Genomic DNA, 56,973 nt, shown 5'->3' on the forward strand with positions numbered 1-56,973 from the left:
GCAGTATGCCCAGCCACGAGTGGCTGCGCCGTTGGCCGGAAACTCAGTACCGCTTGATCCCCGGCACCGTGCAGCCTTCCAGCTGCGCATGCGCCGACACCGCGTTCTCCTTCTCGCCGCGCGCCAGACGCGACTGCTCGATCGTCGCCCAGTGCCGGCGGCACAGCGGCCCGGTCTTCGAGCCCAGATCCACCGCCTTGCGCGCGAACGTCTCCGCCTGTGCCCATTGGCCCTGCAACAGCGCCAGCTCGGCACGCTCCTGCAACACCGCCGGGTCACCCGCCACGATCTCCAGCGCATGGTCCAGGCTGCTGGCAGCACCGGCCAGGTCGTTGGCCTGGCGCTGCGTCTGTGCGGTCACCCGCAGGTCTTCCACCTGCGAATCACGCAGCGGCTGCACCGACAGCTCCTTGTCGTCCGGACCTGCGGCCGCATCCACCGCAGCCAGGCGCTGTGCCGGCGTGGTGGTATCAACCGGCGGCTTGGCCACCGGCGGTGCGCTGCTGACGCAGGCGGCCAGGGCCAGGCTGAGGCCGGTCAGGGCCAGGGGCTGCAGCAGGGATCGCATGTTCATCGGCATCATCGGCTCGGGGGAGGAGTGGCGGCGGCGGGCGCCGCAGCAGGTTCAGCAGGCGGCTCAGGCTTGCGGTCCAGGCCGAACCAGCTACGCCAGCCACCGCCCTCGCCTTCGGCACCCTGCCCGTCCGGCGACACCGCCGGCGCACACGGTGCATAGGCCGGCGCGTAGCCCACCACGAACGGGAAACGACGCGCGCCCGGACAGCCTTCATCCGTGCTGTTGAGTCCGGTCGGCGCCACCGACTGCCAGTCCAGGCCCTTGTTGCTGACCCGCAGCGGCGCACTCGGCAGGCGCTGGAAGATGCCCGACCAGACCCGCATCGCGCCGGTGGCACCGTACAGGCCGGCCTGCTCGTTCTGGTCGTTGCCGATCCAGATCACCGCCAGATGATCGCCGGTGTAACCGGCGTACCAACTGTCACGGCCATCGTTGGTGGTACCGGTCTTGCCGGCCGGCTGCAGGCGGCCGAGGCCATCGGCGTTGAGCCGCTGCGCGGTGCCGCTGGCAACCACCTGCTGCAGGCCGACACTGATCAGGTTGGCGGCAATCGAGTCGCCTTCCTGGGCCGGTGCCGGGGTCTTGTCGTAACGCTTGAGCAGCTTGCCCTGCGGATCGAGCACGCCACGCACCGCATGCAGCGGCTGGATTTCGCCACCGGACGCGAGGAACTGGTACAGCTGGGCCATCGCGTACGGGCTCTGGTCGGTCGAACCGAGAATCACCGCCGGATTCGCCTCGGCCTTGATGCCGGCCAGCACGTGGATCAGCTGGGTCACGCGCTCGGGGCCGACCTGCATGCCCACGCGCACCGTGGCCTGGTTGTAGGAATGCGCCAGCGCGTCGATCAGGCGCACGGTGCCGTGGCTGCGGTTGTCCGCGTTGCCCGGGTTCCAGTTGCGGCCGCGGCCGAGCTGGACGGTCACCGGTGAATCGTCGACCCAGCTGGCCAGCGAGTAGCGGTCCGGCTGCGCCAACGCGAGCAGGTACACGAACGGCTTGAGCAACGAGCCGACCGGGCGCTGTGCCTCGATGGCGCGGTTGAAGCCGACTTCGGACACTTCACGGCTGCCGATCACCGCCAGCACGTCACCGTTGTGCACGTCGGTCAGCACCATGCCGGCCTGCAGTTCGGGGCGACGCTTGCTCTCCAGCGACTTGATGGTGCGGGTCACCGCGCCTTCGGCATAGGCCTGCGCGGACGGCGACATACCGGTCATCACGCTCAGGCCGGCGCCCTGCAGGGCAGATTCCGGATAGTCGTGACCCAGTTGGCGGCGGACCAGATCGACATAGGCGGGGAAGCGGTTGGCGGCAACCAGGCCCGGCGTCTTGGGCACGCCCAGCGGGGCCTTCAACGCACGCTGGTACTCGGCGTCATCGATCAGCGTGGCTTCGTGCAGTTTGCCCAGCACGAAGTTGCGGCGATCCAGCGCGCGTTCCGGATTGCGCCGCGGGTCGTAGAAGGACGGCCCCTTGACCAGGCCGATCAGCAGAGCGATCTGCTCGGTCTCCAGCGACTGCAGGTCGCGACCGAACCAGAACTCGGCGCCAGAGGACATGCCATGGATGGCCTGGCTGCCACGCTGGCCCAGGTACACCTGGTTGAGGTAGGCCTCGAAGATGGTGCGCTTGTCGTAGCGCGCTTCCATGATCAGCGCGTAGAGCACTTCGTTGAATTTGCGGGTAACCGTCTGCTCCTTGCCGATGCCGAGCAGGCCGCTGCGGGCCAGCTGCTGGGTCAGCGTAGAGGCGCCCTGGCGGCTCTGGCCACCGGAGCGGATGGTTACCCACACCGCGCGCGCGATGCCGGACAGGTCGATGCCGTGGTGGCGGTTGAAGTCCTTGTCCTCCACCGCCTGCAGGCCGGTCACCAGCAGGTCCGGCGCCTCGTCCATGCGGATCAGGCGGCGTTCTTCCTGCTTCTGGCCGTACAGGGTGGCGATGCGGGCCGGGTCCAACCGCGCGGCCTTCAAGGCCTTGCGGTTGTCGGCGTCGCGCAGCGAGGCGACCGCACCATCGGCCAGTGACAACTCGAGCCGGCGCGGGGCAACCCGGCCATCGACGTCGTTGTAGCCGCGGCTGGAGATGACGAAGCGCCCGCCGTTCACCGCATAGGTGGCCGGCTCCTTGCCCTGGCCGTCATCGCGGTAGGCGGAGGCGGCCAGCTCGGTCTTCAGCGTGGACGCATCCATCGCCTTGCCGGGGGTGAGCACCAGCGGGCGCGCGTAGACGCGCGTCGGGATCTGCCAGCGCAGCTCGCCGAAACGCTGGGTCACCTGCTGGTTCAGGTACAGCGTATAGGGAATGAGGAAACCCAATCCCAACGCGACCGCAGCCATGCTCCAGGTGATCAGCCGGCGCCGCCACAGCGGGCCGTTGTCCTGCTGGTCGTCGTCGTCGAAATCGTCGATGTCGTCGGAATCGTAGCGTCGGGGCACGGGAATGCGAGAATGTAGGGTCTGGCGAGTCTACCCCAGCCGCTGCGGCTGGCGAATTCTCCCGGGTTCCCCTGCTTAAGCTGGAGTTGCAACCGGATGGCGATGTCCCTGGCCGAGATCCGATACCTGATCAACCGCCTCACGGGCCTGGCCCGCCGGAGCCTGGCCAGCCTGCGTACCCGTGGGTGGCGGGCGACCTGGCAGCGCATCCGCGTGCATACCCAGCGCGCCGTTCCCGCGCCGCGAACGCCGCTCTTCCTGCCGCCGGCACAGGATTTCGCCCCCTTCACGGTGCCGTTCAGCGAAACGCCGGAAGTGAGTATCGTCATCCCGGTCTACAACCACGTCGGCCATACCCTGGCCTGCCTGCGCGCCCTGGCGGCACATCCGCCGCTGGCGGCGTGCGAGATCCTGGTCGTGGATGACGGCAGCAGCGACGCCACCGTGCAGTGGATGCCGCAGGTCGCCGGACTGCGCTATGAGGTGCGCGAGCACAACGGCGGCTTCATCGAGGCCTGCAACGATGGCGTGTCGCGCGCACGCGGCCGCTATGTGGTGCTGCTCAACAACGATACGGTGCCACAGCCGGGCTGGCTGGATGCCCTGCTGGACACGTTCGCCAGCACACCCGACGCCGGCCTGGTCGGCAGCCAGCTGCTGTACCCGGATGGCCGCCTGCAGGAATCAGGGGGTGTGATCTTCGCCAACGGCAGCGGCTGGAGCTACGGCCGTTTCGAGGCGGCGGACGACCCACGCTTTGCCAGCCTGCGCGACGTCGACTACTGCTCCGGCGCGGCGCTGATGCTGCCGCGCGCCCTCTGGCAGCAGCTGGGCGGCTTCGATACCCGTTACAAGCCGGCGTACTACGAGGACACCGACCTGGCCTTCCGCGTTCGCGCCCAGGGCCTGCGTGTGCTGGTGCAACCAGCCAGCCGGGTGATCCACGATGAAGGCACCAGCAACGGCACCGATACCGGCAGCGGTGTGAAGGCCTACCAGGTGCGCAACCAGGCCATCTTCGCCGCCCGCTGGGCCACCGAGCTGGCCCGCCATCCGGCGGTGGGCGAAGTGCCGTCACCCGCGCTGCTGCTGCGTGGCCGACGCCAGGTGTTGATCCTGGACGAGGAAGTACCCCAGCCGGATCGCGATTCGGCGTCACTGCGCCAGGTGAACCTGATCCGCCTGCTGCTGCAGGGCGGCGCTCATGTGGTGTTTGTTCCCACCCGCCGCGAACATGGCGGTGCCGCCACCGAAGCACTGCAGCGGATGGGCGTGGAAGTCTGGTATGCGCCGTTCCTCGATGGCGTCGCCAGCTGGCTGCGAACGCACGGTGCGCGTTTCCACGTGGCGCTGCTGGTCCGCCACCATGTCGCCCACGAGTGCCTGCCGCTGCTGAAGCGCTATGCGCCGCAGGCCCGCACCGTGTTCGACACCGTGGACCTGCACTACCTGCGCGAACGTCGTGGTGCCGAAGTCGCCGGTGATGCCGGGTTGCTGCGCGCCGCCGAGCGCACCCGCGCCAGCGAGCTGGCGGTGATGGAGCAGTGCGACGTCACCGTGCTGGTCAGTGCCGCCGAGCGCGAGCAGCTGCAGGCCGACGCCCCTTCCGTGCAGGTGGAGCTGATCTCCAACCTGCACGACGTCGCCGGCGCGGGCAAGTCGTTCGAACAGCGCCATGATCTGGTGTTTGTCGGCGGCTTCCGCCATCCGCCGAACCTGGATGCCATGGAGTGGTTCATCGGCGAAGTCTTTGCCGGCATCCGCGCCCGCCTGCCCGAGGTACGCCTGCACTGCATCGGTGCCGCCACACCGGAATCGCTGCTGGCATTGGCCGCACGCCAGCCCGGCGTGCAGATGCACGGTTTCGTCGAGGACATCACGCCCTACATGGACGGCGCACGCATTTCCATCGCGCCGCTGCGTTTCGGCGCCGGCGTGAAGGGCAAGATCAACCTGAGCATGGCCCATGGCCAGCCGGTGGTAGGTACCACCTGCGCCGTGGAAGGAATGCACCTGCACCCGGGCCAGGACGTGCTGGTGGCGGATGATGCGGCGGGCTTCGCCGATGCGGTGGTCCGCCTGTACCAGGATCCGCAGCTGTGGCAGCAGTTGTCCGACGCCGGCCTGGCCAACATCGCAGAGCACTTCTCCCTCGACGCTGCCCGCGCGACCGTGCAGCGGGTGTTCTTCACCTAATCCGGGCGACCGCCGGCGCGGCGCAGGCGGTCTTCGAACGCCGGCAGCTCGGCCAGGTCCGGTTGCAGCAACCGTGCCTGTTCGGCGGCGTGTGCGGCAAACGCCAGGTCTCCATTGCCGAGCCGTTCGCTGCCGATCGCCAGCCAGCGCTGGGCCAGGCGCAGGCGTGCCGAGGGAAGTCCAACCGCGGTCGGCGACAGGGTCTGCCACGCCTGCAGGCAGGCACCTGCGGCCTGCACGCGGTTCTGCCGCAGGTTGTCGTCGAAGCAGCGGCGACTGGCGGGCAGCAGCCGCGCTGCGGCAGCCTTCACCCGTGCATCGCGTGGCGCCAGTGACTGCGCTTCGCGCAACGCGTCGAACGCACTGTGCCCGGGGGGGCTGATCCATTGCCCGGCACGTTCGGCGCGCTCGATCCTGCGCAGGTGGTCGCGCAGTTGGCGCTCGCGCTGCGTGTTGCTGACCGCCGGCTGCTGCAGCGCCTTCTGCGCCTGTTGGGCGCGCTGCAGGCGTTGCGCGAGCTGCTGTTGCGCCGCCGGCGAAGCACCCAGTTCCGCTGCCAGTGCGGCATCGGCCTGCGCCGCTTCGAACTGGAAATCGTCGGCCTGCTGCTGGCTGCGTGCCAGCACCGCCTGCAAGGTCTGTTCGCGGCCGCGCTGGGCACTGGAATCATCAACCGCCACTGCCAGCACGGCGAGAAATCCCTTCGCTGCGGATTCCAGCTGCCGACGCTGCAAGGCGCGCTGGGCCTGGCGCAGGCGCTGGTCGACGGCCTGTGCCAGTGCTTCCTGGCTGGCGGGCAGATCGGCGTGGCCGGCATCGAACTGGCGCGCACGCTGCAGTATCGCGGCTGCCTCGGCCAGCTCGCCGCGCCCGGCCAGGATGCGGGCCTGCTGCAGCAGATCGCTCAGTGCGTCCTCGCGACCTTCCAGCGCCGGTAGATTGTCCGGCTGCAGTACCAGGATGCGCTGGAACAGGGGCAGCGCGCTGCTGTCACCGTCGTCCAGCCGGCCCGCTGCAAAGGCGTTGCGCGCCTGCGCCAGCAGTGCACCGATGCCGGCTCCTGCGCTGCGCCGGGCCTGCAGCTGGCGTGCCACGGCATCCGCATCGCCCTGCGGCACCTGCAGTTCCCGGGCCAGTGCCAGCGCCTGCGCGCTGCCTTCGAGGTCGTTGGCCTGCAGTTTTTCGCTGGCCTGCTGCAGGGCCGCGGCGCCGGTACGGGCCAGCCCCTCACGGGCCTGCGGACGATCACCATCCAGCGCCAGCACGGCCTGGTAGCGCTCACGCGCACCACTGCCATCGGCGGCACTCAGCCGCCCAGCCGCCAGTGCGCGATCGCCTTCGGCCAGCAACTGTTCAATCTGAGGCTCATCCCAGAACCAGTCGGCCAGCGGCTTGCGCAGCAGCACCAGCAGCACGAACACCGCCAGCGCCGCGACCAGCGCCCAGCGCCACACCCGGCGCGCGTGACGTGCCTGCAGCCACCACCAACGGCCTTCGCGGCGGACGCGGTCCAGCGCAGGATGTTCAGCGCCATGCGGGCGATGCGGAGGCTCGCGTTCCATGCGTGCAGGGTAGCCGGGGCAGCGTGAAGCTCAGCCGAGGCGACGCGCCTCGCTCACGCCGGGCAGCGCATCCAGCTTGCCCAGCAGGGTCGACAGCTGGCCGTAGTCGCTCACCTTCAGGCGCAGGCGCAGGTGGGCACGGCCACTGTTGCGCACGTTGTCACTGTGGATGTCGAGCACGTAGGCGTCTTCCTGGGCGATCAGGTTGGTGATGTCCTTCAGCAGCCAGCGGCGGTCGACCGCGCTGACCACCACGTCCACTTCGTAGCCGCCACCGGCCTGGCCCCACTCCACCGGCAGGATGCGCTGCGGGCTGGTGGCTGCCAGCCGGGCCAGCGCGGCACAGTCTGCACGATGCACGGTGACACCCCGGCTACGGGTCAGGTAGCCGACGATCGGTTCACCGGCCACTGGCTGGCAGCAACGCGCCAGCTGCACCAGCAGGTTGCCCACGCCCTGCACGGTGAACTTGGACTTGCCCAGGTTCTCGCGGCGCGCGGTCGGCCGCGGCAGGGCTGGCGCGGGCGTCGGCTGGCTCGCTGCACGTTCGGCTTCCAGCAGGGTACGACTGACCTGGTTCGGGCCGGTGTCACCGAGCGCCACCTGGATGTAGAGGTCGTCAACGCTGTCGGCATGGAACTTCTTCGCCGCCACCGCCAGATCAGAATGCTGCAGGCCCAGACGCTTCAGCTCGCGCTCGAGCAGTTCGCGCCCGGCCTGCACGTTGCGCGCGCGGTCCAGCTTGTGGAACCAGCTGCGTACTTTTTCGCGCGAGCGGTTGCTGGCCAGGAAGCCGTTGGCCGGCATCAGCCAGTCGCGGCGCGGATCGGCCTCCTTGCCGGTCAGGATCTCGACGCGGTCGCCGCTGCGCAGGCGGTAGGTCAGCGGCACGATACGGCCATTGACCTTCGCACCACGGCAGCGGTGGCCCACCATCGTGTGCACCTGGTAGGCGAAATCGAGCGGCGTGGCGCCCTGCGGCAGGTCCAGCACCTCGTCCTTCGGGCTCAGTGCATAGACCCGGTCCTCGGTCAGCTCGGCATCGAGCGCCCCGGCCAGTTCATTGCCCTGCCCATCCTGCGCCTGCTCCAGCAGCTGGCGCATCCAGGTGATCTTGCGGTCGAAGGACTTCTCCGCGCCCTTGCCGCCTTCCTTGTACTTCCAGTGCGCGGCCACGCCCAGCTCGGCCTGCGAATGCATCTCGTGGGTACGGATCTGCACTTCGATGGTGCGCCCTTCCGGGCCGACCACGGCGGTATGCAGCGAGCGATAGTCGTTGGCCTTGGGCCGGGCGATGTAGTCGTCGAACTCGCTGGGCACCGGCGCCCACAGTGCATGCACCACGCCCAGCGCGGCGTAGCAGGCGGCGACATCGTCGACCATGACGCGCACCGCACGGATGTCGTACAGCTGGTCGAACGCCAGCCGCTTCTTCTGCATCTTCCGCCAGATGCTGTAGATGTGCTTCGGGCGGCCACTGACCTCGGCCTTGATGCCCTGCGCGACCAGTTCGCGCGACAGCACCTTCTTGACGTTCTCGACGTAGCGCTCGCGGGCGATGCGGGTTTCGTCCACCTCCCGCGCAATGCGCCGGTAGGTCTCCGGTTCCAGGTGGCGGAACGCCAGGTCCTCCAGCTCCCACTTCAGCTGCCAGATGCCCAGGCGGTTGGCCAACGGCGCATGGATGTCGCGGGTCAGCTGCGCCAGCGCGCGGCGTTGCTCGTCGTCCAGCTTGTCGGCCGCGCGCATGCGCGCCAGCTGCCGCGCCAGCAGGATGGGCACCACGCGCAGGTCACGGATGATCGCCAGCAGCAGGCGGCGCAGGCCCTCGCTGTTGCGCCCGGCCTCACGTCCGGCATGCAGTGCCCAGACCGGGTCGGCCGCATCCTGGCCATCCAGCAGGCCGATCACTGCGGCCTTGTGGTTGCCCAGCGGCAGTTGCTCCAGGCTGGCGCGCAGGCCGGGCAGATCGAACAGCAGGGCCGCGACCACCGCGCCTTCGTCGGCCGAGAGCATCGCCAGTGCGTCGAGGGTGTCGCCCAGCACCGACCAGCTGGCGCGCATCTGATGGTCGCAGTCCGGCGCTTCCCAGTGCCCGCGCAGGGCCTGGCGCAGCGGAGCAGGCAGCACGGCTGCCGAGGGGCGGTTCAACAAGGCATCCAGGCCGGGGACGGAAGCGCGGTTCACAGCATCGAGCAGGCAAGACAGAGGCCCCTACACTAGCGCCGGCGCCGTTCAGGGACAATCACCGCGGCCACCATCACCTGGCATGAAGACATGCCGCTACACTCGCGGGCAAACCCAGGAGAGTCCCGACATGTCCTCGATCGTCCCGCGTTTCCGCCTACGGCTGCTGGCCTGTGCCGCACTGTTGCTGTCCCTGTCGGCGCCTGCGCTGGCCCAGCGCGTGGTGGAGGGTGACCTGCAGCAGCAGATGTCACCGGCCGAGTTCAAGGCGGCCGGCCTGGACAAGCTCAACGCGCAGGAACTGGCCACGCTGAACCGCTGGCTGCAGGGCAAGGTCGAAGCGGCCACCACCCAGGCGGTTGCGGCCGTACGGGAAACGGCGCGCGAGGAAGGCCGTCAGGAAGTGATCGTGAAGAATCGCGGCTTCTTCGATTTCGGCAGCAGCGAGCCGATCACCGGCGTGCTGCAGGGCGAGTTCCGCGGCTTCGGCAAAGGCCGCGTCTACGTGCTGGACAACGGCCAGGAATGGGAGCAGACCGATGCAAGCACCCTGGCCGGTGTGCGCAAGCAGTCCCCCGCCGTCAGCATCAAGCCCGGTGTGATGGGCGTGTGGTACCTGAAGGTCGACGGCGTGAACACCCAGCCGAAGGTGCGCCGAACCAAGTAACGCCGTGACGTTGCTGCAGAGCCGAGCGTGGGCTCGGCTCTGCAGCAACGACGTCACGCCTGGCGCAATGCGGTCACCCGCTGCGCCAGCTTCTTCGCCGAGATGCCGGTGCGCGCACCCAGCTCCTGCGCGAACAGCGATACCCGCAGCTCTTCCAGGTCCCAGCGCAGGGCCTGCCATTGCGGGCGTTCGCGCAGTCCCTGCTGCTCCCCCGCTGCCAACGCCTCCAGGAACGGATGCAGTTCCAGCATGCGTGCCTGGTCACGTGGCGGATCACGCTTGGCACGCTCGGTACGCAGGATCATCGCCTTCAGGTAGCGCGGGTACTGCGCCAGCGCGTCGGCCGGCGTGTCACGCAGGAAGCCGGGATGGATCAGCCCGACCAGCTGCGCTTCCATGTCGTCCAGATTGCCGCGCGCCCAACCCATCAACGGTGCTTCCAGCATCGGCTTCAGTTCCGCCACCAGGGCCAGGATGGTCTCGGCCAGTTTCAGCCGCGACATGGCCTCGCCGAACAACGCCTTGGCCGCATGCTCACGTCGCTGTTCGAAGGCCGCCGCATCGCGGATGTCTTCCAGGCCCTCGGCCAGCACCGCGTTCATCGCCGCATCGACCAGGTCGCCACGCAGGCGCTCCTGCGACTCGATCGCCGCATACAACAGGCCGGTCTTGGCACCGACCGGCAGCTGCTTGCGCGCCTGCTTCACCTTCTCGGCCAGGGCAATCTCCAGCAGCCGGCGCACGCCCAGCGGATGGGCCTCCTGCGCCTGCTGGCGATCGGCAAAGATGCGCAGCGCCACGCTGTCGCCCTCGTCCAGCAGCGCCGGATAAGCCGGCACGCCCGCTTCACCGGGTACCTGCAGCGGAATCGGCGTGGCCGGGAACGTGCGCAGGCCATCGGCGGCCATCTCGCGCCCAGCGCGTGCAGCGAACGCATCGCCGGCACGACCACCGAATTTCGCGCGCAGTGCGTCCAGATCGCGCGAGGTCGCCAGCACCTTGCCCTGCTCGTCGCGCAGCCGCAGGTTCATGTGCAGGTGCGGTTCGATCGAACCAGGCTCGAAATCGAGCGCGGTCACCGTTGCGCCGGTCGCACGTGACAGGAAGCGCGCCAGTTCGCCGGTAATGGCATCGGCGCTGGGCTGCGGGAACGCCTCGTAGAACGCGCGACCGAAGTCCGGTGCCGGCACGTAGTTGCGGCGCATCGCCTTGGGCAGGCTGCGGATCAGTGCCGAGGCCTTGTCGGCGACGAAACCCGGCGCCAGCCAGCCCAGTTGCACCGGGTCGAGTGCGTTGAGCAGGTGCAGCGGTACGTCCAGTGTCACGCCATCGTCGTCGGCACCCGGCTCGAAGCGGTAATGCAGTGGCAGGCGCGCCTGGCCCAGCGGCAGGTACTTCGGATAGCGCTCCTGTTCGCTGCCCTCACCCGGCAACAGATCGACCAGGGACCAGTGCAGGGTCTTGCGCTGTTCCGGCGCCAGCCCCTTCCACCAGGTGTCCAGACCCGCCGCCGAATGGATCTGTGGCGGCACCCGGTCCAGGTACCAGCGGGCCTGCCAGTCCTCGTCGGCCACGATGCCGGCGCGGCGCAGCTTGGCTTCTTCCTCGCGGGCGACCTCCAGCACTTTCTGGTTGTCGGCCACGAAGCTGGCGCGGGTGTTGATCTCGCCGGTCACCAGTGCCTGGCGCACGAAGATGTCGTGCGCTTCGCCCGGCGCGATGCGGCCGTAGTGCACCGGCTTCTTCGGCGCCAGCACCAGGCCGAACAGGCTGATCTGCTCGGAGGCCAGCACCTGGCCCTGTGCGCGCGACCAGTGCGGGTCGAAGTGCTTGCGCAGCAGCAGGTGCGGCAGTTCGGCGATGACCCAGTCCGGCTCGATCGCCGCCAGGGTCATGCCCCACACCTTCTGCGTATCCAGCAGATTGGCCACCAGCAGCCATGGCGGCGGACGCTTGGACAGGGCCGAGCCCGGGAACGGCAGGAAGCGGCGCTGGCGCGGCGCCTGGAAGTCACCCTTCTCGGTGCGGTGGCCGATCTGCGTCGGCAGGCCCGCCACCAGCGCCCGGTGCAGGGTCTGGTACGCAGCGGCACGCACGCGTTCGCTGAAACCGCCGCCCACCGGCGCCTGTTCCTTCTGCGCACGCACGGGCACCGGCGCCGGGGCCGCCTCGGCCTTGCCCTCGCGGGCCAGGCGCGCGGCACGGTGCAGCTGGCCACGAGTGGCTTTCACTGCGGCGGCATCATCACGCGCCGGGGCGGGTGCACTGCTGCCGGCCAGCAGCGGTGCCATCGAGGCCTCGTTGGCTTCTTCCTTCCAGCCCAGTTCCTCACACAGCAGGCGCAGTTGGCGATGCAGCTCGCGCCACTCGCGCATGCGCAGGAAGCCAAGGAAGTGGCGGCTGCACCAGTCGCGCAGCTTGGACTGGGTCAGGTCTTCATGGGCCTGCCGATAGGCATCCCACAGGCGCAGCACACCAACGAATTCGGACCGCCCATCGGCGAACTGCGCATGCGCGCTGTCGGCCGCGCCACGCGCTTCCGGCGGGCGCTCGCGCGGGTCCTGGATGCCCAGGAACGAGGCGATCACCAGCATCGGCCGCAGGCAGCCGGCGGCCTGCGCGGCCACCAGCATGCGCGCCAGCTTCACGTCCACCGGCAGGCGTGCCATCTGCTTGCCGATGGTGGTCATGCGCCGCTCGGCGTCGATCGCGCCCAGTTCGGTCAGCTGCTGCCAGCCATCGGCCACCGCACGCTCGTCCGGCGCTTCCAGGAACGGGAACTCTTCGATGCGGCCCAGGCCCAGCTGCAGCATGCGCAGGATCACCCCGGCCAGGCTGGAGCGGCGGATTTCCGGATCGGTGAACTCGGGCCGCGCCTGGAAATCGGCCTCGGCATACAGGCGGTAGCAGATGCCCTCGGCGATACGGCCGCAGCGGCCCTTGCGCTGGTTGGCGCTGGCCTGCGAGATCGGCTCGATGTGCAGGCGGTCCAGCTTGTTGCGCGGGCTGTAGCGCTTGACGCGGGCAAAGCCCGGATCGACCACGTAGCGGATGCGCGGCACCGTCAGCGAGGTTTCCGCCACGTTGGTGGCCAGCACGATGCGCCGGTTCGGCCCGGGGTTGAACACCCGGTCCTGGTCCTGGTTGGAAAGGCGCGCGTACAGCGGCAGCACCTCGGTATTGCGGTACTTGCGGCGTTCCAGCGACTGGTGCGCATCGCGGATCTCGCGTTCGCCCGGCAGGAAGATCAGCACGTCGCCGCGCGCATCCAGGCGGGTGATCTCGTCGATGGCCGACACGATGGCGTCATTGACGGTGCGTTCGCCCTGGTCTTCGCCCTCGCCTTCCAGCGCGCGATAGCGCACTTCCACCGGGTAGGTGCGGCCTTCAACGCTGATCACCGGCGCATTGTCGAAATGCTGGGCGAAGCGTTCGGTGTCGATGGTGGCCGAAGTGACGATCAGCTTCAGGTCCGGGCGCTTGCGCAGCAGCTGCTTCAGGTAGCCCAGCAGGAAGTCGATGTTGAGGCTGCGTTCGTGCGCCTCGTCGACGATGATCGTGTCGTAGTTCGACAACCAGCGGTCACTGGCAATTTCCGCCAGCAGGATGCCGTCGGTCATGAACTTGATGCGGCTGTCTTCGCTGACCTTGTCGTTGAAGCGCACCTGGTAGCCGACCAGCTGGCCCAGTTCGCTCTGCAGTTCCTGCGCCACGCGGCTGGCCACCGCACGTGCGGCAATCCGTCGCGGCTGGGTGCAGCCGATCATGCCGGCCTGGCCACGGCCTGCGGCCAGGCACAGTTTCGGCAGCTGGGTGGTCTTGCCCGAGCCGGTTTCACCAGCGATCACCACGACCTGGTGGTCGCGGATCAGCCCGATGATGGCGTCGGCTTCACGCGCAATCGGCAGCTGCGGGTCCAGAGTAATGGACGGCTGCTGCTGCGCCCGTGTCATCCGGCGCTGCACCGACGCCTGCAAGGCCTGCTCGAAGGTGGCGGCCAGTGCCGCATCCTGTGGCTTGGCCTGGCATCGCGAGAGCATCCCCAGCAAACGGCCCCGGTCGCGGCTCATGGCGCCGTCGATGGCGGCGCGCTGTTGGCGCAGGCGGGGCGATGGATTTTTATCGATAGAGTTCATCAATCGGTTCGTTCAAAACTTTGAAAGCGACCAGTCATCACGACCGGTTTATTGTGAAGGCCAACGATTCCACAAGGAGGAACCCCATGGCGAAGACCAAGAGCACGACCAAGGCCAAGACCGGCAAGCAGAAGCTTGCAGCGGCGGCACCGTCGGCGCCGAACATCGATATCGGGATCACCCAGGGCGACCGCAAGAAGATCGCCGACGGTCTGTCGCGCTTCCAGGCCGATGCGTTCACGCTCTACCTGAAGACGCACAACTTCCACTGGAACGTGACCGGGTCGATGTTCAACTCGCTGCACACCATGTTCGAGACGCAGTACACCGAGCAGTGGGCGGCACTGGACGACGTGGCCGAGCGCATCCGCGCGCTGGGCTTCAATGCCCCGGGCTCCTACCGGGAATTCGCTGCGCTGACCTCGATCGCCGAGGAACCGGGCCTGACCGACAGTGCGGACTGGCGTGAAATGGTACGCCAGTTGGTGGTCGCCAACGAAGCGGTCTGCCGTACGGCACGTGAAGTGCTGGACGTGGCGGCCAAGGGTGAAGACGCCCCGACCGAGGATCTGATGACCCAGCGCCTGCAGACCCACGAGAAGTACGCCTGGATGCTGCGCTCGCTGCTTCAGTAAGAGTTTGGGGGCCCCGGCAGGGTTGCGCCCTGCACCCGCAGAGGCCTTGAAGCCAAGGCCAGAGCCAGAGCAGAAGCTGGCTATCTGTGGGTTGGCGGGATGGGGTCCGCTCTGGTAGGTGTCGACCTTGGTCGACACGGATGAATTCACTCGATATCTGACAGATGTGTCGACCAAGGTCGACACCTACCAACAGCCGCGTGAACCTGTCGAGGGCGAGGCGGTGTCGGATTGCGGGGTGTCAGCCGCATGAATGCGGCTGCCAAGCCTACAGGGACGTACTTGCGGCGTCCCCGCAATCCAACACCGCCCCGCCAACCCACGGATCACCCCAGAGCCGGCTGTTGCCTTTGACGTTGCTCTGGCTTGCAGGCTTCTGCAGGTGCAGGGCGCAGCCCTGCCGAGACACCCCCGCCGGGGTAAACTAGCCGGATGGCTTCCCGTCCCGCGCACGACCTGCTTCAACGCGTCTTTGGTTACGACGATTTCCGTGGTCCCCAGCAGGACATCGTGGAGCATGTGGCTGCCGGTCATGATGCCCTGGTGCTGATGCCCACCGGCGGCGGCAAGTCGCTCTGCTACCAGGTGCCGGCCCTGTTGCGTGACGGTTGTGGCATCGTCATCTCGCCGCTGATCGCGCTGATGCAGGATCAGGTCGAAGCCCTGCGCCAGCTCGGCGTGCGTGCCGAGTACCTGAACTCGACCCTGGACGCCGAGACCGCCGGCCGCGTCGAGCGCGAACTGCTCGCTGGCGAGCTGGACATGCTCTATGTCGCCCCCGAGCGCCTGCTAACCGGCCGCTTCCTGTCGCTGCTGTCGCGCAGCCGCATCGCCCTGTTCGCCATCGACGAAGCGCACTGCGTGTCGCAGTGGGGCCACGACTTCCGCCCGGAATACCGCCAGCTGACCGTGCTGCACGAGCGCTGGCCACAGATCCCGCGGATCGCGCTCACCGCCACCGCCGATCCGCCGACCCAGCGCGAGATCGCCGAGCGCCTCGATCTGCAGGAAGCACGCCACTTCGTCAGCTCCTTCGACCGCCCCAACATCCGCTACACCGTGGTGCAGAAGGACAACGTCCGCAAGCAGCTGACCGATTTCCTGCGCGGCCACCGCGGCGAGGCCGGCATCGTCTACTGCATGTCGCGGCGCAAGGTCGAAGAGACCGCCGAATTCCTCTGCGGCCAGGGCTTCAACGCCCTGCCCTACCATGCTGGCCTGCCACCGGAAGTACGCGCCAGCAACCAGCGCCGCTTCCTGCGCGAGGACGGTATCGTGATGTGCGCCACCATCGCCTTCGGCATGGGCATCGACAAGCCGGACGTGCGCTTCGTCGCGCATACCGACCTGCCCAAGTCGATGGAAGGCTACTACCAGGAAACCGGCCGCGCCGGCCGTGATGGCGAGGCCGCCGAGGCCTGGCTGTGCTACGGCCTGGGTGACGTGGTGCTGCTCAAGCAGATGATCGAGCAGTCCGAAGCCGGCGAAGAGCGCAAGCAGCTGGAGCGGTCCAAGCTGGACCACCTGCTGGGCTACTGCGAGTCGATGCAGTGCCGTCGCCAGGTGCTGCTGGCCGGTTTCGGCGAGACCTATCCCCAGCCCTGCGGCAACTGCGACAACTGCCTGACCCCGCCCGCCTCCTGGGACGCGACCATTCCGGCGCAGAAGGCACTGAGCTGTGTCTATCGCAGCGGCCAGCGTTTCGGCGTCGGCCACCTGATCGATGTCCTGCGCGGCAGCGAGAACGAAAAGGTCAAGCAGCAGGGCCACGACAAGCTCAGCACCTACGCGATCGGCCGTGACCTGGATGCACGCACCTGGCGCAGCGTGTTCCGCCAACTGGTCGCCGCCAGCTTGCTGGAAGTGGACAGCGAGGGCCACGGTGGCCTGCGCCTGACCGATGCCAGCCGCGACGTGCTGACCGGCCGCCGCCAGATCAGCATGCGCCGCGATCCGGCCAGCAGTACCAGCGGCCGCGAGCGCAGCGCACAGCGTACCGGGCTGTCGGTGCTGCCGCAGGATCTGGCCCTGTTCAACGCCCTGCGCGGCCTGCGCGCCGAGCTGGCCCGCGAACAGAACGTGCCGGCCTTCGTGATCTTCCACGACAGCACTCTGCGCAACATCGCCGAACAGCGCCCGACCAGCCTGGACGAACTGGCCCGGGTCGGCGGCATCGGCGGCACCAAGCTGAGCCGTTACGGCCCGCGCCTGGTCGAGATCGTGCGCGAAGAAGGGTAGCGGCTCTACATTGGTGCTGCTCCAACCTTGAACCGGCCATTCAGCCGGAAGTGCATCCGCGCCCGCTTGCAGCTAGATTAGCGTCATGTCCCTGGCCTCGACCCTGCTCCGTGTCGTGCTCATGCTCAGCCTGTTGCTCAACGGGCTGAACGCGGCCATGGCCAGCGGTCACGAGGAAATGGGCCGGATGGCCCACGCCGCAGCCGCTGCCGTTGATGGCGGCACCGCCGACTGCCACCACCACGCCGGCCTGCAGGCCGACGAGGCTCCGCAGGCCAAGGCCCCCGCCCATGATGCTCATTGCCAGATCAAGGACTGCGTGCGCAGCTGTGCCCAGCACCCGCTGCTGGTAGTGCTGCCGTTGCCGGTCATGGCCGGCCCGGCGCTGTCGCTGGCCCCGCAGCCGATGCCGGCCACTGGCCGTCCGGCGCCGCCACTGCCGCCGATTTCGCGTCCTCCCATCGGCTGATTCCACACGCACCGTGCGCCCTGCGCACCGCAGCCGGCCGCCTGCCGGCGTCTTTACGTGTCTGGAGTCACCACCATGAATACCCGTATTCCCCCCGGTCCGGGCGCTGTGCCCATGCCGTCGCGCCGCCTGTTCGTGCAGGGCCTGGCCGCCGGCGGCGTGGTTGCCGGCATCGCCGCTGTCGGCGTGCCGCAGCGCGCGCTCGCCGCCGCCACGGCCGCCCCACGGCTGGCCGGCGCCCCCGCCGTGCTCAGCGACACCCGCATCGAACTGGCCATCGGCGAATCGCTGGCCAATTTCACCGGCCGCACCCGCCCGGCGATCACCGTCAACGGCTCGCTGCCGGCACCGATCCTGCGCTGGCGCGAAGGCCAGACCGTCGACCTGTTCGTGCGCAACACGCTGGAACGCCACCCGACCTCGATCCACTGGCACGGCATCCTGCTGCCCGCCAACATGGACGGCGTGCCCGGCCTGAGCTTCAACGGCATCGGCCCTGGTGAGACCTACCACTACCACTTCGAGCTGAAGCAGTCGGGCACCTACTGGTACCACAGCCACTCCATGTTCCAGGAGCAGGCTGGTCTGTACGGCGCGCTGATCATCGACCCGGCCGAACCGGCGCCGTACCACCACGACCGCGAGCACGTGATCATGCTGTCGGACTGGACCGACATGGACCCGGGCGCGCTGTTCCGCCGCATGAAGAAGCTGGCCGAGCACGACAACTACTACAAGCGCACCCTGCCCGACTTCCTGCGCGACGCGAAACGCGACGGCTGGTCGGCGGCGCTGTCCGACCGTGGCATGTGGGGCCGGATGCGGATGACGCCCACCGATATCTCCGACATCAACGCGCACACCTATACCTACCTGATGAACGGCACCGCCCCGGCCGGCAACTGGACCGGCCTGTTCCGCAGCGGCGAGAAGGTGCTGCTGCGTTTCATCAATGGCGGGTCGATGACCTACTTCGACGTACGCATTCCTGGCCTGAAGATGACCGTGGTCGCTGCCGACGGCCAGTACATCCACCCGGTGAGCATCGATGAGTTCCGCATCGCCCCGGCCGAAACCTACGATGTGATCGTCGAACCGAGCGGCCAGGACGCCTTCACCATCTTCTGCCAGGACATGGGCCGCACCGGCTACGCCGCCGGAACACTGGCGGTTCGCCATGGCCTGCAGGCACCGATTCCCGCGCGTGACCCACGTCCGTTGCTGACGATGAGCGACATGGGTCACGACATGGGCAGTGGTGGCCACGGCGGTCACGACATGGCCGCGATGAAAAGCATGGAAGGTGGCTGCGGCGCCAGCATGGGCCACGGCGCGCACGGCGGCGGCGATGCCGCCAGCAAGGCACCGAAGCACCCTGCCAGCGAACGCAACAACCCGCTGGTGGACATGCAGAGCTCGGCCTCCGAACCGAAGCTGGACGACCCCGGCATCGGCCTGCGCGACAACGGCCGCCAGGTGCTGACCTACGGCGCGATGCGCAGCCTGTTCGAAGACCCGGATGGCCGCGAGCCGAGCCGCGAGATCGAACTGCACCTGACCGGACACATGGAGAAGTTCTCCTGGTCGTTCGATGGCATCCCGTTTGCCAGCGCCGAACCACTGCGGCTGAACTACGGCGAGCGCATGCGCATCGTGCTGGTCAACGACACCATGATGCAGCACCCGATCCATCTGCACGGCGTGTGGAGCGATCTGGAAAACGCACAGGGCGAGTTCCAGCTGCGCAAGCACACCATCGACATGCCGCCGGGCACCCGCCGCAGCTATCGCGTGCGCGCCGATGCACTCGGCCGCTGGGCCTACCACTGCCATCTGCTGTACCACATGGAAGCGGGCATGATGCGCGAAGTGAGGATCGAAGAATGAGCCGCTCACTGCTTTCCCCCAGCCTGCTGGCCCTGGGCCTGGCCGCTGCATTGCCCGTGTTCGCGCAGTCGCACGCTGGTCACGACATGGCCGCGATGGATCCGCCCGCGAAGACCGTGAAGGCACCGGTCGAACCGGTCGATCATTCGAAGATGGATCATTCGAAGATGGATTCGGGTGCGATGGACCACTCAGCCATGGATCACTCGAAGATGGACCATGGCGCGAGGCAGCCGGCGACGATGGACCATTCCACGATGGACCATTCCACGATGGACCATTCCACGATGGATCATTCCACGATGGACCACGCCGCGATGGGCCACGGATCGCCTGCACCGACCGAACCGCGCGAACCCATCCCGGTGCCGACCGACGCCGACCGCGCCGCGGCCTTCCCGCCCATCGCCCACGGTGCGATGGAGCATGCGCCGGAGATCAACAGCCTGCTGCTGATCGACCGTCTGGAACATTGGGATGGCAAGAGCAGCAATGGTCAGGCCTGGGAGGCGACCGGTTGGATCGGCGGCAACATCAACCGCCTGTGGCTGCGCACCGATGGCGAACGCAGCCGTGGCCGCACGGAATCGTCGTCACTGGAAGCACTCTATGGCCGCAGCGTGTCGCCATGGTGGGACGTGCTGGTCGGCGTGCGCCAGGACTTCCGCCCGGCCGACTCGCGCACGTGGGCGGCGGTCGGCATCCAGGGCCTGGCGCCGTACAAGTTCGAGAGCTCGGCCACGCTGTACATGGGCTCCGGCGGCCAGGTGCTGGCCAAGGCCGAAGTGGAGTACGACGTGCTGCTGACCAACCGCCTGATCCTGCAGCCGCTGCTGGAAGCCACCGTCGCGGCCAAGGACGAAAAGGAGTACGGCATCGGCCGTGGCCTGAACAAGGTCGAAGCCGGGCTGCGACTGCGCTATGAGTTCAGCCGCCGCTTCGCGCCCTACATCGGCATCAGCCACGAACGCACGTTTGGTGACACCGCCGACTACGCCGGTGACCACGCACGCGACACACGCTGGGTGGCCGGCGTGCGCATGTGGTTCTGAGCAGCAGTTCGTGAGCAATGGCCAGCCCCGGCAGCCGCCGGGGCCGGCTACACTGCGCCACGTTCCAATGCAGGCACCGCCATGTCGTTGCAGATCCGCCGCGCCACCCTTGCCGACGTCGACGCGCTGTCGGCCATCGCGATTGCCACCTACAACGAAACCTGGGGCGACTCGTATCCGCCGCAGGAGCTGCACGATTTCCTGCAGGCGCACTACAGCAGCGAACCGCAACGCATTGAACTGTCCGATCCACGCAGTGCCATCTGGCTGTTGATGGACGGTGAGTCGGTGGTCGGCTATCTGGCCGCCGGTGCCAACACCCTGCCGCACACGGATGCACGCGACGGCGACATCGAACTGAAGCGGTTCTACATCCTGGCCGCACACCAGAACGGCGGCCATGGTGCACGCCTGATGGACGCGTTCATGGCCTGGCTGGACCAGCCGCAGCGCCGCACCCTGTGGGTGGGCGTGTGGGAAGAGAATTTCGGCGCACAGCGCTTCTATGCGCGTTACGGCTGCAGCAAGGTTGGCGAGTACGACTTCATCGTCGGCGACACCCACGACCGCGAGTTCATCCTGCGGCGGCCGTGATCACGCGCTCCATGTAGAGTCGAGCCATGCTCGACTGCACCTGATCCGTAGAGTCGAGCTTGCTCGACTATTGGTAACAAGAGCCAGTCGAGCAAGCTCGACTCTACAACGCCTCAGAAGTCGAACAGCTCCGACAGGAAGCTGTCCTTCTTCTTTTTCTTGTATCCGTGGCCCCGATTGTCCTCGTAGCGCTGGCCCAAGTGGCGGGTATCACGGTGCATCACCGGCGGCGGAGAGGATGCCGGATGCTGCTGCACAGGCGCGGGCGGCGGCACGGCCGCACCGGCACCGGCACGCTCGATGATCTTGTCCAGTTCACCACGATCCAGCCACACGCCCCGGCAGCCGGGGCAATAGTCGATCTCGATGCCATGGCGTTCGGCCATCTGCAGGGTCTGGGTCTTGCACACGGGGCACAGCATCGGCATTGCTCCTGTCGGTCCTGCATCGACTGTACCTGTGCGGTGATGACTGTGCGGCAACGCATGACCGATGGCACAGGGACTTCCGACGCGTGCCGATGCGGCGGCAGTCGCACACACTGGGCCCCTGTTCCGCAGGGAGTGCGTACATGACCGCGTTGTCCCGCCTGCCCACCGCCGCGCGCCTGCTGCTGGTCCTGCTGGGCGTTGGCCTGGGCCTGAATCTGCGCGATATCGCTGCGGCCGCAGGGACTCCGATTCCCGCCCTGCCCATACCCTACGGCGGCAGCCTGCTGGACAACGCGCTGGCGGTGCTGGTGGCACTACTGCTGGCCACGCTGCTGCGGCCCCGTGGCATGGGCCTGCTGGGCAGCCTCGGGCTGCGCGGGAATGGTTGGGGCGGCCCGATGTGGGTGTTGCTGGCCAGCCTGCCGTGCTGGCTGGGCCTGGCGATGCTCGGCACCCCGAACACCGCGCTGACCGCGCTGGACGCCACGATGCTGGCCGTGCTGTTCCCACTGGCCGAGGAAGTGCTGTTCCGCGGCCTGGGCTTTGTGCTGCTGGTGAAGATCGTGCGTGGTCCGTGGCCGCTGCTCGCGCTGCCGCAGGCGCTGCTGTTCGGCATGGTGCACTGGCTGGGCTTCGGTGGGTTCGACGGTGGCGGCATCGCGCTGTTCGTCGGCGCGGTGATCGCCCTCGGCGGCTTCATCTTCGCCTGGCTCGACCACCTCGACGGTGACACCCTGTGGTGCGGCCTGGTCCTGCACGTTTCGATGAACCTGGCCTGGAATGTGTTCAGCCTTGATGACGCCGTCGCGCTCGGCTGGCAGGCCACCAGCCTGCGCATCGGCACCGCCCTGCTCGCGGTCGCAATCCTGGCCTGGTACGTGCGCCGCCAACGGCGCGGACAGCTGTAACGCCCACTTAGCTTGCCGTGCACGCCGGGCTCACTACCGGCTTGCGCATACTTGCGCGCCTTTCGCTCCCCCTGTTGTCCGGAGTTGCCGCGTCATGTTGCTGTCCAAGCGCTTTGTGGAACCGCGCGTCCTGCTGATCGAGGACGCCGAGGAAACCCAGGAACTCAGTCGCCTCGCCCTGGAAAGCCAGGCCTGCCAGGTCACCGCTGTCAGCAGCGCCGAGGCCGCACTGGGCCTGCTCAACGCCGGCGAACCGTTCGACCTGCTGTTCACCGACGTCTGCCTGGGCGGCATCAGCGGCATCGAAACCGCCAACCGCGTGCGTGAGCACCTGCCACAGCTGCCGATCCTGGTCACCTCCGGCATGGACCAGCACCGCGTGCTGCCGCAGCTGCGCGCCGGCATCCACTTCCTGCCCAAGCCGTACAGCATGAGCGAGCTGCTCGACGCCATCCGGCTGTGCTTCCGGCACGCAGCGGATGCCACGTTGATACCGCCGCCGCAGGCCAGCGCGGCCTGAGGCAATCATCCACGCCTGGCGTGGATCTACTGATTCCGTTTCTCTTCGGCATGGATCCGCGTCAACACCACCGGTAGATCCACGCCATGCGTGGATGCAGCCCCCCATCAACCGCCGGTGTACGGCCCTTCACCCGGCATCACCTCCAGCAGTGCGCGAGTGATCACCCGCGGGTAGACCGTGAGATGGTCCTCGCCGTCAATCACCACGTTGTCCACCTTCAACTTGCGCCCCGTGCGCTTCAGCTGGGCAGTGAAGTCCGCGGTCTGCCTCAGCATGTCGTTGCCGGTGGAATAACGTGGCCCTGGCTTGTCCGTCTCGTAGCTACCCACCGACAGCAGCACGCGCGTAGGTTGCGCAGGGATGACGGCGCCATCCTGCATGCGCGGCAGCAGAAGCTGGTCGAACCACAACGAAGGACTGGACAGGATGTAGGTACTGAACAGGTCCGGCTGGGTGGTCAGCACGTAGGTACCGAACAGCGCGCCATAGGAATGACCGGCGAACACGCGCCGGGCGGGATCGGTGCGATAACGCGCATCGACCATCGGCAGCACCTGTGTCGCCAAGAAATCACGGTAGTGCGCGGCACCGCCGTAGGTGACGTCATCACTGTAATAGCCATCGACCGTGCGCGCCGGATTGCTGGGCGTGTAGTCGCGCGAGCGGCTCTGCTTTGAAGTCAGGCCTTCCTGCGGCGGCAAACCGACCAGGATGAAATTCTCGATGTTGACGCCCTGCTGCCCCACCAGATTGCGCACGCTGCGCACCAGCGGGAAGCTGTACAGCGCATCGGTCACGTACAGCACCGGATAGTGCTTTTCCGGATGCGCCGCATAGTCGGCCGGCAGCGCCACCCAGATCGGATAGTCGCGGCCCACGGGGTCATGTATGCGCAACGCTTCCGTATCCGGCAGCACCACGCCTGGCGCAGCGGCTGCCGCGCTCTCCTTCACTTCACTCTGCGTTGCCGGTGGTGCCACCGACATCGCACAGCCACTCACGGCCAGGCAGGCCGCCACACTCCATCCACGCACACGCTGCATCCACGCTCTCCCGTTGCGGGCGGCGCCCCCAGGTGGCGCCGCTACCGCATCCTCACACGTCGTGCGGTGCAGTGCCACGCCGGATCAGGGCGAGGCCGGCGGCGGTGCCGGGAACAGCGTGCGCAGCGCCTGCAAGGCGGCTGGGTGATAGATCGTAGCGTGGGTTTCCTCCGGCAGCGGCAGGTACTTCACCAGCGGCGACGGCGACGCCTGCTGCAGCAGCGTGGCCAACTGCGCGGCGGACGCAGCCAGCTCCGGCTGCCCACTGCTGGCCAGGAATACGCGCGGCTGCGCACGCGTCACCGCCGGCAACTGCTTGGCCGCAGCGGCCAACATCGTGCCCCGGTTCCACCACAGGCTGGGGTCCAGCGCGATGTAGCTGTTGAACAGTGTCGGCTCCTGCAGCAACGTCTCGACCACGAACAAGCCGGCCAGCGATTCACCGATCAGCGCGCGCTCGTCGGTGGTCGGGTAGCGTTGGCGCACCTGCGGCATCAGTTCATCGCGCAGGAAGCTGCGGTAGGCCGCTGAACCGCCGATGCGGGGTGCGATCTTCTGGTCCTGCGGGTCGCTGCTGGGGCCCGTCATGTCGCGGCGGCGTTCGGTGTTCTCGATACCTACCAGCAGGAACGGACGCATGCTGCCGTTGCCGCTCAGCACCTGCACCAGCCCGGCCACATGCAGGAAGTCCTCGCCGATGCCGCCATCGGCCATGTACAGCACCGGCAATGGTGCCTTCGGGTCCAGACCCCAGGGTTGCGGGCGGTAGACATTGATGCGGCGGGTTTCGCCCAGCGCCTTCGATTCAAGGGTGAAGGTCTCGCCGATGACCAGCGGGGTTGCGGCGGCGGCCTGTGCGGACGGCGTCGGCTCGGCGGCCATCAACGGCGCGGCGGAGGCAGCGGACAACAACAGCGACAGCACGATCAAGCGCATGGAGCGGCCCATCCTGGGAAAGTGCCGAGCATAACGCCAAGGCCAAGGCGTCGGCCGATTCGGCAAGCCTGCACGTATGCTACGGCGCTGCGCGATGCTTGAACTGTATCGGGAAATGACTGCAATCGCGTTTGCTAGCATTCGTCGTTTCCTACGAGGAGTTGGGACATGGGGGGCTTCAGCATTTGGCACTGGATCATTCTTCTGGCGGTCGTCCTGATCCCGGTCGGCATCGCAGCCGTCATCGCAGCGATTGTTCTCAGGCGAAAGTAGATCCACGCCATGCGTGGATGCGCATTCTGGGGATGCCTCAAGCGCATCCGCGATGGCACGCGCGAAGCGTGCCGCCGTTGGCATGCTGACCGTGGCGGAAATGCTGCACGCCGCTGAGCGCTGCCGGTCGATGGCCACGCCCGACTGCCATCTGGATGAAGGGGGGGCGATGGGTTGTTCTTCGCCTGCCGCAGGCTGGCGGAATGGGTGTGCCGGGATATCCGGCCGGCGTACCCGCCGTTGTACCCAGAACCGGTCCATACTTGGGACGGGCTGGTCGCCAGTCCCTTCGAAACCTACAAGGAGGTTTGCATGTTGAGTGCCGTGCTCATCGCCGCGCTGGCCGCCAGCCCGGCCGCGCCCGTACCGTATGCCGATTGCCTGCTCGGCAACATCCAGCCCGGGCTGTCTGATCGTGCCGTGCAACTGGTGCAGGAGGCCTGTGCTGCAAAGCATCCGGAGAGCTTCGCCGCAGCAATGGAACTGGAACGCAGAACCAGTCTGCAGCGGCTCACCTATTTCGAGGCGGCAAGAGCGGAGGCGGCACGTTCTGCGAATGCGGCAGCAACGGCCGCACAGGAGGCTGCCGACGCGGCGGCGGCTAAAGCGAAGAATGCGCGGACGAAGTAGTTGACCTGGACGAGCGCCACAAAAGAGGCACCGCATTGCGGTGCCTTTCTGAATGACCTGGGTCATTGGATGCAATGGTGGGCCGTGAAGGATTCGAACCTTCGACCAAAAGATTAAATGAAAGCTGGCGCTTCCTTTGAAAACAACCGGTTGCGCCGCTCTATTTTTCCGCCCATCGAGCGTGGAACCATTGCAGGTCCTAAGCTCACTCGACAATTTTTCCGGCGTCTCAAGCGATATGCACGGGATCCACGACCAAGACTCCACCGTTTGACGCCGGTTGCCGAGCCGTTGGCGAACTGGTGTGCCGCGACGTACAACCATCGTGAGCGTGCGGTCGGGAACGGCAATGAGAAAGGCGCCCAGGCGCCTCCTCACAATCCAGCGGCAAATCAGGAGCGCTGCACGTTGGAATCCAGCCACGCCTGCACGCCCTGCAACTCGGCCCCGATCTTCGCATTGAAGGTTCGCTCCACATCCCACGCAACGCCCCTCCCTTGGGCAAAGGCCGCGCGATACTTCTTGATCATGTTGCCCGGGTCGTTAGCCAGTTCCTGCATGAGCTGGGGCACACCCCAGACCGTCAGCTCGAAAGGTTCGCCGAACGCCTTCTGCAGAATATCCGGAAGGTCACCGTAGCGGACGGTGTCGCCTGCCAGATACACGATCTCGTTGCGGATAGTAGGTGTGTGGAACACGATGCGCGCTGTCATTGCGCCGATATCATCCGGCGTGGTCAAGGTGACAGCGTTGCTCGCCGAGCCCAGGGCGTTCACTTTATGCCCAATCAGGTCGACCACGCCGAAGTCGGGCTCGAAGAGATAGCTGGTGAACATCCCAGTGGAGATGATCACCCAATCCATCGCAGTCTGCGAACGCAGATACTCTCGCACGTCCAGCTGGGCGTCGAACAGATCCTGGGGGCCACCGCGCCCAATGGCATCGAAATCGACACCAAACTGCCAAGGGAAGTAGCGGGGAATACCAGACTTCACCGCCGCACGCGCAACCTTCATTGGCGTATCGCGACCTGCGGCATAGCCGGTGCATCCAATCACTGTGTCGAACTGCGCGAAGGTAGCCGCCAACGCTTCTACTGATTCAGTTACCAGATCGCCAGCAACGATATTCACCCCCAAGGCGCGGATTTCATCGACCACCCGCTGCTTCTCCGGCAGTTCTGAGTCGATCGACGTCGCCCGTAGCATCACACTGATCCGTGTGCCTGGATGACTTACGGCCAAACGTGCAAGGTTCCGGATGACAGGCATTCCAAGCTCGCCTGCGCCGAGCACCAGGATCGACCGAGAGGGGGTAGTGCTGATATGAGATGACATGGAAATCGCCTTGTGTGTGTACGATGGCGGCGATTCTGCTCGCCTAATGGCCCACACGTAAGAAGGCACATCGATGATACCGACCGCACCGTTCATGAGTCCGGAAGAACTCCTAAGGCACTCTCAAGCCATATGTGACGGGATGAGCGAGGACGAAGATGGACTGCGCCGGGAGGTTTTAGCGCACGCCGGTAGCCGATGGTCCCTGGGTATCATCCATGCGCTTGGCGTGTATGGAACGCTGCGTCATGCCGAGGTCGCGCGACGGATGAAGGGAATCACCCAGCGCATGCTTACGCGCACCCTCCGGCAATTGGAACGTGACGGGTTGATCAGCCGGCAGGATTTCCACGAAGTACCGCCACATGTGGAGTACAGCATCACAGCGCTGGGCAAGGACCTTCTTGTACTGATGATTCCCATGTGGACATGGGTAGTGGCTCATGCGGAGGAATTCCGCCAATGTCGGCAGAATTTTGATTCTTCAGACGGGAAATGAAGATATAGGCAAGCAGCGGCGCAGGCAGGTAGCTTCACCCACTGGGGGGGATGCTCCAGCGCGTCATCACCGAGGTATCCGCGTCGGCCACATCCGAGGCCAAGCGTTTGGCCTTGTGGGCCACAACATCGGGGCGTCACCGAAGGCGGCCGCAAGACCGCATGTGGTCACGTCACCGAAGAGATGCGACAGCGATACGACCACGAACTGCCGGTGGTTCAACCGCCTCATAAGCTGCACGTGCTCGAGCGTGGAACCACTTAGTTTTTCCGGAAATATGAAAAAGGCGCCGCAAGGGCGCCTAAGTCGTTGATGCAATTGGTGGGCCGTGAAGGATTCGAACCTTCGACCAAAAGATTAAAAGTCTTCTGCTCTACCGACTGAGCTAACGGCCCATTGCACTGCCCCAGCCTTTCGGCGGGGTGGGCATTCTACCCTACTTTGCCGGGCCGGGTGAAACCCTGGTGCATGAGGTTGCCGGCCAGCGGCCGGCACTACCCGATCCGGTGAGCCCGCTTAAACCTTCCGGGCCTCCGTCGCATCCCATCTGTGATCCTTCCCCGGAGCTACGGATGCGCCTGCCCTTCTGCCTCATTGCCGCCCTGCTGGTGCCCTGCGCAGCACTGGCCGCCCCGCCCCAGGTCGTCACTGATGATATCGGCCGCTTCTGGGCTACCTATGACGCCGTGCGCACCGAGCCCGACGTTGAACGCCAGGTCGCACTGGTGCAGGAGCGCTACATCGATCCGGGCAGCCCCGGCCTGCATGCGCTGATGCAGGTGCGCAACTACACCGCCCGCGAATACGCCACGGCCATGCGTACGTGGCCGCGCTTCTGGACGTCGGTACGGCCATTGACCGCCAACGCGCAGCAGGCCAGCTCCACCCTGGAACGGGACCTGGCTGCGTTCCGGGAGCTTTACCCCGCCCTGCGCCCCGCCAACATCACCTATGCGGTCGGTGTTCTGCGTACCGGCGGCACGACGCTGGGTGACAAGGTGCTGATCGGCGCGGAGATGGCGCTGGGCGATGAGCGCGTGGACGTGAGCGAGTTGCCGGAGCCGATGCGCAGCCGCCTGCGGATCTTCTACGACAGCCGTCCGGCGGCGAACAACGCGCAGAACAACCTGCACGAGTACGTGCATACCCAGCAGCGCGAGACCACCGGCAGCCTGGCCCAGTATGCAGTGCGCGAGGGTGTGGCCGAGTATGTGGCGGAGCGCATCAGTGGGCGCCGGCCGGTGTTGCCGCTGTACACCTACGGGCCAACGCACGAAGCGGAAATCCGCACGCGCTTCATTGCTGAGATGGATGGTGATGACCTGGACAACTGGCTCTACAACAGCGCCCGCAATCCGTTCGGGGTGAGTGATGTGGGGTACTACGCCGGGTATCGCATCGCGCAGGGGTACATGCGGCAGCAGGCCGATGAGAAGGCGGCGATCGCGCGGATGATCGAACTGGACTATGCCGATCCGGAGGCGGTACGGGCGTTTATTGACGCGTCGGGGTGGTTGCAGGCCCGGTAGGCCAAGGAGTGCGAACCAACGGTTCGCACCCACCGAGAGAGTGATTGCGCGGTCAGGCGTACAGCGTCGGGTCGGCTACGCCGGCCTCGGTGAAGCCCTGCGCGCGCAGGCGGCAGGCATCGCAGTGGCCGCAGGCGGCGCCGTTGGCGTCGGCGTTGTAGCAGGACACGGTCAGGCCGAAGTCCACGCCCAGGCGCACGCCTTCGCTGACGATCTGGCCCTTGCTGAGGAACTGCAGCGGTGCGTGCACCTTGATGCCCGCGCCTTCCACGCCCGACTTGGTGGCCAGGTTGGCCAGCGCCTGGAACGCGGCCACGAACTCGGGACGGCAGTCCGGGTAGCCGGAGTAGTCCACGGCGTTGACGCCGCAGAAGATGTCGTTGGCGCCGAGCACTTCGGCCCAGCCCAACGCCAGCGACAGCATGATGGTGTTGCGCGCCGGCACGTAGGTGACCGGAATGCCGGCACCGCCGGCCTCGGGCACGTCGATGTCGTCGGTCAGCGCCGAGCCGCCGATGCTGCGCAGGTCCACGTCCACGGTCTTGTGCGCGATAACGCCCTGGGCCTTGGCCACGCGGGCGGCGGCATCCAGTTCGGAAGTATGGCGCTGGCCGTAGCGCACGCTCAGGGCATGCACGGCGAAGCCCTGTTCCTGGGCCATGGCGATGACGGCGGCTGAATCCATGCCGCCGGAGAGAAGCACGACTGCCTTCTTCATGGGTAAAACATCCGGTTGGGAGGGGAAAGCCAGCACGCTGTCCCGCGCCGGAGCTACATCAGGGAACGCTGCCTGGGCTCATCGGCCCGGCTCGTCGTTCCACAGGATTTTATGCAACTGCATCTGGAAGCGCACCGGCAGCCGGTCCTCGACGATCCAGTCGGCCAGCTGGCGCGCGGTGATCTCACCCTTGCTCGGCGAGAAGAACACGGTGCAACGCTTCACCAGATCGTGCTCGGCCAACAGGGACTTGGCCCAGTCGTAATCCTCGCGGCTGCAGATGACGAACTTGATCTGGTCGCGGGCGGTCAGCAACGGCAGGTTGTCCCAGCGGTTGCGCGCCACTTCGGCCGAACCCGGGGTCTTGATGTCGACCACGCGCGATACCCGGGAGTCCACGGCGCTGACGTCCAGCGCACCGGAGGTTTCCAGCGAGACATCCATGCCGGCGTCGCACAGCTTCTGCAGCAGTACCAGGCAGCGCTTCTGTGCCAGCGGCTCGCCACCGGTCACGCAGACGTGGCGCACGCCCTGGGCCAGCACCTCGGCCACGATGTCGTCGATGTCCCACCAGGTGCCGCCATGGAAGGCATAGGCGGTGTCGCAGTACTGGCAACGCAGCGGGCAGCCGGTCAGGCGCACGAACACGGTCGGCCAGCCGGCGGTATCGGCTTCGCCCTGCAGCGAGGTGAAGATTTCGGTGATCTTCAGGCGTGGCAGCGGCGACTGCACGATCTCGCTGGGCGTGGCGGCGGCGCTGGATGGGGTAACGGCGGTCATGGCGGGGACTTCTTGGTGGGACACGTGGCGGGTGGGCTACCGTGGCCGGTAACGAAAGCAGCCGAGCATGGCTCGGCTCTACAACTGCAGCCGGTCGGGTGTGGCCCAGCCGGTAATGCAAGCCGCCGGGCATGGCCCGGCTCTACCGGATCCGGGCGGGTTTGCCGGTCCGGAAACGAAAGCAGCCGAGCGTGGGCTCGGCTCTACAGGACACGTATTGTACGCCCGGTCAGCGGATCAGCGAATCTGCTTGCCGAGGCGGATCGACTGCAGGCGGTCCTGCGCGGTGCGCGCGGCGTCCGAGCCAGGGTACTGCGCCACGACGGTCTCCAGCGTCTGCTGGGCCTGGTCGACCTTGCCCTCGCCATACTGCGAGAGGCCGACCTTGAGCAGGCCGCCAGCGGCCTTGTCGTGGGTCGGATAGCGCGAGAGCAGTTCACGGAACTGGGTCTCCGCCATCGGGAAATTGCGGGTGGCGTAGTAGCTCTCGCCCAGCCAGTACAGCGCGTTCGGCGCGTAGACGCCGTTCGGGTACAGCTGCAGGAAGCTCAGGAACAGCTGCGCCGAATCATCGTACTTGCCGGCCTTCAGCGAATCGAAGGCGACGTTGTAGGAGGTGCGCTCGTCGCCGGTGGCGGCAAGGCTGCCGGCATCACCATGGACGGAAGGCGGCCGCTCGGAAGTGGCCGCCGCTGCGGGTTTTGCCTGGGCCGGGGCGGCCTTCGGCGCGCTCGCCGGAACGGGCGGCAGGGCCGGGGCGGCATTGCCCCCTTCCAACCGGTTCAGGCGGCTGTCCAGATCCAGGTACTGGTCCTGGGCGGACTGCTTGAGCTGGGCGTTGTCGTGCTGCAACTGCTCGATCGAGGCCTGCAGGCTGGTGACCTGCTGCCGCAGCTGATTGATCTGGTTCAACAGGTCCTGGTTGGCACTGTTGTTGTACATCTGCTGCTCGATCGCGCCAACGCGGTCGGCCAGGCTCTGTCGCTGTGCATGCGCCGGTGCGGCAGCCACGAGGGCTGCCGCAACGACCAGCATCAGTTTGATGCCAATACGCATGGATTACTGCGCGGTGTAGACGATTTCGACGCGACGGTTCTGCGACCAGCAGGACTCGTTCGACTCGGTGCAGACCGGACGCTCTTCACCGTAGGACACGACGGTCAGCTGCGAAGCCGAGCCACCGTTGGCCTGCAGGGCCGAGTTGACGCCGTTGCCACGACGCTCGCCCAGGGCCTGGTTGTACGCGCGCGAACCGCGCTCGTCGGTGTGGCCCTGCAGGGTGATGCGCGAGGACGGACGGTCACGCAGGTACTTGGCGTGGCACGCCATGATGGCCTGGAATTCCGGCTTCACGTCTTCCTTGTCCAGGTCGAAGTAGACAACGCGCTGGCGCAGGCAAGCGTCGGTGTCCAGGTCGCCCGGGCCGTACAGGCCGGAGGTCGACGGAGCGGTCGGGGTGGTGGTCGAGGTGCCGGTGTCAACCGGGGCTGCCGGCTCTTCCTTCACCTTCTTCGAGCAACCGGCCAGGACGGCCACAGACAGCAGGGAAACAAGCAGAACGCGGGTGGACTTGTTCATGGCGATACCTTTGTGGCTCCTAGGCCGATGAGGGGTTCAAGACAGCGAAAATATTAACACTCTTTTAGCGCTGGGTACGGTATGGGGACCATGCCGGTTCGCGCACATCTCCGTCAGCCAGAACCAACCGCTGGCGCACGCGCGCATCGGCAGAAACGGCGTACAGCACACCACGGCCACCCTCGCGGGCGGCGTACAACACCATGCTTGCGTTGGGCGCAAAGCTCGGAGATTCATCCAGCGAACCCGGGGACAGCGTGCTCCAGCGGGGCGAACCCAGCGAGCTGTCCATCATCGCGATCTTGTAGCTGTTGCCCGAGCCCTGGGCGACGGCGATCTTCTTGCCATCGTAGGACACCGAGGGCTTGGCATTGTAGTTGCCCTGGAAGGTCACGCGCTCGGCGCTGCCGCCGCCCGCACCGACCTTGTAGACCTGCGGACGGCCGCCGCGGTCGGAGGTGAAGTACACCGCGCTGCCGTCCGGTGCCCAGGTCGGCTCGGTATCGATGGCGAAGTGGTTGGTCAGCTGGGTCAGCTGCTTGCTGCCCAGATCCATCACGTAGATTTCCGGGTTACCCGAACGCGACAGGGTCAGGGCCAGCTTGCGGCCGTCCGGCGAGAACGCCGGGGCGCTGTTGATGCCGCGGAAGCTGGTGACCAGCTCACGCGCACCGGTGCCGATGTTCTGGATGTAGATGGCCGAATTGCCACGCTCGAAGCTGACGTAGGCCAGCTTGCTGCCATCCGGGCTCCACGACGGCGACAGCAGCGGCTCGGCCGAACGCACGATGGTCTGCGGGTTGTAGCCATCGGAGTCGGCCACCATCAGCGCGTAGCGCATGGCGTCGCCCTTGCCGCTGGCGGTCACGTAGGCGATGCGGGTCCAGAAGGCGCCACGGACACCGGTGATCTTCTCGTAGATGGCGTCGGCCATCTGGTGGGCGACGTCACGCATGGCGTTGCCACGGGCGGTCATCGCCAGGCCCAGCAGGCGCTCGCCCTTCGGTACGTCGAACAGTTCGTACTCGACACGGTAGGCGCCGGCACCAGCGTCGAGCACGCGGCCGACCACGATGTAGTTCTGCTTCAGCGCGCGCCAGGTGGCGAACTGGATGTCGCCGCCCCGCACGGGCTTTTCGACGATCTGTGCTTCCGGCAGCGTGCGGAACTGGCCCGAACGCTCGAGGTCGGCGCGGACCACCCCGGCGACGTCGGTCTGCGGTGCAGCCGCCGAACCCTGGTAGGGCATCGGCACGATGGTGATCGGCAGCGCGGAGGCATTGCCGCCGATAATGTCGATATCCAGCCCCTTCTGCTGCGCGACGGCAGCAAAGGGCAGCAACAGGGCCGCAAACACGGCAAGCCAGCGAGGCATCTTTTTCATGGAGCGCTCAATAGGGGGAAACCGGAACGAGGGATAACAAAGCGGGAGTGAACCGCTTCGCAATCATGAACCAAGGGTACGTGAATTCCGGGTCAGTTCCAGCCCGTCCTCTCACGCACCGTTAACGTCGTGGCTAACATCGCACCGCCTGCCCCGGCCACACCGCCCCGCAGGGTGGTATTCCACAGCAGCCCCCAGCCTGCCCGGTCGAAACCGGGCCCGCCAGAGGCAGGCGCGACATCCGTGGGCGCAGGTGGCCCGATGGCCACCCAGCCCTGCCCGCCTCAGCGATCCTGAGCGGTAAAGGTGAAGTTGAGCGTGCGTGCGAACACAGACTCGAAGCCGCGGTAGGGCAGCGGCTGCGCGTTGAGCACGGCGGCCTCGATCGAACGCTTGCCGGCCTCGTCGTACGGGCAGTTCGGGCTGACCTTGGCCTGCATCACCGTGCCCCCCGGAATCTGGGTGATGGTGATCTGGCAACGCTGGCCGAGCGGCACCGTATCCGGGCGCACCCACTGCGACAGCACCTTGGCCTGGATCGCGGCCGCGTACTTGGCCGAAAGATCATCGCTGTTGCCACCGCCACCGGCGGCCGGCTGGGAGGCACCGCTGGAACCGGCAGCGGCACTGCCGGCAGCATTACGCGCGGCTGCCACCTGGCGCAGCTTCTGCTCGGCCAGCTTGGCTTCCTTCTCGGCCTGCTCGCGGCGGGCACGGATCTCGGCGATCTTCTTCTGCTTCTCGGCCTCGGCCTTGTCAGCCGCCACGCGCTCCTGCTCGGCCTGCTTCTTTTTTTCGTCCGCTTCCTGCTGCTTGGCCAGGCGCAGCTTCTGCTCCGCTTCTTCCTGGCGCTTGCGTTCGGTCAGGTCGATCTGCTCCTGCCGACGCTTGGCTTCCTGTTCCTGCTTGGCCTTCTCCTGCGAGATGGCCAGCGCGCTCACCGCTTCCTGGTCCTTGGTGTCCGGCTGCGCGACACGCTCCTGCGCCTGTTGCTGCTGCGGCGTGGGGGCGTCCTGCGGGCGCGGCTCGGGAATCGGCTGCGGCGGCGGGATGGTGTCTTCCGGCACCGGGATCGGCTCGGCCACCGGCGGCGGCAGGTCTTCCAGCTTTTCCGACTGGCGCAGGGCCTGGCGTGCAGCGGAGGCCTCGGACGCGGACAGCGCCAGGCTGGCCTCGACCGAGGGATCGCCGGCGGCGGCATCGGTGTTGCGCTCGGGCGACCAGAACCAGGCCACGATGAACACCAGCGCGACCAGCAGGTGCACCAGCAACGCCAGCGCCAGGGGCAGGCCCCAGCCGGGTTCGCGCTGATGCGGGGGTGGCAGGGCGTCAGCGTGCATCGGTGGCCAGGCCTACCTTGTCTACCTTGGCGCGCTTGATCACATCCATCGCAGCAATGACCTTTTCATAGGCCACGGCGCGGTCGGCGGCGACGATCACGCGCACGCCCTTGTCCTGGGCGGCGATGCCGGCCAGACGGCCTTCCAGTTCCTCGGCCGACACGGCGGTCGGGTCCTTGGCGTCGGGCAGCTTCAGGCTGAGCTGGCCGTCCTGGCGCACCGAGACGATCACCGGATCCTGCTTGCTCTCCAGCGCCTTGGCGTTGGACTGCGGCAGGTCGACGTCGAAGCTCAGGGTGAGCAGCGGTGCGGTGACCATGAAGATGATCAGCAGCACCAGCATGACGTCGATGTAGGGAACGACGTTGATTTCCGATTTCAGCTTGCGGCGCTTGCGGCGACCGATGGCAGCGGACATGGCTTGGACTCCCGGGTCAGGCGCTTACTCGTCGCCAGCGCTCTGGCGCTGCAGGATGGAGCTGAACTCTTCGGCGAAGGTCTCGAACCGCACCGACATGCGCTCCACGCGCGTGGTGAAGCGGTTGTAGGCCCACACCGCCGGGATCGCCACGAACAGGCCGATGGCGGTGGCGAACAGTGCCTCGGAGATGCCCGGCGCGACGGCGGCGATGCCGGCCTGCGCACCGCTGCTGATCATGTCGTGCATGGTCACCATGATGCCGAACACGGTACCGACCAGGCCCACGTAAGGCGCGGTCGAGCCGATGTTGGCCAGCAGTTCCAGGTTGCGCTCAAGCTGGTCCACTTCGCGGGTGTAGGTGGTGCGCATGGCACGCTGTGCGCCTTCCAGCTGGGCACGACCGTCCAGGCGGCGCTTGTCGCGCAGGCGGGTGTACTCGCGGAAGCCGGCTTCGAAGATGGCTTCCAGGCCGCCGACATTGCGGCTGCGGTCGGTGGCCGAGCTGTACAGCTTGCCCAGGTCCGCACCGGACCAGAAGCGGTTCTCGAACTCGTCGGCTTCGCGGGTGGCCTGCTTGAACACGCGGGCCTTGCGGAAAATGATCACCCAGCTGACGAACGAGCCGACCAGCAGCAGCAGCACGATGATCTTCACCGGCAGGCTGGCCTTGGCCATCAGTTCGAGGTAGTTGATGCCGCCGCCAGTGGTGGCCTGGGCAAGGGTCTGTGTCGCGGCATTGCTGACGTCGGCCGGCAGTGCCTCGGTGACCGTGGCCTGCAGGGCCAGGAGCGTTGCGATCATCCGTTGTTCCTCAGTGTTCGGATTCGGGGTGGAGGTGGGGTTGCAGCACGGCAAGGACGGCCTCGTCCATGCCACGCGGGCGGAAACTGGCCGCTTCCAGTGCGGCGATGCGGACCTGCGCCGACAGCAGCAGCTCGCCGTCGCGCAGGATCTGCTGGTCGAAGACCATGCTGGCCTTCTTCAGCTGGACCAGGCGGGCACTCACCTGCAGGGTGTCATCCAGCCGTGCCGGCTTGATGAAATCCATCTGCATCGAGCGCACCGCGAAGACCATCCCGTGCTCGGCGCGCATGCGCTCCTGGCCGTAGCCCAGCGCACGCATCCATTCGGTCCGGGCCCGTTCCATGAAGGCCACGTAGCGGGCGTGGTAGACCACGCCACCTGCGTCGGTATCTTCCCAGTAAATGCGTGTCGGCCAACTGAATCGGGGCTCAACCGACATCGGGAACCTCCGCGAACAGGTCCTGCGGCGGGTTCTTCGGCTTCAGGCCCATGTGCCGGTAGGCCTTGTGGGTGGCCATGCGGCCACGCGCGGTGCGCACCAGGAAGCCCTGCTGGATCAGGTACGGCTCGACCACGTCTTCCAGCGTGCCACGCTCTTCAGACAGCGCCGCCGCCAGCGATTCGATGCCGACCGGACCGCCGTCGAAGTAGTCGACCATGGTCTTGAGCAGGCGCCGGTCAAGCTCGTCGAAGCCCTCCGGGTCGACCTTGAGCATCTTCATCGCGGCCTGGGCCACGGCCTCGTCGATGTGGCCGCCGGCCTTCACCTGCGCATAGTCGCGCACGCGGCGCAGCAGGCGGTTGGCGATACGCGGGGTGCCACGCGCGCGGCGCGCGATCTCCCCTGCCCCATCGGCCGTGCAGTCGATGGCCAGGATGGCTGCCGAGCGGCGCACGATCCGGGTCAGCTCTTCGACGCTGTAGAACTCCAGGCGCTGGACGATGCCGAAGCGGTCGCGCAACGGCGCGGTCAGAAGGCCAGCACGGGTGGTGGCACCGATCAGGGTGAACGGCGGCAGGTCGATCTTGATCGAGCGGGCGGCGGGGCCCTCGCCGATCATGATGTCGATCTGGAAATCTTCCATCGCCGGGTACAGCACTTCCTCCACCACCGGCGACAGGCGATGGATCTCGTCGATGAACAGCACATCGTGCGGCTGCAGGTTGGTCAGCAGCGCGGCGAGGTCGCCGGCCTTCTCGATCACCGGGCCGGAGGTGACCCGCAGGGCCACGCCCAGTTCGTTGGCGATGACATGGCTGAGGGTGGTCTTGCCCAGGCCGGGCGGTCCGAAGATCAGCACGTGGTCGAGCGCGTCGCCGCGCCCCTTGGCCGCCTGGATGTAGATCTCCATCTGCTCGCGCACCGGCACCTGGCCAAGGTAGTCGGCAAGGCGCTTGGGGCGGATGCTGGCGTCGGCGGCGTCATCCTCGCGGGTGGCGCCGGCGCCGATGATGCGGTCGTCGGTCATGTGCTGATTATGCGGCAAAAGCGCGGGTTTCGGCCGGGCTGCGCCCGGCACCCGCAGAGGCAACGGCAACGGCAGCATCCAGAGCAACAGCCGAAGCGGGCTTCCTGGGGAATGGCGGGGTGGGTCCGCTTGCGGGGGACGCTGCAAGTACGTCCATGTAAGCTCGGTCGCCGCATCCATGCGGCTCACGCCCCCGCAAGCGGACCCACCCCGCCTTCGACAGTTTCCTGCGATCTGTCGGAACGGCGTTCTGCTTTGGTGGGTGCCGACCGTTGGTCGGCACGGGGTCGGATCTGGTAGGTGTCGACCTTGGTCGACACGGTATATCCACGCCATGCGCGGATGGACCTGAGAAGTCGAGTGGTCTCCGCAAGTGGAGCCCCCTTGTTGTTCAAGGGGGCGCGCCGACAGGCGGGGGGTTAAGGTGGAATGCGCGGAACGCCGGCGCCCAAGGCGCCTGCGTTTCAAGGGGGCGCGCCGACAGGCGCGGGGATAAGGTGGAATGCGCGCGGGACCCACGGTTTGCGCAGCAAATCGTGGGACGTAGCGCAGGTGGAGATTAAATCTCCACCTGCGCGCCCAGTTCCACCAATCTGTTGCCCGGAATGCGGAAGAAGCCCGTGGCCGGGGCGGCGTTCCTGTGCATCAGCGCGAACAGCTTGTCACGCCAGATCGGCATGCCACGGTTGGCGGTGGCGACGATGGTTTCGCGGCTGGCGAAGAAGGTGGTGTCCATCGGGTCGAAGTAGATGCCGCCGTGGTCGCACGAGCGCATCAGCGCCAGCGGCACGTCCGGGGTCTCCATGAAACCGAAGCGCACGTAGACGCGGTAGAACTCGTCGCCCACCGATTCGATCTTCAGCCGCTGCCCTTCCATCGCATAGGGAATGGGCAGGGTTTCCACGTGCAGGAACACGTTGCGCTCGTGCAGCACCTTGTTGTGCTTGAGGTTGTGCATCAGCGCATGCGGAGCCACGGTCGGGTCGGCGGTGAGGAATACCGCGGTGCCCGGCACGCGTACCGGCGGCGCCAGCATCAGGCCTGGCAGGAAGGTGTCCAGGCGAATGCCGTCCTTGCGGATCTCATCGCGCAGCAGCTCGCGGCCACGGCGCCAGGTGCGCATCATGGTGAACAGGAAGATGCCCAGCACCACCGGGAACCAGGCGCCCTGCAGCAGCTTGGCGCCGTTGGCGATGACGAAGCCGAGGTCGATGACGAAGAACACCACACACAGCGGCAGGATCCACTTGCGCGCCTTCGGCCACAGCGAGCGCGCCACCAGGGCCAGCAGCAGGGTGTCGATCAGCATGGTGGCCGACACCGAGATGCCGTAGGCCACCGCCAGGTTGGAGGAGCTGCGGAAGGCCAGCACCAGGCCGATCACCATCACCGCGATGCCCCAGTTGATACCCGGGATGTAGATCTGGCCGATGGTGTCGTGCGAGGTGTGCTTGATCCGCATGCGCGGGATGTAGCCCAGCTGCATGGCCTGGCGCGAGACCGAGAACGCGCCGGTGATGACCGACTGCGAAGCAATCACCGCGGCCATGGTGGCCAGGATGATCATCGGATACAGCGCCCACGACGGCACCGCTTCGAAGAACGGATTTTTCACCGCCTCGGGGTGGTTGAGCACCAGCGCACCCTGCCCCAGGTAGTTCAGCACCAGGCACGGCAGCACGAAGAAGTACCAGGCGTGGCGGATCGGCTTGGCACCGAAGTGGCCCATGTCGGCGTACAGCGCCTCACCGCCGGTCACTGCCAGCACCACCGCACCGAGGATGAAGATGCTGTGCCAGCCATGCTCCATGAAGAAGCGGATTGCCCACCACGGGTTGAACGCCTTCAGCACTTCCGGTGCATCGACGATGTTGTAGATGCCGATCGCCGCCAGCGAAATGAACCAGATCGAGGTGATCGGCCCGAACAGCTTGCCGATCTTCGCGGTGCCGAAGCGCTGTACCGCGAACACCGCCAGCAGTACCACCACGGTGATCGGAACGATGAAGGCGTGCAGTCCTGGCGCGGCAACTTCCAGGCCTTCCACCGCACCCAGCACCGATATCGCGGGGGTGATCACGCCATCGCCGAAGAACAGCGAGGCACCGAAGATGCCGAGGATGCCGACCACATAGGCCGAGCGCGACCCGTTGCGCAGCGTGCGCTGGGTCAGCGCCATCAGCGCCATGATGCCGCCCTCGCCGTCGTTGTCGGCGCGCATGATGATGGTCACGTACTTCAGCGTGACCACGATGTTCAGCGCCCAGAACGCCAGCGACAGCACGCCCAGCACGGTGTCGTGGTCACTGTTGAGCCCGTAGTGAGGCGAGAACGCCTCCTTCAGGGTGTACAGCGGGCTGGTACCGATATCGCCGAAGACCACGCCGATCGCACCGATGATCAGCGCCAGGCCTCCGGCTGGAGGGGCGTGACCATGACCGCCTGGGGCGGCCGCGTGCGGGGTTTGACTGCTGGACATGGGACTCCTGGCGAAGCTCAGGCGGTGGGTTGGGGAAAGGAAGGCGGGTCAGCGCAGTGCCGACTGCAGCGCCTTGCGGATCACGGTGGCCACTTCGTCACCTTCGTTGAAGGCATCGCGGGCCATGCGCGCCGCTTCGGTCGGCTTGTAGCCCAGCTGCTGCAGGGCCACGGTGGCATCGGAGAGCGGATCGGCCGGGGCCGGGCCGCTGCCGGTCGGCAGCGCGCCGCCGGCACCGAACTGCGCCGCGCGGTCACGCAGCTCCAGCACCATGCGCTCGGCGGTCTTCTTGCCGATGCCCGGAATGCGGGTCAGCGCGGTGATGTCACCGGCCTGGACCATGCGCGCGAATTCCTCGACGGTGACGCCGGACAGCACGGCCAGCGCGATCTTCGCGCCGATGCCACTGACCTTCTGCACGTCGCGGAACAGGCGCCGCTCACCTTCGCGCAGGAAGCCGTACAGCGAGACGCTGTCTTCCTTCTGCGAGTAATGGGTGTACAGGGTGACCTCGCGGCCGAGCTCGGGCAGGTCGTAGAAGGTGCTCATCGGCGCCTCCAGCTCGTAGCCCACTCCGTTCACGTCCACCACCAGCCACGGCGGCGCCTTGTAGGCGACGATGCCGCGCAGTCGACCGATCATTGCGTGCAGCTCCTCATTTGCGGCCCCACGCCTGGCGGGCACTGAGCCCCAGGCGGTTGGCCGTTGCCCTTACGTGGGCATGGGTGATCGCCACTGCCAACGCGTCGGCCGCGTCGGCCTGCAGCTTGGTTTTCAGGTTGAGCATGAGCCCGACCATGTGTTGAACCTGTTGCTTTTCGGCGCCACCGCGTCCGACCACCGCCAACTTGATCTCGCTGGCGGCGTATTCGTGCACCGGCAGGTCACGCAGCACCACGGCGGAAATGGCCGCGCCACGGGCTTGGCCCAGCTTCAGCGCCGAATCGGGGTTGCGGGCCATGAACACGCGTTCGATGGCCACTTCCTGCGGCTGGTACTCGCGGCACAGGTCAGCCAGGCCCAGCACCAGCAGCTTCATGCGCTGCGGGAAATCGTCGGCGCCGAGCAGCACCAGCGGCTGGTGGTGCACGTGGCTGACACGGCCGGTGGCGTCGACATCGATGATGCCGACCCCGGTCCGCTGCGAACCGGGGTCGATGCCGAGGATGCGGGTCATGCTGCACTCCTGGCGGGGCGGAACGGGAGGCGCTGGCAGGCGTATGGGCTCATGACTGTCCGCGGTGACCGTTCAACGGCCCGCGCCCAGGCCGTCAAGGACGGCTCAGGCGTAGGCGTCGGCGCCGAGTTCGGCGTTGGAGTACACGTCCTGCACGTCGTCCAGGTCTTCAAGCATGTCCAGCAGCTTCTTGACCTGCAGGGCAACCTCGCCCTCGACCTTGATGTCGTTGTCCGCGCGGAAGGTGATTTCGGCGTGGTCGGCGACATGGCCAGCGGCGGCCATCGCATCCTTGACCGCGTTGAACGCGTCAGGGCTGGTGACCACGTCGATCGAGCCGTCGTCCGGGTAGACCACGATGTCATCGGCGCCGGCCTCGATGGCCGCTTCGGTGATGGCTTCCTCGTCGGCACCCGGGGCGAAGCTGAGCACGCCCAGGCGCTTGAACATGAAGGCGACCGAGCCTTCGGTGCCCATGTTGCCGCCGCACTTGCTGAACGCATGGCGGACATCGGCCACCGTGCGCACGCGGTTGTCGGTCAGGCAGTCGACGATCACGGCCACGCCACCCGGGGCGTAGCCCTCGTAGCGGATTTCCTCGTAATCGACGCCTTCCAGTTCACCGGTAGCCTTCTTGATGGCGCGCTCGATCACGTCCTTGGACATGTTCACGGCCAGGCCCTTGTCCACGGCCACGCGCAGGCGCGGATTGTTGTTGGGGTCGCCTCCACCGCCGCGCGCGGCAACGCCGATCTCGCGGATGATCTTGGTGAAAATCTTGCCGCGCTTCGCGTCGGACGCGTTCTTGCGGGCTTCGATGGAGGGGCCTCTACCCATGGGTGCTACCGTCTGGCTGCTTCAGGATCAAGGCGCGGATTCTACCTGATCGGGGGCCGCAACCGTGTCTAGGGCCGAAGGGATATCGGGAAGGCGCCATCCACGCATGGCGTGGATCTACTGCCGCCGGGCATGGCCCGGCGCTACCGAGAGTGCACCGCCCTGCCCGGCGAACCGCCTTACGCAGCGGCGGCGTCGCGGCTGTGATCGAACTGGCCGTGGCGCAGGAAATGCGCGGTCTGCCGCGCGGCATCGGGCGATACCACCAGGCCACTGTGGCTGGTGCGCACCACGCAATGGTCGGCCAGGCCCGGCAGGCGTGTCTCGGCCAGGGCCACGGTACCGTCGGAGGCATCGTCGATGGCGCCCAGCAGGCTGCCCAGCCCGTGCGGCACCGAACCGGCGATCAGGCCAACCTCGGCCCTGCCCTGCCAGTCCGGCAGGCCATCGAGCAGGAGATCGCTGCTGCGCCCCAACGCCAGGCCCCAGCCGTGCTCGGACAGCGAACGCGCAGTGCCACTGCCGCGCAACGGCGAGCCCAGGCAGACCACGCGCTGCACGTCCAGTTGCGGCTGGCGGCGCAAGGCCTCCAGCGCCAGCAATCCCCCCAGGCTGTGGCCGACCAGCGACAACGGGCCGGCATCGGCCAGCCGCTCCAGCAGCTGCGGCACGGCCACGTCGGGGCCACCAAACACCGAGGAGTAACCGAACGCGTGCACCTGGAAACCACGCGCGCGCAGGCGCCAGGCCAGCGGCCCGACCCAGGCACGGGCATTCCAGATGCCATGCAGCAGCAATACGGGGGGAGTCATGCAAACAGCCTGGCGGTCAGCGGGGCGGAAACGTACGGTGATTGAACACGCGCGCGCAGCAAGCGGCGGTGAACGTCAGGTCGCGCGCGGTGCGCGGCGCAGGATGAACTCGAGGTCCTGGGTATCACCGACCGGGAACAGGTACTCGCCGGCCTTCTCGAATCCATAGCGGGCGTAGAAACGCTGTGCGCCGAAGTTCTCCGACCACACGCCCAGCCACAGCGTGCGCGGGCCTTCGTGTTCCAGCCAGGCCAGCGCGGTTTCCAGCAGGCGGCTGCCCCAGCCGCAGCTCTGCTGCGTCTTGATCAGATACAGGCGCTTGAGTTCGCCGTCACCGGGCTTCACGTCCGGGTGCGGCAGGCCACAGGGGCCGGCGGCGGCATGGCCGACCGCCTCCCCGTCCAGCTCCAGCAGCCACACCGCGTAATCCGGGTGGGCCAGGATCACGCGCTGGCGCTCGACCGTGTAGGCCTCCTCGAGGAAGGCCTGCAGGTCCTGCGGCGGATACAGATGGCCGAAGGTTTCGGTGAACGTGCGGGCAGCCAGCGCCGACAGGGTCGGCGCGTCGTCCACGGTGGCGCGGCGGATCGAATACATGCAGGAAGTTGACGTCAGGGCGAAGCGCGGGTCAAGCCTTTTCAGGCGATTCCGCTTCTTCTTCCTCGTCCTCTTCCTCGTACTCCTCTTCGTCCTCGTCCTCTTCTTCGCCTTCCTCGTCCTCGTCGTACTCTTCCTCTTCGTCGTCCTCGTAATCCTCGACGCCGAAGTCTTCACCGTCCCAACGGCCTTCGCCGTCGGCGACGAAGGTCAGGGCCATCGCCGCCGGGTTGGTTCCGACGCGAACCAGCCAACCACCGAACACGCGCGCACGCTCGGTGACCAGGGTGGCCTCGGAGCCTTCATTGCCCAGCTTTTCCCACTCCAGCGAAAACGCAAACTCGGTCATTGCCTGGATCTCCTGATCAGTTGGTCTTGGGGCGAACCTGGATGTGCACTTCGGCCAGCTGCGCGTCGACGATCGGCGACGGCGCGTCGGTCATCAGATCCTGTGCACCAGTGGTCTTCGGGAACGGGATGACGTCGCGGATCGACTCGGTGCCGGCCATCAGCGCGGCGATGCGGTCGATGCCGAAGGCGATGCCACCGTGCGGCGGCGCGCCGTAGTTCAGCGCGTCGAGCAGGAAGCCGAACTTGGCGCGGGCCTCTTCGGCACCGATGCCGAGCAGTTCGAACACCGCGCTCTGCATGTCCGGACGATGGATACGGATCGAACCGCCGCCGATTTCATTGCCATTGAGCACCATGTCGTAGCCGCGCGAAACGGCGGTACGGGCATTGGCGCGCAGGTCGGCGATGTCGTCCACGGCCGGTGCGGTGAAGGGGTGATGCAGGGCGACATAGCGCTGTTCTTCCTCGTCCCACTCGAACATCGGGAAGTCGGTGACCCACAGCGGTGCCCAGCCGTCGGCGACCAGGCCGAAGTCCTTGCCGGCCTTCAGGCGCAGCGCGCCCATGAAGTCGGAGACCTTGTTGTAGCCACCGGCGCCGAAGAACACGATGTCGCCGTTACCGGCGCCGACGTGGGCGACCAGCGCAGCGAAGGATTCCTCGCTGAAGAACTTCTGGATCGGCGAGCTGACTTCGCCGTTGTCGGCGATCTTGATGTAGGCCAGGCCCTTGGCGCCGTACTTGGCGGCATGCGCTGCGTATTCGTCGATCTGCTTGCGGCTGAGCGCTGCACCGCCCGGGATGCGCAGCGCGGCGACGCGGCCTTCGGCGTCATTGGCCGGGCCGGTGAACACGGCGAACTCGCTGTCCTTGACCAGCTCGGCCACGTCGACCAGCTCCAGCGCGATGCGCAGGTCCGGCTTGTCCGAGCCGTAGCGACGCATCGCCTCGGCCCAGGTCATGCGCGGGAAGCTGGCATCCAGCTGGACGTCGACCACTTCCTTGAAGATGGCGCGGATCATGTCCTCGACGAAATCCTGCACGTCGCGCTCGCGGACGAAGGCGAATTCCATGTCCAGCTGGGTGAATTCCAGCTGGCGGTCGGCACGCAGGGCCTCGTCGCGGAAGCAGCGCGCGATCTGGTAGTAGCGGTCGAAGCCGGCCACCATCAGGATCTGCTTGAACAGCTGCGGGCTCTGCGGCAGGGCGTAGAACTCGCCCGGATGCATGCGCGCCGGCACCAGGAAGTCGCGCGCGCCTTCCGGGGTGGCCTTGGTCAGGATCGGGGTCTCGATGTCCTGGAAGCCCTTTTCGTCCAGATGGCGGCGCAGGGCCTGCACCAGCTTGATGCGGGTGCGCTGCATGCGCTGCATTTCCGGGCGGCGCAGGTCCAGGTAGCGGTACTTCAGGCGGGTTTCCTCGCCCGGATTCTCGTGGGCGTGGAACGGCAGCGGCGCGGCCTTGTTCAGCACGGTGATGGCGGTGGCGATCACTTCCACCTTGCCGGTGCGCATCTTGTCGTTCACCGCGTGGCGGGCACGCACCACGCCTTCCACCTGCAGCACATCCTCGTAGCCCAGCGACGCGGCCACGGCGAACACGTCGGCGTTGTCGACTTCCACGGTCACCTGCACGATGCCTTCATGATCTCGAAGATCGATGAAGCAGACGCCGCCCTGGTTACGGGCCACGTCGGTCCAGCCGGCGAGGGTGACAGTCTGGCCAATCAGGGTCTCATCGACCAGGCCGCAGAAGTGGGTACGCATGGGGGGGAAGCTCCGCTGGAGAACGCCGGCACCGGATGGGGGCCGGAAAGCCTCGTATTCTGCGGCCGAGGCCCCGGCCGGGGCAAATCCGGCCAGTCACACCGGCTTGATCGCCCCCCTCCCTATAGTCGGGCACCTGCCACCGTATGGGATGCCGCCATGAAACCGCTGTCCCTGACCAGCCTGGCCGTAACCCTCAGCCTGGGTGCCGCCGGCACCCTTGCCCTGCCCGCCCCTTCCGCGCATGCGCAGAGCGGCGTTGTCCGCTGCGAAAGCCAGAACAACCGCGAACGGGTCTGCAACACCGGCTGGCGCAATGCGCAGCTGGTGCGCCAGCTGTCCGGCTCGGACTGCGATGAAGGACGCACCTGGGGCAGCCGTAACGGCAGCATCTGGGTCACCAACGGTTGCCGCGCCGAATTCGTCGAGGCCCGCGGTGGCTGGGGCGGCGGCAATGGCAATGGCGGTGGCAGGGGCGGCAACAACGGCCGGCCCGGCGAGACCATCCGCTGCGAGAGCCAGAACAACCGTGAGCGCAGCTGCCCGGTCGGCTGGCGCAATGCCCGCCTGGTCCGCCAGCTGTCCGGCAGCCCCTGCAACGAAGGGCGTACCTGGGGCGTGCGCAACGGCGCGGTCTGGGTCAGTGGCGGCTGCCGTGCCGAATTCGCCGAAGCCCGCGGCTGGGGCGGTGGTGGCGGTGGCTGGGGGGGCGGCAACAGCAATTACTCAGTTACCTGCAGCAGCAACAACAACCGCTCGCAGACCTGCGACTGGGATGAGCGTCAGGGCCGCCCGGTGTTGCAGCAGCAGCTGTCCGGCAGTGCCTGCCAGGAAGGCCGCAGCTGGGGCTACTCACGTGGCCAGGTGTGGGTGAGCAACGGCTGCCGCGCGCGTTTCGGTACGCGGTAAGTACACGGTCGGATCCCTGGCCGACGGCCAGGGCTCTGATCCCGGTCCGGTATCCCGCATCCACGCATGGCGTGGATTTACTGAGGGCCTTTCTGGGGTCGAGGCCCTCCGCAGGAGGGATCCGACCCTGGGATCACGGGGCGGACGCTTTGTCGTCGCCCCACGGTGCAGGCGGCAGGGCAACCGGCTTGCTCAGGTCGAACTGCACGCGGAAGCGGCGGCCCTCCGGGCGGGTCAGCTCGTAGACAAAGGTCTGGTCGGGATCAATCTCCATCGCCCAGGTGTTGTGCGTGGAGGCCAGCATGTCGGCGCGGCGGAACATCGCCACCGAATCGGCGTCGGCGGGGAACTGCTGGCGCTCGGCGGTGCCCGGCGGCGTGCTGTCGCCACCGTAGAGGGTGATCGCGTCGGGGCTGCCGTCTTCGTGGCGATGGTCGTGCTTCAGGCGCAGGCCGGTTTCCGTACGGGTCAGCACCCAGGTCCGCGAGTGGTCATCGCCGACATGGAACGGGATGCGCAGCTCGTGCGCCGGATCGGCACAGCCGCGCACATGCATGACCAGGCGCTGCCCGGCGAACGGATCCTTGCCGGTCGGTGCCGGCGTGTCCTCCACCACCTTGCCGGCGTAAGCCTGGCCGCAATGCGCGGCGATGGCGGCCATGAAGGCATCGGCCGGTGCGGTCGCCAGATCATGGGCGACCGTATCGGAGCGCTGCGAACACGCAGCAAGGCTGAGCAGGAGGGCGGAAGCGGTGACAACGGCAGGCAGTTTCATGCCCCAACCCTAACGGCCATGGCCGAAGTGCGCAAACCGCACGCGCAGCATCCGCTCAGCGATCGACTGCAGATGCCGCTGGCAGGGTTTCGGTGGCCGCCACCGGCGCGGCTTCGCCTTCACCCGCAGGTTCCTGTTCAACCGGATCGACATCGAACGGCGTGCGGAACACCAGCGACGGCAACAGCGTGGTCAGTGCGGCATACAGCAGCAGCGCGCCGAACAGCACCGCCGGAATCTGGAAGCGCTCGCGCATGATCGCCGCCAGCACCAGGGTGAAGATGAGGGTCGGGGCCAGCGCCAGCGAGACCCTCAGGCTGCTGCGGAAGCTCTCGCCGAACATCACCCGACGCTGCAGCCAGACCACGCCGATGCGCAGCGGCAGCACCACCAGAGTGATCACGATGCCCAGCCCCAGCGCCTCAAAGCTCAGTGCTTCGCTGGGCACCTTGGTGCCGGCGTTGAAGAAGTAGAACGGCACGAAGAACGAGGCGAACAGGCGCAGCGCATGCAGGTTCTCGTGCGAGGCCAGCAGCGGCATGCGCTGGTGCAGCAGGCGCGCGACCAGGCCGGCGATGAAGGCACCGACCAGGTAATACACACCCAGCAGATAGGTGATGTACGCCGCGACCATGCCGACCATGACCAGCAGCGAGAACTCCGAACCCGGCGCGTGCGGCGCCACCCAGCGGCCCAGCGCGATGAACAGCAGCGGCAGGCCGACCATCATCGCCAGCAGCGCCAGGCTGGACAGCGCCATGTGCCCCGGGTCGCCGGCCTGCAGCACGATGAACAACGCGGCCAGCGCCAGCAGTTCACCGGCAATGGCCTTGCTGGTCACCCAGAATCGCTCGTCCTCGCTCAGGCCAAGCCGCGACAGCGAATCCATGATGAAACCGGTGGAGGGAGTCAGCAGCGCCAGCGCCAGCAGGCCCGCGGCCTGCCACGGCAGCCCCGCGTAGCGCCAGGCCAGCCAGCCCACACCGAACAGCGTGCCGGTACGGATCACCAGATGCGCCAGCAGCGGCCACATGCCACGGCGCAGCGCCTGCAGATCCACTTCCAGGCCGGCGAACAGGAACAGCGAGGAAATGCCCAGCGTGGCCAACAGACCGATCACCGCGTCGTGCGCCTGGTCGCCCAGCCAGAGCATGCCGATGATGCCGAACAGCAGGCAGGTCAGCGGCGCGGGCAGGCTGAAACGCTGCAGCGCGCGCGGGATCACCAGCAGCGCAAAGATCAGCAGCAGGTAGATCAGTTCATGGCTCATGGGGGACTTCCGTGTGATTCGAACGCGCGCAGGATGCGCGCGCCGAACCGATCCGGCAAGCCACTTCTGAATGACCCCGGTTACCTCAACCGATCAGCCGATCGGCGATGCGGCCTACCTGCGCCAGCACCGTGGCACGCTGTTCGTTGCTGATCGCACCCGCCTGCAGGTAGGCGGTCAGCACCCAGGGCGTGCCGCCGGCCAGCGGCCACAACACGGCGATGTCGTTGCGCGCGTCCTCGCCGTTGCTGCCGGTCTTGTCACCGACGCGCCAGCGCTTGCCCAGGCCCGCGCGCAGGCAGGCGTCGCCGGTTTCGTTGTCGATCAGCCAATCGGCCAGCTGCTGCCGCGACGCCGGCTGCAGCACCTCGCCCAGCACCACGCGCTGCAGGGTCGCAGCCATCGCCGCCGGCGTGGTGGTGTCGCGCGGATCGCCCTTGGCAAAGCTGTTCAGCTCCGGCTCCAGGCGATCACTGCGGCTCACCGCATCACCGCTCGCGCGCAGGAACGCAGTCACCGCGGGCGGGCCACCGACCACGCCGAACAGCAGGTTGGCTGCAGTGTTGTCGCTGGTGATGATCGTGGCACGGCACAGATCCCGCACGGTCATGTCCTTGCCGGCGTGGCGGCGGGTGACCGGCGCGTGCGAGAGCAGGTCGGCATCGCGCACCGGCACGCGCGTGTCCAGCAACGCGGGCCTGCGCTCAGCCTGGCTGAGCACGGTGGCGGCCAGCACGCTCTTGAACGTGCTGCACATCGGGAAACGCTCGTCCTGGCGATGACCGATGCGGCGGCCGCTGGCGGTATCAAGCAGGGTCACGCCGAGGCGGCCGGCACAGGCCTTTTCCAGTGCGGCGAAGTCGGTGGCGGCGGTGAGGGCGGCATCGGTCGGTGCACTGGCGGCGGTCTTGCCCGCCGCACGGGCCAGCAACGGCAGGGCAAGCGAGGAAGCAACGGCAGCACCACTGAACTGCAGGAATCGGCGACGGGCGAGCATGCGGGTTCTCCTGGGGGACCGCCCGATTATTGAAGCCTCGCACGCAGGCGACCAGCGCGAAAAATCAGCGGAAGGCATTAGCTGGATTAATACCTGTCGCAATCAACCCTTTAATTCTCCTGAACTAGCTACTGGGAAGGTAGGATCAGCCATCACATTGACTCACGACTACTCTGATGCTGCACCCTACCCTGCCGCTGAACGCCCTGCGTGCCTTCGAGGCGGCCGCACGCCACCAGAACTTCACCCGTGCCGCGCTGGAGCTGTGCGTCAGCCAGGCCGCGCTGAGCCACCAGATCCGCGGGCTGGAGGACCGGCTCGGCATCCGTCTGTTCCATCGCCTGCCGCGCGGCGTGGCGCTCACCGAGGAGGGCGCGGCGCTGTATCCGGTGCTCAACGAATCGTTCGAGCGCATCTCGGCCAGCATCGCGCGCTACACCGGTGGCCCGGCCCGTGAAGTACTGACGCTGGGCGTGGTCGGCACCTTCGCCACCGGTTGGCTGCTGCCACGGCTGGCTGCGTTCGAGGCCGCGCACCCGGACATCGAGCTGCGACTGCAGACCCACAACAATCGCATTGATCTGGCCGGCGAGGGCCTGGACCTGGCGATCCGCTTCGGTGATGGCGACTGGCAGGGCCAGGCCTGCACAGCGATCCTCGACGCGCCGTTTGCACCGCTGTGCGCACCAGCATTGGCGCGGCGGCTCAAACAGCCACGCGACCTGGGCACCCTGCCCCTGCTGCGCTCCTACCGCAGCGACGAATGGCCGCGCTGGCTGCAGGCGGCAGGAGTGAGTGGCGTGGAAGCCCGCGGGCCGGTGTTTGATTCGTCGTTGACGGTGGCGATGGCCGCGGTGGGTGGTGCCGGCGTGGCGCTGCTGCCGCTGCGCATGTTCGAGCAGGAACTGGCCGAGGGTCGCCTGCTGCAGCCATTCAGCACCACGCTGGAGCTGGGGCGCTACTGGCTCACGCGGCTGCGCTCGCGGGCCGAGCGTGAGCCGGCGAAGCGGTTCCGCGAATGGCTGCAGGCGCAGGGATGAAAAAGGGGACGGAGGGGATTAAGTCGTTTGTGCCACAAACGACTTAATCCCCTCCGTCCCCTTTTTTGCGTGATCAGGACTCCAGCAGTTCCATCCACGCGGCTTCGGCTTTTTCCAGCTGGGCGGCAGCGGTTTCGCGGTCACGGCCGATCACCGCCATGCGGGTGGCATCGGCGTAGTTGGCCGGGTCGGCCAGCTGGCGGTCCAGCTCGGCCAGGGCGCTTTCCAGCTCGGCCACCTTGGCCTCGGCGGCAGCCAGCTTGTGCGGGTTCACCGGCTTCTTCTGCACCACCTGAGCCACCGGCGCGGTCTTGACCACCACCGGCTCTTCCACCTGTTCCATGCGCGCCTTGGTGCCCTGCGCCTGCGGACGGGTGCGCAGCCAGGCCGCGTAGGCGTCGAGGTCGCCGTCGAACGGCTCGACCACGCCATCGGCCACGCGCCAGTAGGTATCGCAGACCAGGCCGATCAGATGGCGGTCATGCGAGACCATCACGATCGCGCCTTCGAAGGTGGCCAGTGCCTCAGCCAGCGCTTCGCGCATTTCCAGGTCAAGGTGGTTGGTCGGTTCGTCCAGCAGCAGCACATTCGGCTGCTGCCAGGCGATCAGCGCCAGCGCCAGGCGCGCGCGCTCGCCACCGGAGAAACCATCGACCGGCTCGAATGCACGGTCGCCCGGGAAGTTCCACTTGCCGAGGAAATCGCGGAACGACTGGTTCGGTGCGTCCGGCGCGATCTCGCGGAAATGCTCCATCGGCGACTGGCCTTCGTGCAGCGACTCCACCGTGTGCTGGGCGAAGTAGCCGATCTTCAGGTCCGGGTGCGCCATGCGTTCGCCGACGATCGGCGCCAGCTCGCCTACCAGGGTCTTCACCAGGGTGGTCTTACCGGCACCGTTGGGGCCGAGCAGGCCGATGCGCTGGCCCGCTTCCAGGCCGAAGCCGACGTTGTGCAGGATCACCGCGTCCTTGCCATAGCCAGCCTCGACGTGGTTCAGGCGGATCAGCGAGAACGGCAGCTTGGCCGGCGGCGCGAACTCGATGCGGAACTCGCGCTCGGCACGCACCGCTTCGGTGCCGGCCAGCTTGGCCAGGCGCTTCATGCGGCTCTGCGCCTGCGCGGCCTTGCTGGCCTGCGCCTTGAAGCGGTCGATGAAGCTCTGCAGGTGGGCACGCTCGGCCTGTTCCTTCTCGTGCGCGATCTGCTGCTGGCGCAGCTGTTCGGCGCGCTGGCGCTCGAAGTCGGTGTAGCCGCCCGGATAGAGCTTGGCGCCGCCACCGTGCAGGTGCAGGGTGTGGGTGGCCACGTTGTCGAGGAACTCGCGATCATGCGAGATCAGCAGCAGGGTGCCCGGATACTTCAGCAGCCACTGCTCCAGCCAGTACACCGCGTCCAGATCCAGGTGGTTGGTCGGTTCGTCCAGCAGCAGCAGGTCGCTGGGCATCATCAGCGCGCGGGCCAGGTTCAGGCGCACGCGCCAGCCGCCGGAGAACGAGGACACCGCGCGGTGGTGGGTCTCTGCCGGGAAACCGAGGCCGTGCAGCAGCTTGCCGGCGCGCGCTTCGGCGTCGTAGGCATTGAGCTCGGCCATCTTCGTGTGCGCCTCGGCCACCGCTTCCCAGTCTTCACGGGCGGTCGCCTCGGCCTCGGCGGCCAGCACTGCGGCCACCTCGATGTCACCGCCCAGAACGAAGCTCAGCGCCGGGTCGGGCAGCGACGGGGTTTCCTGGGCGACGCTGGCGATGCGCACCTTGCCGGGCAGATCGACATCGCCCTTGTCCGCCTCCAGCTCGCCCTTCACCGCCGCGAACAGGCTGGACTTGCCAGCACCGTTGCGGCCGACCACACCCACCCGGTAACCGGCGTGCAGGGTCAGGTCGACATTGGACAACAGCAGCCGCTCGCCGCGGCGCAAGGCGAAATTACGAAGGGAAATCATCGGGGGAGGCGTCCATATAACCAGATGGAATGTGCTGGTGAGCACTGTTCCTGCGACGCAATTCTAGCGTTAACGAATACTTGACGCGTCCCGGGATGCGCGGCGGCCGGCGTTCCTCTCTCCCACGTCCTTGCCGCGCGCGTCCCGGGCTCCCTCCCCCGCCAGTGCCGATCCGGGCTAAATGTTTGCTGCTGCAACGTTTTTTCCGATGACCGGCATTTGACACGCACTGAATATCCCGTTAATTCCTGCTTTGCGCACCGCAACAACCGCCGTCCGCCTCACCCCCGTGATGTCGATTCCGGTGCCGCCCCCGCCAACCGGAGCTCCGTCCCGATGACCCGCAAGACCAGCCTGATCGCCGCCGCCGTCGCTGTCGCACTCGGTGGCTCTCCGTTCGTTGCCGCTGCCCAGCAGGCCGGCACCGCCGCCAACACCCTGGACACGGTGATCGTCACCGGTACCCGCGTGGCCGACCGCACGGTGGCCGAATCGCAGTCGCCGATCGACATCATCACCCCCGAAGCCCTGCAGTCCACCGGCACCAGCGAGCTGGCCACCGCACTGTCGCGCGCCCTGCCCTCGCTGAACTTCCCGCGCCCTGCCCTGACCGATGGCACCAGCGGCGTGCGCCCGGCGCAGCTGCGCGGCCTGTCACCGGACCAGGTGCTGGTGCTGGTCGACGGCAAGCGCCGCCACACCTCGGCGATGATCAACGTCAACGGCAGCATCGGCCGTGGTTCGTCGGCGGTGGACATCAATGCGATCCCGATCGCCGCCATCGAGCGCGTGGAAGTGCTGCGCGACGGTGCGTCGGCGCAGTACGGCTCGGACGCCATCGCCGGCGTCATCAACATCGTGCTCAAGGGCAGCGGTAGTGGCGGCAGCCTGGCGGTGGACTACGGCCAGTACTCGGCCGGTGACGGCAACAAGTACCAGCTCTCCGGCGATACCGGCGTCGAGTTCGGCAACGGCCGTGGCCGCGTGCACGTGGCCGGCCAGATCAGCCAGCAGGACGAAAGCAACCGCGCCGGCCCGTACCGCGGCACCACCCCGAACACCGGCAACTTCCCGAGCATCGGCCAGAAGACTTTCATCGTCGGCGACCCGCGCGTGGATGCGACTGCGGCTTCGGTCAACGCCAGCTTCGATTTCAGCGACCGCGTGACCGGCTACGCCAGCGCGCTGCTCAGCAACCGCGACATCACCTCGTTCGCGTTCTACCGCTCGCGCAACCACAGCGGGCAGAGCGCGCTGCTGGCGCAGACCTACCCGGACGGCTTCGTGCCGGAGATCAACCAGTACTCCAAGGACCGCTCGCTGGTGGCCGGGGTCAAGGGCAACACCGACAACGGCTGGACCTGGGACCTGAGCCTGAACCACGGCGAGAACACCCTCGACTTCCACACCCGCAACAGCATCAACTACAGCCTCGGCGCAACCAGCCCGCGCTCGTTCTACGACGGCACGCTGAAGTACCAGCAGGACATCTTCAATGCCGACCTGACCAAGTCGCTGGACTGGGGCCTGGCCTACCCGGTCACGCTGTCCTTCGGTGGTGAATACCGCAAGGAGAAGTGGGACCAGAAGCCGGGCGAGCTGAACTCGTACACCGGCAGTGGCGCGCAGGGCTTCGGTGGCTTCACCCCCACCAATGAAGTGCATGCCGACCGCCACAACTACGCGGTCTATGCGGGTCTGGAAGCGGACCTGACCGAGAAGTTCTCGGCCGGCATCACCGGCCGCTACGAGGATTACTCGGACTTCGGCGACCGCTTCTCCGGCAAGCTGTCGGCGCGCTACGCGTTCACCGACAAGGTTGCGCTGCGGGCCACCGCGTCCAGCGGATTCCGTGCACCGTCGCTGGCGCAGCAGGGCTACCAGGCGGTCACCAGCCAGTTCCTCAACGGCGTGTTCGTCGAGCGCGGCACCTTCCCGACCACCAGCCCGGCTGCGCAGGCGCTGGGCGCCTCGCCGCTGAAGGCCGAGACCTCCACCTCCTACAGCCTGGGCCTGGTGCTGCAGCCGGTCGACCGCCTGTACATCACCGTCGACGCCTACCAGATCGACATCGATGACCGCATCGCATTGTCGTCCAGCATCACCACCAACACCGCCACCAGCGCGCTGCTGGGCACGCTGGGCCTGCCGCAGGTGACCGCGTTCTCGTACTTCACCAACGGCCTGGATACGCGCACCCGCGGTGTCGATTTCGTGTCCAGCTACACGGTGCCCTTCAGCGCCAGCAGCCTGGAACTGACCGCCGCGTACAGCTACAACGACACCGAAGTGCGCCGCGTCGGCGGCACCCCGGCGGTGTTCGGCACGCTGGGCCTGACCCAGTCGCTGATCGGCCGCGATGAGATCGGCCGCATCGAGGACAGCTATCCGCGCGACAAGGCGATCCTGAGCGGCACCTGGCGTTCGGACCACTGGGAACTGGGCCTGGCCGCGACCCGCTACGGTAAGTTCACCGTGCGCAACTCGGCCACCGCACTGCGCGACCAGACCTATGGCGACGCCTGGGTGGTGGATGCCTCGGCCAGCTACAAGCCGAGCAGCAACTGGACCCTGACCGTGGGCGCCGACAACCTGCTGGACAAGTACCCGGACCGCACCGAAGACCTGCAGAACTCCACCTTCGGCATGCTGCCGTACAGCAACTACTCGCCGTTCGGCTTCAACGGCGCGTACGTGTACGGCCGGGTCAAGTACACCTGGTAAGCGGTAGTGCCGGCCGCTGGCCGGCAACTCCCCGGTGGGGTCAGATCCCTTTTCCTGCGGGAGAGGGATCTGACCCCATTCGCATTTAAGGTTTGCCGTATCTGGCGTCATCGGTGAAAATCGGGATACCCCCGTTTTTCTGCGAGTGCCGATGCACCATGACACCGACCTGATCAACATCGTTGCCGTTGGCCTCGGGCTCGCCTTCATCTTCGGCGCGCTGGCCAACAAGCTCCGCTTGTCTCCCTTGGTCGGTTACCTGGTTGCTGGCATCTGCGTAGGCCCGTTCACCCCCGGCTTCGTCGCCGACCAGGCGCTGGCCAACCAGCTGGCCGAGCTGGGCGTGATGCTGCTGATGTTCGGCGTCGGCCTGCACTTCTCGCTGAAGGACCTGATGGCGGTCAAGGCCATCGCCATCCCCGGTGCCATCGGCCAGATCGCGGTCGCTACCCTGCTCGGCTGGGGCGTGGCCTCGCTGATGGGCTGGCCAGCCCTGCATGGCGTCATCTTCGGTTTCTCGCTGGCCACCGCCAGTACCGTGGTACTGCTGCGGGCGATGGAGGAGCGCCGCCTGTTGGAGACCATGCGCGGCAAGATCGCGGTCGGCTGGCTGATCGTGGAAGACCTGGCCTGTGTGCTCGCGCTGGTGATGATGCCGGTGATGGCCGGTGTGTTCGGCCCCGATGCGGACAAGGAATCGCACTCGCTGGGCAGCGTGCTGGCCGACATCGGCTGGACCTTCGTGCAGCTGGGCCTGTTCGTGGCGGTGATGCTGGTGGTCGGGCGCCGGGTCATCCCGTGGATCCTCGAACGTATCGCCGGCACCGGTTCGCGCGAACTGTTCACCCTGTCGGTGCTGGCGATCGCGCTGGGCGTGGCGTTCGGCTCGGCCATGTTGTTCGGCGTCTCGTTCGCGCTGGGCGCGTTCTTCGCCGGCATGCTGCTCAACGAATCGGAGCTGAGCCACAAGGCCGCACATGATTCGCTGCCGCTGCGCGATGCGTTCGCGGTGCTGTTCTTCGTCTCGGTCGGCATGCTGTTCGACCCCAACATCCTCGTCCAGCACCCTTGGCAGGTGCTGGCCACGGTGCTGATCATCATGTTCGGCAAGTCGGCCGCCGCGTTCTTCATCGTGCGCGCGTTCGGCCACCCGACCAGCACTGCGCTGACCATCTCGGCCAGCCTGGCGCAGATCGGCGAATTCGCCTTCATCATCGCCGGCCTCGGCGTCGCGCTGCAGATCCTGCCGAAGGAAGGCCAGTCGCTGGTGCTGGCCGGCGCGCTGGTGTCGATCATGCTCAACCCGCTGGTGTTCGGGCTGCTTGACCGTTGGCAGGCCAAGCAGGAGCAGTCGCCCCAGGCCGCCGAGCCGGAAGAGGCCACCGGTCCCTCGCGTGACCTGCATGACCATGCCATCGTCATTGGTTACGGCCGGGTCGGCAGCGAGCTGGCGCAGGTGCTGCGCGATCGTGGCGTGCCGGTGCTGGTGATCGATGACAACAAGGAGCACGTCGAACAGGCGCACGCCAAGGGCCTGGCGGCGATCCGTGGTAGTGCCGCTGCCGACCGCGTGCTGGCCGAAGCGCATCCGGAACGCGCGAAGATTGCGGTGCTGGCGATTCCTCAGCCGCTGGAAGCCGGTGAGGCGCTGGCCAAGCTGCGTGCGATCAATCCGGATCTGACCCTGCTGGCGCGAGCACACAGCGATGCAGAGGTGAAGCATCTGTTGGAGCACGGTGCGGATGGCACGGTGATGGCCGAGCGTGAGCTGGCGTACTCGCTGGCCGAGATGGTGATGGCCACGCCGCCGTATCGCGGGCTGGGACAGCACAGTATTCCGGTGGTGTGAGGAGTGTGGGTGCGGCAGGGCTTGCAGCCCTGCACCTGCTGAAGCAACGGCAACGACAAAAGCAAAAGCTGGCATTCCGTGGGATGGCGGGGTGGGTCCGGTTGCAGGGGACGCCGTGAATCCGTCCATGGAGGCTCGGTCGCGCCATCCATGGCGCTCACGCCCCTGCAACCGGGCCCACCCTGCCTTCGACAATTTCCTGCGGCT

48 protein-coding genes and 1 tRNA gene are annotated in these 56,973 nt (G+C 67.0%); 17 read left to right on the forward strand and 32 right to left on the reverse strand.

The window, feature by feature from the left end; translation table 11 throughout:
• Positions 1–43 precede the first annotated feature (43 nt).
• The gene (locus tag N7573_RS11905; protein WP_080355139.1) at positions 44–583 is read right to left on the reverse strand and encodes a hypothetical protein; all 540 of its coding nucleotides are present in this window, start codon (positions 581–583) and stop codon (positions 44–46) included.
• The gene (mrcB, locus tag N7573_RS11910) at positions 580–3,018 is read right to left on the reverse strand and encodes a penicillin-binding protein 1B (protein WP_032130201.1); all 2,439 of its coding nucleotides are present in this window, start codon (positions 3,016–3,018) and stop codon (positions 580–582) included. The genes N7573_RS11905 and mrcB overlap by 4 nt, the downstream gene beginning before the upstream one ends.
• A 96-nt stretch (positions 3,019–3,114) precedes the next feature.
• Here mrcB and N7573_RS11915 point away from each other — a divergent pair, with 96 nt between their 5' ends.
• Entirely contained in the window at positions 3,115–5,214 is a 2,100-nt protein-coding gene (locus N7573_RS11915) for a glycosyltransferase (protein WP_279913604.1), read from the forward strand.
• Here the strand turns inward: N7573_RS11915 and N7573_RS11920 are convergent.
• Both N7573_RS11920 and N7573_RS11925 read right to left on the reverse strand, forming a co-directional pair.
• Positions 5,211–6,776 (reverse strand): hypothetical protein, encoded by a 1,566-nt coding sequence (locus tag N7573_RS11920; protein ID WP_279913603.1) that lies wholly within the window; start codon positions 6,774–6,776, stop codon positions 5,211–5,213. The two genes, N7573_RS11915 and N7573_RS11920, sit on opposite strands and share 4 nt — an antisense overlap.
• 30 nt (positions 6,777–6,806) lie before the next feature.
• Positions 6,807–8,963, reverse strand: coding sequence for a bifunctional (p)ppGpp synthetase/guanosine-3',5'-bis(diphosphate) 3'-pyrophosphohydrolase (locus N7573_RS11925; RefSeq protein WP_279913602.1), 2,157 nt, complete (start codon positions 8,961–8,963; stop codon positions 6,807–6,809).
• A gap of 130 nt (positions 8,964–9,093) precedes the next feature.
• On the opposite strand from N7573_RS11925, the gene N7573_RS11930 reads away from it, so the two are divergent.
• Positions 9,094–9,630, forward strand: a complete 537-nt coding sequence (locus N7573_RS11930) for a hypothetical protein (RefSeq protein WP_032130197.1) — start codon at positions 9,094–9,096, stop codon at positions 9,628–9,630.
• Positions 9,631–9,683: 53 nt separating this feature from the next.
• On the opposite strand, the gene hrpA is transcribed toward N7573_RS11930, so the two are convergent.
• Entirely contained in the window at positions 9,684–13,766 is a 4,083-nt protein-coding gene (hrpA, locus tag N7573_RS11935; protein WP_279943161.1) for an ATP-dependent RNA helicase HrpA, read from the reverse strand.
• An 86-nt stretch (positions 13,767–13,852) separates the two neighbouring features.
• Here hrpA and N7573_RS11940 point away from each other — a divergent pair, with 86 nt between their 5' ends.
• From N7573_RS11940 to N7573_RS11965, 6 genes are all read left to right on the forward strand, one after another.
• Positions 13,853–14,401 carry a Dps family protein gene (locus N7573_RS11940; protein WP_125892792.1) on the forward strand — a complete coding sequence of 183 codons (549 nt, stop codon included), beginning with the start codon at positions 13,853–13,855 and terminating at the stop codon, positions 14,399–14,401.
• A gap of 432 nt (positions 14,402–14,833) precedes the next feature.
• Positions 14,834–16,639: a DNA helicase RecQ gene (gene recQ, locus N7573_RS11945; RefSeq protein WP_279912003.1), complete on the forward strand. Its 1,806-nt coding sequence runs from the start codon at positions 14,834–14,836 to the stop codon at positions 16,637–16,639.
• Positions 16,640–16,724: 85 nt separating this feature from the next.
• Positions 16,725–17,108, forward strand: coding sequence for a CopL family metal-binding regulatory protein (locus tag N7573_RS11950; protein ID WP_279912002.1), 384 nt, complete (start codon positions 16,725–16,727; stop codon positions 17,106–17,108).
• A gap of 75 nt (positions 17,109–17,183) precedes the next feature.
• A complete protein-coding gene (locus N7573_RS11955; RefSeq protein WP_032128515.1) occupies positions 17,184–18,995 on the forward strand; it encodes a copper resistance system multicopper oxidase in 1,812 nt (603 codons plus the stop codon).
• Positions 18,992–20,047 (forward strand): copper resistance protein B, encoded by a 1,056-nt coding sequence (locus tag N7573_RS11960; RefSeq protein WP_279912001.1) that lies wholly within the window; start codon positions 18,992–18,994, stop codon positions 20,045–20,047. The genes N7573_RS11955 and N7573_RS11960 overlap by 4 nt, the downstream gene beginning before the upstream one ends.
• Before the next feature lie 81 nt (positions 20,048–20,128).
• A complete protein-coding gene (locus N7573_RS11965; RefSeq protein ID WP_279912000.1) occupies positions 20,129–20,641 on the forward strand; it encodes a GNAT family N-acetyltransferase in 513 nt (170 codons plus the stop codon).
• A 113-nt stretch (positions 20,642–20,754) separates the two neighbouring features.
• On the opposite strand, the gene N7573_RS11970 is transcribed toward N7573_RS11965, so the two are convergent.
• On the reverse strand, positions 20,755–21,063 hold the full coding sequence (locus tag N7573_RS11970; protein WP_132810656.1) for a zf-TFIIB domain-containing protein: 309 nt from the start codon (positions 21,061–21,063) through the stop codon (positions 20,755–20,757).
• A gap of 149 nt (positions 21,064–21,212) precedes the next feature.
• Between N7573_RS11970 and N7573_RS11975 the strand changes: the two genes are divergently transcribed.
• A complete protein-coding gene (locus tag N7573_RS11975) occupies positions 21,213–21,980 on the forward strand; it encodes a CPBP family glutamic-type intramembrane protease (RefSeq protein ID WP_279913549.1) in 768 nt (255 codons plus the stop codon).
• A gap of 94 nt (positions 21,981–22,074) precedes the next feature.
• The gene (locus N7573_RS11980; RefSeq protein ID WP_049400506.1) at positions 22,075–22,500 is read left to right on the forward strand and encodes a response regulator; all 426 of its coding nucleotides are present in this window, start codon (positions 22,075–22,077) and stop codon (positions 22,498–22,500) included.
• 107 nt (positions 22,501–22,607) lie between these two features.
• Here N7573_RS11980 and N7573_RS11985 read toward each other — a convergent pair whose 3' ends face one another.
• Positions 22,608–23,546, reverse strand: coding sequence for an alpha/beta hydrolase-fold protein (locus tag N7573_RS11985; protein WP_279913551.1), 939 nt, complete (start codon positions 23,544–23,546; stop codon positions 22,608–22,610).
• An 84-nt stretch (positions 23,547–23,630) separates the two neighbouring features.
• A complete protein-coding gene (locus N7573_RS11990) occupies positions 23,631–24,482 on the reverse strand; it encodes an alpha/beta hydrolase-fold protein (RefSeq protein ID WP_279913553.1) in 852 nt (283 codons plus the stop codon).
• A gap of 585 nt (positions 24,483–25,067) precedes the next feature.
• On the opposite strand from N7573_RS11990, the gene N7573_RS11995 reads away from it, so the two are divergent.
• Entirely contained in the window at positions 25,068–25,385 is a 318-nt protein-coding gene (locus N7573_RS11995) for a hypothetical protein (protein WP_049463266.1), read from the forward strand.
• 392 nt (positions 25,386–25,777) lie between these two features.
• Here the strand turns inward: N7573_RS11995 and N7573_RS12000 are convergent, their stop codons facing one another.
• On the reverse strand, positions 25,778–26,722 hold the full coding sequence (locus tag N7573_RS12000) for an aromatic alcohol reductase (RefSeq protein ID WP_049463256.1): 945 nt from the start codon (positions 26,720–26,722) through the stop codon (positions 25,778–25,780).
• Positions 26,723–26,864: 142 nt separating this feature from the next.
• On the opposite strand from N7573_RS12000, the gene N7573_RS12005 reads away from it, so the two are divergent.
• A complete protein-coding gene (locus N7573_RS12005; protein WP_227416532.1) occupies positions 26,865–27,221 on the forward strand; it encodes a helix-turn-helix domain-containing protein in 357 nt (118 codons plus the stop codon).
• 319 nt (positions 27,222–27,540) lie between these two features.
• Here N7573_RS12005 and N7573_RS12010 read toward each other — a convergent pair.
• Positions 27,541–27,616 (reverse strand) — tRNA-Lys (locus N7573_RS12010).
• Between the two features lie 177 nt (positions 27,617–27,793).
• On the opposite strand from N7573_RS12010, the gene N7573_RS12015 reads away from it, so the two are divergent.
• Positions 27,794–28,750: a DUF2268 domain-containing putative Zn-dependent protease gene (locus tag N7573_RS12015; protein WP_279913555.1), complete on the forward strand. Its 957-nt coding sequence runs from the start codon at positions 27,794–27,796 to the stop codon at positions 28,748–28,750.
• A 52-nt stretch (positions 28,751–28,802) separates the two neighbouring features.
• Here the strand turns inward: N7573_RS12015 and queC are convergent, their stop codons facing one another.
• The 18 genes from queC to aspS all read right to left on the reverse strand — a co-directional run bounded on the left by queC (position 28,803) and on the right by aspS (position 45,263).
• Complete coding sequence (gene queC / locus N7573_RS12020) at positions 28,803–29,468, reverse strand: 7-cyano-7-deazaguanine synthase QueC (protein ID WP_049422913.1); 666 nt, start codon at positions 29,466–29,468, stop codon at positions 28,803–28,805.
• 78 nt (positions 29,469–29,546) lie between these two features.
• Positions 29,547–30,248 carry a 7-carboxy-7-deazaguanine synthase QueE gene (queE, locus tag N7573_RS12025; protein ID WP_049422912.1) on the reverse strand — a complete coding sequence of 234 codons (702 nt, stop codon included), beginning with the start codon at positions 30,246–30,248 and terminating at the stop codon, positions 29,547–29,549.
• A 237-nt stretch (positions 30,249–30,485) separates the two neighbouring features.
• Positions 30,486–31,304, reverse strand: coding sequence for a tol-pal system protein YbgF (ybgF, locus tag N7573_RS12030; protein ID WP_279943164.1), 819 nt, complete (start codon positions 31,302–31,304; stop codon positions 30,486–30,488).
• A gap of 3 nt (positions 31,305–31,307) precedes the next feature.
• Entirely contained in the window at positions 31,308–31,826 is a 519-nt protein-coding gene (gene pal, locus N7573_RS12035) for a peptidoglycan-associated lipoprotein Pal (protein ID WP_032128527.1), read from the reverse strand.
• Between the two features lie 64 nt (positions 31,827–31,890).
• Positions 31,891–33,210: a Tol-Pal system beta propeller repeat protein TolB gene (gene tolB, locus N7573_RS12040; protein ID WP_032128528.1), complete on the reverse strand. Its 1,320-nt coding sequence runs from the start codon at positions 33,208–33,210 to the stop codon at positions 31,891–31,893.
• A 284-nt stretch (positions 33,211–33,494) separates the two neighbouring features.
• Positions 33,495–34,550, reverse strand: a complete 1,056-nt coding sequence (gene tolA, locus N7573_RS12045) for a cell envelope integrity protein TolA (RefSeq protein ID WP_005410750.1) — start codon at positions 34,548–34,550, stop codon at positions 33,495–33,497.
• Complete coding sequence (tolR, locus tag N7573_RS12050; RefSeq protein WP_049400778.1) at positions 34,540–34,968, reverse strand: protein TolR; 429 nt, start codon at positions 34,966–34,968, stop codon at positions 34,540–34,542. Before tolR ends, tolA begins: the two co-directional genes overlap by 11 nt.
• Positions 34,969–34,992: 24 nt before the next feature.
• On the reverse strand, positions 34,993–35,772 hold the full coding sequence (tolQ, locus tag N7573_RS12055; protein WP_006438802.1) for a protein TolQ: 780 nt from the start codon (positions 35,770–35,772) through the stop codon (positions 34,993–34,995).
• A gap of 10 nt (positions 35,773–35,782) precedes the next feature.
• Positions 35,783–36,214: a tol-pal system-associated acyl-CoA thioesterase gene (gene ybgC, locus N7573_RS12060; RefSeq protein WP_071229045.1), complete on the reverse strand. Its 432-nt coding sequence runs from the start codon at positions 36,212–36,214 to the stop codon at positions 35,783–35,785.
• Complete coding sequence (gene ruvB, locus N7573_RS12065; RefSeq protein ID WP_010481595.1) at positions 36,204–37,244, reverse strand: Holliday junction branch migration DNA helicase RuvB; 1,041 nt, start codon at positions 37,242–37,244, stop codon at positions 36,204–36,206. The genes ybgC and ruvB overlap by 11 nt, the downstream gene beginning before the upstream one ends.
• A 559-nt stretch (positions 37,245–37,803) precedes the next feature.
• Positions 37,804–39,723, reverse strand: a complete 1,920-nt coding sequence (locus N7573_RS12070; RefSeq protein ID WP_032128529.1) for a potassium transporter Kup — start codon at positions 39,721–39,723, stop codon at positions 37,804–37,806.
• 48 nt (positions 39,724–39,771) lie between these two features.
• Positions 39,772–40,365, reverse strand: coding sequence for a Holliday junction branch migration protein RuvA (ruvA, locus tag N7573_RS12075; RefSeq protein WP_182266578.1), 594 nt, complete (start codon positions 40,363–40,365; stop codon positions 39,772–39,774).
• A gap of 13 nt (positions 40,366–40,378) precedes the next feature.
• Positions 40,379–40,900, reverse strand: a complete 522-nt coding sequence (ruvC, locus tag N7573_RS12080) for a crossover junction endodeoxyribonuclease RuvC (protein ID WP_032128530.1) — start codon at positions 40,898–40,900, stop codon at positions 40,379–40,381.
• A gap of 105 nt (positions 40,901–41,005) precedes the next feature.
• Entirely contained in the window at positions 41,006–41,737 is a 732-nt protein-coding gene (locus tag N7573_RS12085; RefSeq protein WP_032128531.1) for a YebC/PmpR family DNA-binding transcriptional regulator, read from the reverse strand.
• A 179-nt stretch (positions 41,738–41,916) separates the two neighbouring features.
• Positions 41,917–42,549, reverse strand: coding sequence for an alpha/beta fold hydrolase (locus tag N7573_RS12090; protein WP_032128532.1), 633 nt, complete (start codon positions 42,547–42,549; stop codon positions 41,917–41,919).
• Positions 42,550–42,624: 75 nt separating this feature from the next.
• Positions 42,625–43,146 (reverse strand): GNAT family N-acetyltransferase, encoded by a 522-nt coding sequence (locus N7573_RS12095; RefSeq protein ID WP_032128533.1) that lies wholly within the window; start codon positions 43,144–43,146, stop codon positions 42,625–42,627.
• Positions 43,147–43,177: 31 nt separating this feature from the next.
• Positions 43,178–43,495, reverse strand: coding sequence for a hypothetical protein (locus N7573_RS12100; RefSeq protein ID WP_032128534.1), 318 nt, complete (start codon positions 43,493–43,495; stop codon positions 43,178–43,180).
• A 16-nt stretch (positions 43,496–43,511) separates the two neighbouring features.
• On the reverse strand, positions 43,512–45,263 hold the full coding sequence (gene aspS / locus N7573_RS12105) for an aspartate--tRNA ligase (protein ID WP_010481582.1): 1,752 nt from the start codon (positions 45,261–45,263) through the stop codon (positions 43,512–43,514).
• 159 nt (positions 45,264–45,422) lie between these two features.
• Here aspS and N7573_RS12110 point away from each other — a divergent pair, with 159 nt between their 5' ends.
• A complete protein-coding gene (locus N7573_RS12110) occupies positions 45,423–46,172 on the forward strand; it encodes a DUF3011 domain-containing protein (RefSeq protein ID WP_279913160.1) in 750 nt (249 codons plus the stop codon).
• Positions 46,173–46,305: 133 nt separating this feature from the next.
• On the opposite strand, the gene N7573_RS12115 is transcribed toward N7573_RS12110, so the two are convergent.
• The 3 genes from N7573_RS12115 to blaL2 all read right to left on the reverse strand — a co-directional run bounded on the left by N7573_RS12115 (position 46,306) and on the right by blaL2 (position 49,214).
• Positions 46,306–46,947, reverse strand: a complete 642-nt coding sequence (locus N7573_RS12115) for a hypothetical protein (protein WP_049422905.1) — start codon at positions 46,945–46,947, stop codon at positions 46,306–46,308.
• 55 nt (positions 46,948–47,002) lie between these two features.
• Positions 47,003–48,217 (reverse strand): cation:proton antiporter, encoded by a 1,215-nt coding sequence (locus N7573_RS12120; protein WP_032128538.1) that lies wholly within the window; start codon positions 48,215–48,217, stop codon positions 47,003–47,005.
• A gap of 85 nt (positions 48,218–48,302) precedes the next feature.
• Complete coding sequence (blaL2, locus tag N7573_RS12125; protein ID WP_049400784.1) at positions 48,303–49,214, reverse strand: L2 family extended-spectrum class A beta-lactamase; 912 nt, start codon at positions 49,212–49,214, stop codon at positions 48,303–48,305.
• A 176-nt stretch (positions 49,215–49,390) separates the two neighbouring features.
• Between blaL2 and ampR the strand changes: the two genes are divergently transcribed.
• The gene (gene ampR / locus N7573_RS12130; RefSeq protein WP_012511908.1) at positions 49,391–50,254 is read left to right on the forward strand and encodes a LysR family transcriptional regulator AmpR; all 864 of its coding nucleotides are present in this window, start codon (positions 49,391–49,393) and stop codon (positions 50,252–50,254) included.
• Between the two features lie 73 nt (positions 50,255–50,327).
• Here the strand turns inward: ampR and N7573_RS12135 are convergent, their stop codons facing one another.
• Positions 50,328–52,193 carry an ABC-F family ATP-binding cassette domain-containing protein gene (locus N7573_RS12135; RefSeq protein ID WP_049400785.1) on the reverse strand — a complete coding sequence of 622 codons (1,866 nt, stop codon included), beginning with the start codon at positions 52,191–52,193 and terminating at the stop codon, positions 50,328–50,330.
• Positions 52,194–52,529: 336 nt separating this feature from the next.
• Between N7573_RS12135 and N7573_RS12140 the strand changes: the two genes are divergently transcribed.
• The gene (locus N7573_RS12140) at positions 52,530–54,917 is read left to right on the forward strand and encodes a TonB-dependent receptor (RefSeq protein ID WP_032128541.1); all 2,388 of its coding nucleotides are present in this window, start codon (positions 52,530–52,532) and stop codon (positions 54,915–54,917) included.
• Positions 54,918–55,068: 151 nt separating this feature from the next.
• A complete protein-coding gene (gene ybaL / locus N7573_RS12145; protein WP_279913367.1) occupies positions 55,069–56,766 on the forward strand; it encodes a YbaL family putative K(+) efflux transporter in 1,698 nt (565 codons plus the stop codon).
• The last annotated feature ends 207 nt before the right edge of the window (positions 56,767–56,973 follow it).

The sequence above is a fragment of the Stenotrophomonas sp. GD04054 genome (genome assembly GCF_029836955.1).
Lineage (GTDB): Bacteria > Pseudomonadota > Gammaproteobacteria > Xanthomonadales > Xanthomonadaceae > Stenotrophomonas > Stenotrophomonas maltophilia_A.

Bases quoted from the DNA above. Each gene is read 5' to 3' on its own strand.
- N7573_RS11980 (WP_049400506.1), top strand. From the start codon at position 22,075: ATGTTGCTGTCCAAGCGCTTTGTGGAACCGCGCGTCCTGCTGATCGAG.
- N7573_RS12095 (WP_032128533.1), bottom strand. From the start codon at position 43,146: ATGTATTCGATCCGCCGCGCCACCGTGGACGACGCGCCGACCCTGTCG.
- N7573_RS12135 (WP_049400785.1), bottom strand. From the start codon at position 52,193: ATGATTTCCCTTCGTAATTTCGCCTTGCGCCGCGGCGAGCGGCTGCTG.
- ybaL (WP_279913367.1), top strand. From the start codon at position 55,069: ATGCACCATGACACCGACCTGATCAACATCGTTGCCGTTGGCCTCGGG.
- ybgC (WP_071229045.1), bottom strand. From the start codon at position 36,214: ATGTCGGTTGAGCCCCGATTCAGTTGGCCGACACGCATTTACTGGGAA.
- ruvC (WP_032128530.1), bottom strand. From the start codon at position 40,900: ATGACCCGCATCCTCGGCATCGACCCCGGTTCGCAGCGGACCGGGGTC.
- N7573_RS12110 (WP_279913160.1), top strand. From the start codon at position 45,423: ATGAAACCGCTGTCCCTGACCAGCCTGGCCGTAACCCTCAGCCTGGGT.
- pal (WP_032128527.1), bottom strand. From the start codon at position 31,826: ATGAACAAGTCCACCCGCGTTCTGCTTGTTTCCCTGCTGTCTGTGGCC.
- N7573_RS11905 (WP_080355139.1), bottom strand. From the start codon at position 583: ATGATGCCGATGAACATGCGATCCCTGCTGCAGCCCCTGGCCCTGACC.
- queE (WP_049422912.1), bottom strand. From the start codon at position 30,248: ATGACCGCCGTTACCCCATCCAGCGCCGCCGCCACGCCCAGCGAGATC.
- N7573_RS11915 (WP_279913604.1), top strand. From the start codon at position 3,115: ATGGCGATGTCCCTGGCCGAGATCCGATACCTGATCAACCGCCTCACG.
- queC (WP_049422913.1), bottom strand. From the start codon at position 29,468: ATGAAGAAGGCAGTCGTGCTTCTCTCCGGCGGCATGGATTCAGCCGCC.
- tolA (WP_005410750.1), bottom strand. From the start codon at position 34,550: ATGCACGCTGACGCCCTGCCACCCCCGCATCAGCGCGAACCCGGCTGG.
- ruvB (WP_010481595.1), bottom strand. From the start codon at position 37,244: ATGACCGACGACCGCATCATCGGCGCCGGCGCCACCCGCGAGGATGAC.
- aspS (WP_010481582.1), bottom strand. From the start codon at position 45,263: ATGCGTACCCACTTCTGCGGCCTGGTCGATGAGACCCTGATTGGCCAG.
- N7573_RS11970 (WP_132810656.1), bottom strand. From the start codon at position 21,063: ATGCTGTGCCCCGTGTGCAAGACCCAGACCCTGCAGATGGCCGAACGC.
- N7573_RS11940 (WP_125892792.1), top strand. From the start codon at position 13,853: ATGGCGAAGACCAAGAGCACGACCAAGGCCAAGACCGGCAAGCAGAAG.
- N7573_RS11950 (WP_279912002.1), top strand. From the start codon at position 16,725: ATGTCCCTGGCCTCGACCCTGCTCCGTGTCGTGCTCATGCTCAGCCTG.
- N7573_RS11995 (WP_049463266.1), top strand. From the start codon at position 25,068: ATGTTGAGTGCCGTGCTCATCGCCGCGCTGGCCGCCAGCCCGGCCGCG.
- ybgF (WP_279943164.1), bottom strand. From the start codon at position 31,304: ATGCGTATTGGCATCAAACTGATGCTGGTCGTTGCGGCAGCCCTCGTG.
- N7573_RS12000 (WP_049463256.1), bottom strand. From the start codon at position 26,722: ATGTCATCTCATATCAGCACTACCCCCTCTCGGTCGATCCTGGTGCTC.
- N7573_RS11985 (WP_279913551.1), bottom strand. From the start codon at position 23,546: ATGCAGCGTGTGCGTGGATGGAGTGTGGCGGCCTGCCTGGCCGTGAGT.
- N7573_RS12120 (WP_032128538.1), bottom strand. From the start codon at position 48,217: ATGAGCCATGAACTGATCTACCTGCTGCTGATCTTTGCGCTGCTGGTG.
- N7573_RS12085 (WP_032128531.1), bottom strand. From the start codon at position 41,737: ATGGGTAGAGGCCCCTCCATCGAAGCCCGCAAGAACGCGTCCGACGCG.
- tolB (WP_032128528.1), bottom strand. From the start codon at position 33,210: ATGAAAAAGATGCCTCGCTGGCTTGCCGTGTTTGCGGCCCTGTTGCTG.
- ampR (WP_012511908.1), top strand. From the start codon at position 49,391: ATGCTGCACCCTACCCTGCCGCTGAACGCCCTGCGTGCCTTCGAGGCG.
- recQ (WP_279912003.1), top strand. From the start codon at position 14,834: ATGGCTTCCCGTCCCGCGCACGACCTGCTTCAACGCGTCTTTGGTTAC.
- N7573_RS12100 (WP_032128534.1), bottom strand. From the start codon at position 43,495: ATGACCGAGTTTGCGTTTTCGCTGGAGTGGGAAAAGCTGGGCAATGAA.
- hrpA (WP_279943161.1), bottom strand. From the start codon at position 13,766: ATGAACTCTATCGATAAAAATCCATCGCCCCGCCTGCGCCAACAGCGC.
- N7573_RS12070 (WP_032128529.1), bottom strand. From the start codon at position 39,723: ATGTCCAGCAGTCAAACCCCGCACGCGGCCGCCCCAGGCGGTCATGGT.
- N7573_RS11965 (WP_279912000.1), top strand. From the start codon at position 20,129: ATGTCGTTGCAGATCCGCCGCGCCACCCTTGCCGACGTCGACGCGCTG.
- N7573_RS11955 (WP_032128515.1), top strand. From the start codon at position 17,184: ATGAATACCCGTATTCCCCCCGGTCCGGGCGCTGTGCCCATGCCGTCG.
- N7573_RS12015 (WP_279913555.1), top strand. From the start codon at position 27,794: ATGCGCCTGCCCTTCTGCCTCATTGCCGCCCTGCTGGTGCCCTGCGCA.
- N7573_RS11920 (WP_279913603.1), bottom strand. From the start codon at position 6,776: ATGGAACGCGAGCCTCCGCATCGCCCGCATGGCGCTGAACATCCTGCG.
- N7573_RS12115 (WP_049422905.1), bottom strand. From the start codon at position 46,947: ATGAAACTGCCTGCCGTTGTCACCGCTTCCGCCCTCCTGCTCAGCCTT.
- N7573_RS12005 (WP_227416532.1), top strand. From the start codon at position 26,865: ATGAGCGAGGACGAAGATGGACTGCGCCGGGAGGTTTTAGCGCACGCC.
- N7573_RS11975 (WP_279913549.1), top strand. From the start codon at position 21,213: ATGACCGCGTTGTCCCGCCTGCCCACCGCCGCGCGCCTGCTGCTGGTC.
- tolR (WP_049400778.1), bottom strand. From the start codon at position 34,968: ATGTCCGCTGCCATCGGTCGCCGCAAGCGCCGCAAGCTGAAATCGGAA.
- ruvA (WP_182266578.1), bottom strand. From the start codon at position 40,365: ATGATCGGTCGACTGCGCGGCATCGTCGCCTACAAGGCGCCGCCGTGG.
- N7573_RS11990 (WP_279913553.1), bottom strand. From the start codon at position 24,482: ATGCGCTTGATCGTGCTGTCGCTGTTGTTGTCCGCTGCCTCCGCCGCG.
- N7573_RS12090 (WP_032128532.1), bottom strand. From the start codon at position 42,549: ATGACTCCCCCCGTATTGCTGCTGCATGGCATCTGGAATGCCCGTGCC.
- N7573_RS12140 (WP_032128541.1), top strand. From the start codon at position 52,530: ATGACCCGCAAGACCAGCCTGATCGCCGCCGCCGTCGCTGTCGCACTC.
- tolQ (WP_006438802.1), bottom strand. From the start codon at position 35,772: ATGATCGCAACGCTCCTGGCCCTGCAGGCCACGGTCACCGAGGCACTG.
- N7573_RS11930 (WP_032130197.1), top strand. From the start codon at position 9,094: ATGTCCTCGATCGTCCCGCGTTTCCGCCTACGGCTGCTGGCCTGTGCC.
- blaL2 (WP_049400784.1), bottom strand. From the start codon at position 49,214: ATGCTCGCCCGTCGCCGATTCCTGCAGTTCAGTGGTGCTGCCGTTGCT.
- N7573_RS11960 (WP_279912001.1), top strand. From the start codon at position 18,992: ATGAGCCGCTCACTGCTTTCCCCCAGCCTGCTGGCCCTGGGCCTGGCC.